The organism is Sphingorhabdus sp. (assembly GCF_035329025.1).
In the GTDB taxonomy this organism is placed as follows: Bacteria; Pseudomonadota; Alphaproteobacteria; order Sphingomonadales; family Sphingomonadaceae; genus Sphingorhabdus_B.
The window spans coordinates 1-51,250 of the sequence record NZ_DAOLHN010000021.1 but is presented as its reverse complement, the minus strand read 5'-3'; the positions used below and the strand labels follow the sequence as shown (position 1 = coordinate 51,250).

Below are 51,250 nucleotides of genomic sequence, written 5' to 3'. Positions count from 1 at the left end.
CGAGGAAGTTGGCGGGGAATTCGCCGTTCAGCTTGATGATGTCCATCGTCGCCATCGCAAGGCCTGCACCATTGACCATGCAGCCGATATTGCCGTCGAGTTTGATGTAAGCGAGGTCATATTCGCTCGCCTCAACCTCTGCCGGGTCTTCCTCGGTCAGGTCGCGCAGTTCGGCGAGATCCTTGTGGCGGAACATCGCGTTCGAATCGAAGCCGACCTTGGCGTCGAGAACATAGAGCTTGTCGCCTTCCGGGGTCGGGCAGATGGCGAGCGGGTTGATTTCGATCTGGCTGGCATCGGTACCGAGGAATGCGTCGTACAGACCGCCGAGAATCTTGGTGCACTGCTTGGCGAGATCGCCTGTCAAGCCCAATGCCTTGGCGACGCTGCGGCCATGGTGCGGCATCAGGCCGGTTGCCGGATCGATAGTGATGGTGTGGATCTTTTCAGGGGTGTCGTGCGCCACGGTTTCGATGTCCATGCCGCCCTCGGTCGAGGCGACAACTGCGATGCGGCTGGTTGCCCGGTCGACGAGGAGCGCGAGGTAGAATTCCTTGCCGATGTCGACACCGTCGGTGATGTAGAGACGGTTGACCTGCTTGCCATCGGCACCGGTCTGGATGGTCACCAGCGTGTTGCCGAGCATGTCCTTGGCGTGCGCCTCGACTTCCTCAAGGCTCTTGGCCAGGCGAACGCCGCCCTTCGCATCGGGACCGAGTTCCTTGAACTTGCCCTTGCCGCGACCACCAGCATGGATCTGCGCTTTCACCACATAGAGCGGCCCGGGGAGCTGTTTTGCAGCTGCCACGGCTTCTTCGACGGACATGGCTGGAATGCCCTTGGGCACGGCCACACCGAATTTCGCGAGCAGTTCCTTGGCCTGATACTCATGGATGTTCATGGAAAAAGCGTCCTTTCGATGGCGGAGTCGAAAGGGCCTTAAGCACAGCTTGCGCGCTAAGGGAAGTGGGCCAAACCCGCTTTTTTGCTAGAGCAGTCCCAGCGCCTCCAGCTCGGTGCGCAGCGTGGGCGCATCGCGGAAATGATGCGCATGGAAACCATTGGCCTGTGCGGCATCGACATTGGGCAGGCTGTCGTCAATAAAGATCGCTTCACCTTCTGCCAAACCAAAGCGACGCAGCGCCAGTTGGTAGATCGCCGCATCAGGCTTCACCAGCCTCTCTTCGCCCGAGACGACTATATCGCGAAAGTGATCGAAGATCGGCTGCGTTGGGCGGAACATAGCCCAGAATTCCGCGCCAAAATTGGTGATTGCAAACAACGGCACATCGCGGCGCGCCAAGTCTTCTACGATCTCGTACGAACCTGGCACCGGCCCGGGGATGGTTTCATTGAAGCGCGTGGCATAGGCATCAATATGCGCGGCATGGTCCGGAAACTGCGCCTGAAGTTCGGGCACCATCTCTGCGAGCGGACGGCCAGCATCGTGCTGGAAATGCCATTCCGGCGTCACAACATTGTGCAGGAACCAATCAAGTTCGCTTTCATCGTCGATCAGTTTTTCGAAAAGCGCGCGCAATTCCCACTGCACCAGCACCCTGCCGACATCAAACACAACCGCGCGAATCATCAAATCCTCCAAAGCTCAAACGCAAAAAACCGCCCGCGGATTTTCCGGGGCGGTTGCTGCTGGCATGCCGGGCATGCCTGCCAATCCGGCGAATCAGCCCTGACGGGCTTTGAAACGGCGGTTGGTCTTGTTGATCACATAAGTGCGGCCACGACGGCGAATCACGCGGTTGTCGCGGTGACGGCCCTTGAGGGACTTGAGAGAATTGACGATCTTCATCGAACTGTTCCGTAAATCTTGGGGCCAGTGGCCGGAATTGAAGGCGCGCCTCTATGGGGGAGTCGGCCCAAAGTCAAGCACCATTGCGGCTTTCGGGCGAAGGCGATAGGGTTGGGCCATGAACCCGCTCCGCAAAGCTCCGCTGCTGCTCCTGCCGCTCTTACTTTCAGCCTGCATGATACCCACCGGCCCGGTAGAAGTCACCCGCTTCAATCGGGTTGCCGAAGGCATCGTTTATGGCAGCGGCAGTTTCGATGTGGCGCCCGTGGATGGCGACAGCCTCGCTTTGTCTCCCTATATGGCTGCGGTGCAGCAGGAGATGGAGCGTGCAGGCTATACGAAAGCGCTGGATGGCAGCGATGTAGTAGCCGAAGTATCGGTGCAGCGCGTCCAGTTCATCGGGAACGAGCGCAATCCGGTTTCGGTCGGAATGGGCGGATCGACGGGAAGCTATGGCTCGGGTGTCGGCGTGGGTGTCGGCGTCAACCTCAATGCTCTGGGCGATCAGCGCGGCATGGAAACGACTTTAAGTGTCCGCATCATCCGTACCAGCGACCGACTGGTAATCTGGGAAGGCCGCGCAACACAACGCGGAGCGCTCAATTCGCCCGCAGCCCAACCGGGCATCGCCGCCGCCAAACTGGCGGAGGCACTGTTCAAGAATTTTCCGGGAACCAATGGCGAAACGGTTACCATTCCGTAGATTTAATTGATTGACGACAAAGTTTAACCGCAGCCCTGAGCCTGTCGAAGGGCGCGTATCAGCCGCAGCGCAAACCTTGAGGCGTGCTTCGACAGGCTCAGCACTACGGTTCTGGTTTAGCCGGACAAACATCGCTCGAACGGTTTATTTCCCCGAAAACATCGTTAGAAGCACGCCCCATGACAATTCACAGCATCAACGCCGCCTTTGATAGCGGCAATATCGTCGTCGGCTCAATCGAAGGCGCGACCGCCAATCTCACCATCCGCAAGGACAAGGATTCGGACTTCTTCCAATGGTTCCATTTCCGCGTCGTTGCCGAAGCGGGTGAGGAATTTGTCCTGCGGATCACCGGCCTTGAAAAAAGCGCCTATCCCGGCGGCTGGCCGGATTACCGCGCCTGCGTTTCCGAAGATCGCGATTATTGGGGCCGCACCGAAACCAACTACGACAAAGCCGAAGATGGTGGCACGCTGACCATCCGCTACACCAGCGTGTCAGGCCTCGCTTGGTTCGCCTATTTCGCGCCCTATTCGATGGAACGGCATCACGATCTGGTTTCCGAAACCGCTGGTATCGAAGGCGTTGACTATCGCTGCCTCGGCACCAGCCTCGAAGGCCAGCCGATCGACTGCCTCGAAATGGGCAGTGGCGAAACGCAAGTCTGGCTCTATGCCCGCCAGCATCCGGGTGAGAGCATGGCCGAATGGTGGATGGAAGGCGCATTGGACATGCTGACCGACCCCAGCGATCCGCACACGCGCAAATTGCTCGAAAAATGCCGCATCCATGTCGTGCCCAATTGCAACCCGGACGGCAGCTGCCGCGGCCATCTGCGCACCAACTATGTCGGGGTGAACCTCAACCGCGAATGGGCCGAACCCAGCGCCGAGCGCAGCCCCGAAGTGTTGGCGATCCGGAATGCGATGGATGCAACCGGCGTGCACTGGGCGATGGATGTGCATGGCGACGAAGCCATCCCCGCTGCCTTCATGGCAGGCTTTGAAGGCATCCCCAGCTGGACCGACGCGCAGGGAGAGCGTTACACGCACTTCATCAACCGCCTCGCCGAACGCACCCCCGATTTCCAGACCAAGCTGGGTTATGGCATTTCGGGGCCGGGCAAAGCGAACCTGACCATGTCGACCAACCAGCTAGCCGAGCGCTTTGGCCCGTCGCATGGCTGCGTGAGCATGACGCTGGAAATGCCGTTCAAGGACACCATCGACGCGAATGATCCGGAGCAAGGCTGGTCGCCCGAACGGTGCAAACTGCTGGCGCGGGAGTGTTTGGCGACGCTGGCAGAGATGGTTTGACGCTCTCATGCGCATCATCGAGGACGACCTCACTGGCCCCGAAATCCGCGCACTGCTCGAAGTGCATTTCGCCGGAATGCTCGCCAATTCGCCTAAGGACAGTTGCCATTTCCTCGATTTTGAAGGGCTGAAGGGGCCAGGGGTCACCTTCTGGTCGGTGTGGGATGAGGATGCGCTCATGGGATGTGGCGCGTTGAAGGAAATCGACGCCTGCCACGGTGAAGTCAAATCGATGCGGACCCACGCGGATCAACTCCGCAAGGGCGCAGCGGCTGCGATGCTCGAACATATCATCGCGACAGCAAGGCAGCGGGGCTACATTCGGTTGAGCCTTGAGACCGGTTCGGGCCCAGCCTTCGATGCCGCGCATGGCCTCTATTTGCGCTATGGCTTTGAATATTGCGGGCCCTTTGCGGACTATAAGGAAGACCCGTTCAGCCGCTTCATGACGCTGGCGCTTTAACCTTCTTCTCCGGCAGCACGGTCACATTGGCTTCATACCAGCGGAGCATGTCGAGCATGTGCTGCGCGTCGCCTCCTCCGGTAACGTCAGACAGGATATCGCTCAGCCGGATCTCTCGCAGCAGGTCACGATAGGCATTTTCGGCGCGACCAAAGGCAGCGGCGATGGCGCAAGGGGTGCGGCATTCGGCACGCGGGATGGCGCATGGCCCCTTTTGCCGGATTTCGGTGCAGCGAAAGGCGGGTGCGCTGCCATCGACCGCCTGCTTGATATCCCAAAGGCTGATTTCCTGCGGCGGTCTGGCGAGAGCGTAGCCGCCGGTATGGCCACGGCTGGTGCGCACGATCCCGGCCTTGCTGAGCAGCTGCATCTGCTTTGCCATATAGGGTAAGGGCACGCCATGATAGTCGGCGAGTGCGGCGAGGCTGAGGCCCCTTCCCGCCCCCAAAGGCGCGAGCAAGGCGCAGGCGTGGACCGCCCATTCGACACCCTTGTTCATCTTCATCCGGAACCACCTGACCTATGTTTGCCGCCTCTGCTTGCGGCAGTGATTTAATTCAGATATTTAATATCCGTATTGATTCGTTTTTTCAAGGAAAAAGCCCTATGACCCGCAAGCTGCACCGCATCATCGGGGGCGCAATTGCGCTCTTCCTGTTCAGCCATCTCGCGGTGCACCTGTTCGCTCTCGCCGGGCCCGATGCGCATAATGCGGCGCTGAAATCGGTGCAGTGGATCTATAGAAATCCGGTGATCGAACCGCTGCTGATTGCGGCCCTGCTGTTTCAAATAGGCCTCGGTATCCGCCTCGCGCTGCGCCGCTGGCGTGAGCCAGGCAAGAGCGGCTGGGCCAAGCTGCAACTGGCGAGCGGTTTTTACCTCGCTTACTTCATTGCCGCACATAGCGGCGCAGCGCTTTACACCCGCTATGGCGCAGGGCTGGATACCAACTTCCTTTGGGTATCCGGACCGTTGCTGCACGCCAAAATGCAGGGTTACTTTTATCCTTACTACGCCCTGGCCGTGCTGTCAGTCGGCGCACATCTGGGCGCGATCCTGCATTTCAACGGTAAAGAAAAAGCCGCCCGGATCGCGGCCTGGGGCGCCGTCCCGGTGGTGCTGGCCTATTGGGCGAGCTTTGGCGGCTGGCTGTATCCGGTAGAAATCCACCCCGATTACCGCGCTTATTATGATGGGTTGCTGGCGATGATCGGGCTGGCCTGAGGCTTGCGTCCGAAGGCCGACCGCCCTAAGCGCGCGCTGAACAGTCTATCCGTCAACAGGACACTCCCATGCCCAAGCTCATCCTCATCCGCCACGGCCAGTCACAATGGAATCTGGAAAACCGTTTCACCGGTTGGTGGGACGTTGATGTCACCGAAAAGGGCGCGGCCGAAGCCTGGGCCGCAGGGGAGCTGATGAAGGCAAAGGGCATCGCGCCCGATACCTGCTTTACCAGCGTACAGACCCGCGCGATCAAGACGCTCAATCTCGCGCTGGAGGCGATGGGCCGCCTGTGGCTGCCGGTGACCAAGGACTGGCACCTCAACGAACGCCATTATGGCGGCCTCACCGGCCTCGACAAGGCCGAGACTGCGGCGAAGCATGGCGACGAGCAAGTGCATATTTGGCGCCGCAGCTTTGACATCCCGCCTCCGCCGCTCGACGCCGATTCACCCTATGACCTGTCAAAAGACCCGCGCTATGCAGGCATCGCTATCCCCAATACCGAAAGCCTGAAAGATACCATCGCCCGCGTTCTGCCTTATTGGGAAGGCGTGATTGCCCCGGAGTTGAAAGCCGGCAAGACCGTGCTGATCTCCGCCCATGGCAACAGCCTGCGCGCGCTCGTCAAACATCTGTCGGGCATATCGGATGCGGATATCACCGGGCTGGAAATCCCGACCGGACAGCCGATTGTCTATGAACTGGATGATGCGCTGAACGCGACCGACCGCTATTATCTGTCGGAGCGTTAATAGCTAACGCGCGTCTTCGCCATATTTGGAGCGTTTGTCGGTGTACATGGCCCGATCGGCTTCAATCAGCACTTCGCTGGCGCGTGAGCCGGATTCGATCAAACAATGACCGACCGACACATCGACTTTCAAGGTCGGCCCGGCTGTCTTGACTGGCAGCGCTGTCAGTAGTTCGCGGACTGACTCCGCCTTCTCTGCCAGCTTTTCTGCCGAAATCGAATCGAGCAAAACGGCAAACTCGTCACCACCCATGCGCGCTACGACATCCGATTTGCGCGTCGCCGAAGACAGCGCCTCCGCAATCGCACAGAGCACATTATCACCTGCGACATGGCCATGCGTGTCGTTGACCTGTTTCAGCCGGTCGACATCAAGGTAGAGAAGGCCAAAAGTCCCGCCATAACGGTGTGCGCGCCAGCACCAGCGATCGAGTTCCTGCATTAAATAGCGACGGTTGAACAAGGGCGTCAGCGTATCGATTGTCGCCAGCCGTTCCAACTCGGCCACACGCGCTTTCAAATGTAGATTTTCGCGGACAAGCGCATCGCTGCGATCGTTCGCATTGGCAGGAGAAATTTGGTCGTTGCGTTTCAGCATCTTGGCCCCGGTTATGTTTTGCGACCCGGATAGCCGTTGTTTTTGCGCATACAGTGTATTTCTGAATAAATTGCAACTATTTACGTCTCTGACGCATTCTGCCTTCGGCAATTGCGCTTGCGGAAAGGCGTCGCTACAGAGCGAGTCCTCGGAGCAGAAGGGCAAATCAGGGACATCAGGTGGACAGCACAGCACCATTGGTCGGCATCATCATGGGCAGCCGCTCGGATTGGGAAACCATGCGCGAGGCATCGTCTGTGCTCGCAGCCTTAGGCGTCGCGCATGAATGCAAGGTGGTGTCGGCGCACCGCACACCCGACCGGCTTGTAAGCTACGCCAAAAGCGCTGTTGAGCGCGGGCTGAAATGCATCATTGCAGGCGCTGGCGGGGCAGCCCATCTGCCCGGTATGGTTGCGTCGATGACCCGCCTGCCGGTGCTGGGCGTACCCGTTCAGTCGCGCGCACTTGACGGTATGGATAGCCTCTTATCCATAGTTCAAATGCCCGGCGGAATTCCCGTTGGAACGCTGGCCATAGGCAAAGCGGGGGCAACCAATGCCGGCTTGCTCGCCGCAGCGATGCTAGCCACCAGCGACCCGGAATTGGCTGAGCGCCTGGACGCCTGGCGCGCGGCGCAAACCGAATCAGTCAGCGAGACCCCCGAATGACGACGCTGCCGCCGGGTTCCACCATCGGCATATTGGGCGGCGGGCAATTGGGAAAAATGCTTGCCATTGCTGCTGCGCAGATGGGCTATCGCTGCCATATCTATGCGCCCGAGGAAAATTCGATCGCAGCCGAAGTGGCCGCCGAATTCACATGTGCGCCCTATGACGATGTCGCTGCCCTGTCGGCCTTTGCGGACAGCTGCGATGTTATCACCTATGAGTTTGAAAATGTGCCCGTAGCGCCGTTGCGCGTCATCGAAGCGGGCACACCAATCCGGCCCAATATCAGGGCGCTGGAAATCGCGCAGGATCGGGTTGAGGAAAAACTTTTCGCCAGTCGTCTGGGCGGCAAGACCGCACCCTTCGAAATTGTCGGCGAACGGCAGGATGCCAGTGCCGCATTTGAAAGAGTGGGCTTTCCCGCGATATTGAAGACCATCCGCATGGGTTATGACGGCAAGGGTCAGGGACGCGTCGGCGAACCGCGTGACATATCAGAGGCATGGGCGCAGGTCGGTCGCCAGCCTTCGATCGCAGAGGCCATGATCCATTTCGACGCCGAATTTTCGGTGATTCTGACGCGGGGCACCAATGGCGAAATCCGTTTCTGGGATAGCCCGCGCAACCGGCACGAAGGCGGAATATTGGCGCATTCGACGCTGCCCGCCGGGCCGCTGATCGAAGACCAGCAGGCGGAAGCGCGCAAACTGGCGGCGGCGGCGGCCGAAGAATTGGAATATGTCGGCGTGATGACGATGGAGTTTTTCGCTACCGCAAACGGCCCGCTGTTCAACGAAATGGCGCCCCGCGTCCACAATAGCGGCCACTGGACGATCGAAGGCTCCGCCACCAGCCAGTTCGAAAACCACATCCGCGCGGTGTGCGACCTGCCTTTGGGTGCGACAGACCTGACGGCCGATCGGGTGGAGATGGAGAATCTGATCGGCGATGATGCCAATGATTGGGAGCGCCTGTTCGCGGACGACGACGCCAACGTCCATCTTTACGGCAAGGGCGCACCCAGCCCCGGTCGCAAAATGGGCCATGTAACGCGGCTATATCGATAGGCCTTGTCAGGCTGGAGCCGACTGGGCAAAGCAATGGCATGAATCATCCCGAAATAATCCTGGTGGTGGCACGTGCCGATAATGGCGTGATTGGCGCCGATGGCGACCTGCCCTGGCGTATCCCGGCGGACCTCAGGCATTTCAAGCAGGTGACCAAGAACCTGCCAATGATCATGGGACGCAAGACCTTTGACAGCCTGCCGGGGCTGCTCGAAGGGCGCCGCCATATCGTGCTCACCCGCGATCCGGAATGGTCAGAAGAAGGCGCGGAAGTCGCCCATTCGGTCGAGGACGCGTTGAAGCTCGCCAATGGCCCGCATGTCTGCATCATCGGCGGGGCCGAAATCTATCGCCTGTTCCTTCCAAGAGCAGACCGGGTCGAGCTCACCGAAGTCAAAGCTAAGCCCGAAGGTGATACAGTTCTGGAGGCGTTCGATCGCAAGAACTGGCAGGAGACTTCGCGGGTATCGCACCCCGCAGAGGGGAGTACGCCCGCGTTTGATTTTGTGACTTTGGTACGCAAGGAGGGGTAGCGTATGCGTAAGTTTTTCTGGGGGATTGTCGCCCTTATCTTGATAGGCGCTGCCGGCCTTTTCGGCATAGCGCCCGGCTATGTCGAAGCGTCGATGAACAAGGTTGACGGCAAGCCGCTGCCCAAGGTGAGCGCCGAGGCGATTGCGCTGCACAAGACGCTGACCATTGTCGACCTGCATTCGGACACGCTGATGTGGAAACGCGATGTTCTCGAACGCGCCGAGCGCGGGCATATGGATTTGCCGCGCCTCGTCGAAGGCAATGTTGCACTGCAGGTTTTTTCGAGCGTTTCGAAAACGCCCAAGGGGCAGAATTACGACGCCAATGGAGCGGATAGCGATAACATCACGCTGCTGGCGGTGGCGCAGATGCAGCCGGTGCGGACATGGAACTCACTGCTCGAACGATCGCTGTGGCATTCAAAGAAGTTGCATTTGGCCGAGGCAGCCAGCGACAGCGATGGCGGATTGCGACTGGTCGATACCAGTAGCAAGATCGACAGCCTGCTTGCCACACGCAAGGGCGTTCGTTCTGTCCCGGTAGGCGGTCTGCTCTCGATCGAAGGTCTGCAAAACCTTGAAGGCAAAGCCGCCAATCTCGATAAGCTCTACAATGCCGGTTTCCGCATGGCGGGGATCACCCACTTCTTCGACAATGAACTCGCCGGATCGATGCACGGCATCACAAAAGGCGGGCTGACGCCGCTGGGCCGCGAGGTCATCCAGCGGATGGAAGACAAGGGCATGATAGTCGACATCGCGCATTGCAGCCGCCGGTGCGTCACCGAGATATTGGCGATGGCGCGCCGCCCGGTAGTCTCCAGCCATGGCGGGGTGCAGGCGACCTGCAAGGTCAACCGCAACCTGTCTGACGAGCATATCAAAGGCGTCGCCAAGACGGGCGGGATCATCGGCATCGGTTACTGGGATGGCGCAATTTGCGATACCAGCCCCAAATCGGTAGCGAAGGCGATGAAGCATGTGCACGACCTGGTCGGCGTACAGCATGTCGCGCTGGGTAGCGATTATGACGGCGCGACCACAGTGCGTTTCGATACCTCGAAACTGGTGCAGGTCACGCAGGCCCTGCTCGACGAAGGCTTCACCGCCGATGAAATCCGCGCTGTGATGGGCGGCAATGCGATCCGCATTTTGCGCGAAGGGCTGAAGCCGATGGCAAAGGCACCGCCTGCGGCATGAGCATCCCCCGCCTATCCTCCCGCGATCCCATGCCCGAGGCACTGCGCGGCGCGGTCGTCGCGCTGGGCAATTTCGATGGCTTCCACCTTGGCCATCAGGCCGTGGCGGGCGAAGCCATCCGGCAAGCCAAGGCTGCGGGCAAGCCTGCGATCATCGCCACCTTCGATCCGCACCCGGTGCGCTTTTTCGCGCCACATGTCCCCTGGTTCCGGTTGACCACGCTTGAGCAGCGGCAGCGGCTGTTTGCCTGGGCGGGTGCCGATGCGATGCTGGTGTTCGATTTCGATGCAGAGCTCGCCGCGACCACGGCGGAGGATTTCGTGATCAAATTGCTGGCCGAACGGCTGGGTGTTTCGGGTGTGGTCACTGGCGAGGATTTCACCTTTGGCAAGGCGCGCGGCGGCAATACCGATGTGCTGCGCGATCTGGGCGCTGCGCATGGCATCACCGCAACGACAGTTGGTCCAGTCACCGATGCGGGCGGCGTGATCTCTTCCAGCCGCATCCGCGATGCCCTGAAGGCGGGCGAGTGCGACGTGGCGACGCGCCTCCTCACCCGGCCCTTTGCGATCGAAGCGATCGTCCAGCATGGCGACAAAAATGGCCGCGACCTTGGCTTTCCGACCGCCAATATGGACATGGGCCACTATCTCCGCCCGCGCTATGGTGTCTATGCGGTGCGCGGGAAATTGCCTGACGGACGGGTGCTTGATGGCGCCGCCAATGTCGGTATCCGTCCGCAGTTCGAGCCGCCCAAGGAATTGCTCGAACCGCATTTCTTCGATTTTGCCGAGATGATCTACGACCAGATGATCGAGGTTGAATTCCACGCCTTTCTACGTCCTGAGGGCAAATATGACAGCCTCGACGCGTTAATCGCCCAGGTCGCGAAGGATTGCGAGGATGCGAAGGCGGCTTTGAAGGCATGAGGGTTTCGAAGCGCACCACCATCATCGTCCTCGTCCTCACTGCACTCTTCTTCGCCTTCACCCTGCTCCATGCAAGCTGGCTGGCCGACGCACCCGAGGGCGGGCCAAAGCTGGTCGCGGACAAAGGCGTCGCGCCCGTGCTGGGGAGCGACGGCTGCGTATCGGCGGCCAATGCTGGTTATGGCGCAATCGCAGTCGGGCCTGACCTCGCGGCGCTGCAACTGGCGGCGGGCGCAGAGGCCGATGCCGTGCACATTCCGGTCGAGATGGCCGACGGGTCGTTGGTGCCGGTACGCCAGTTCGAAAACCGCTGCGCCGACGATCTGGCGCAACCGCGCCCCGATGTCGCGGCCACCGCTTACAGCCTCTCACGCCCCGAACTGTTCTGGCAGGTCAAGGGCGCTGAGTCGGCAAAGGCCTTGCTCGCCAAACTGCCCGTCGGGGATCGCCGCCACATCCTGATCGGCGACGATGCCGCCGTTGCCGCTGCCAAGACCGAACGCCCCGCGATGCGCGCCTTCACCGTCGCCAAGGCACGGAAATGCGCGGCGGACTATCGCGGTTCGCTGTTCGGCTCGGTCCCCAAAAGCTGCGCCAATGGCGTGATGTTGCTGACGCTCGATGAGCTCGGCTTCACTCTCTGGGGCTGGCCGAACCGCTTCCTTCAGCGGATGGCGAAAGCAAAAGCCACTGTCATCATCGCACAGGATGTGGCCGATGAGAAAATCAAGGGCCTCACCGACGTCCGCCAATATGGCGAAATTGCCAGCGGCTTTAACGGCTATGTCTGGGTGGACAAGATCGAGGAACTGGGGCCTGCCTTGCGGCGGTAAATTCTGGTTCGCGCAGAGACGCAGAGTTCCGCAGAGAACGCAAAGAGCAATTTTTTGCGGCGATGCCGCCTTAAAATGTTGGCATCGCCCAAATATCGAGTTCCGATAAAGAAAAACGAGCCTTCGGCTCGGTTGAACCTCTCTGCGTTCTCTGCGGAACTCTGCGCCTCTGCGCGAACCCCTTTGACTCCGCGGCATGGCACTCAAAGAGTTGTCTACAACGCAATCCTCCCCTAAGCACCCGCGCGATATGACCGAAAAGCAAGACTATAAAGACACCGTCTTCCTGCCGAAGACCGAATTCCCGATGAAGGCCGGCTTGCCGCAGAAGGAACCGGGAATATTGGCAAAGTGGGAAGCGGACGGGCTGTACCATAAGCTGCGCGAAGCCCGCGCTGGCCGCGAAAAGTTCATCCTCCATGATGGCCCGCCTTATGCCAATGGCGACATGCATATCGGCCATGCGCTGAACCATATCCTGAAAGACATGGTCTGCCGCACACAGAGCCTGCTCGGCAAGGATGCGCCCTATGTGCCCGGCTGGGATTGCCACGGGCTACCCATCGAGTGGAAGGTCGAGGAGCAATATCGCAAGAAAAAGCTCAACAAGGATGAGGTTCCGGTCAAGGAATTCCGCGCCGAATGCCGCGCCTATGCCCAGCATTGGGTGAATGTGCAGCGCGAGCAGGTGAAGCGGCTCGGCATCCTCGGCAATTGGGACAAGCCCTATCTGACGATGGATTTTGACAGCGAGGCGACAATTGTTTCCGAACTGCTGAAATTTGCGGAAAGCGGCCAGCTCTATCGCGGAGCCAAGCCCGTCATGTGGTCGCCGGTCGAAAAGACCGCGCTGGCCGAGGCCGAGGTGGAATATGAGGACATCACCTCCACGCAGATCGATGTGGCGTTTGAGATTGTTGACGGGCCGCTGTCGAATATGGCTGGCTCGCATGCCGTCATCTGGACGACAACGCCTTGGACAATTCCGGTCAACCAAGCAATCGCATACGGGCCAGACGTTGATTACGTCATCCTACATATTCACACCCAGCCTGAAGGCGAAGTGGCACGCACTGCACACGTATCCGACGTGCTTATCGCCGAGAGCTTAGTCGACCAGTTCTCATCGCGAATTGGCATCACGCCGAACCACTATGAAATTGTCTGGCGTGGCAAAGGCTCCGACCTAGCCGGAACCATCGCCCGCCACCCGATGCACCACCTCGGCGGCTTCTATGCCAAACCCCGCCCTTTCCTGCCCGGCGATTTTGTCACCACCGACAGCGGCACCGGCCTTGTCCATATGGCGCCCGATCATGGCGAGGATGACTTTGACCTGTGCAAGGCGCATGGCATCGAGCCGCAATTCGCGGTCGAGGGCGATGGCAAATATCGTGCAGACTGGGGCTGGCTTGGCGGCCAAGGCAGCGTCATCAACCCCAAATTCAACGCACCCGACGGGCCGATCTGTTCGGACCTGCGCGAAGCCGGCGGCCTGCTCGCCGCCAGCGCGGATTACCAGCACAGCTATCCGCACAGCTGGCGCTCCAAGGCCAAGGTCATCTATCGCTGCACCCCGCAATGGTTCGTGCCGATGGATAAACCCGTCACCCCTGCGCAGGCAGGGGCCGCTGGCAGCCTAGCCCAACCATCGCTTAATAAACCGATAGCGGCCCCGGCCTCCGCCGGGGCGACGATATTGGAGGACGGTCCCGATGCCGTCGGCCACGCCCAAGGCATCCCCGTCACCTTGCGCGAACTCGCCATGGCCGCCATCGCCGACACCCGCTTCGTCCCCGAAAAGGGCCGTAACCGCATTGGTAGCATGGTCGAAGGGCGCCCCGACTGGGTACTGAGCCGCCAGCGCGCATGGGGTGTGCCGATCACGCTGTTTGTTGATCGCAAGACCGGCCAGTATCTCAACGACCCCGCCGTCAACGCACGCATTGTCGAGGCAATCAAGGCCGAGGGCGTCGATGCCTGGGAAGCCGCGCGTGCGCAGGAATATCTGGGTTCGGACTACAAAGCCGAAGACTATGAACAGGTGTTCGACATCCTCGACGTCTGGTTCGATTCGGGCTGCACCCATGTCTTCACGCTGGAGTCAGGCAAATGGCCCGAACTCAGCTGGCCGGCCGATCTCTATCTCGAAGGCAGCGACCAGCATCGCGGCTGGTTCCAGTCCTCGCTGCTGCAAAGCTGCGGCACGCGCGGTCGTGCGCCCTATAATGCCGTCCTGACCCATGGTTTCACCATGGACCAAAAGGGTCTGAAAATGTCGAAGTCGGTCGGCAACACCGTCGACCCCTTAAAGGTGATGGAAACCAACGGCGCGGATATCATCCGGCTGTGGGCGCTGTCGGTCGATTTCACCGAAGATCACCGTATCGGCGATGAAATCCTGAAAGGCGTGGCCGACCAGTATCGCAAATTGCGCAACACCTTCCGCTATTTGCTCGGTGCGCTGGATGGATTCAGCGAGGAAGAACGGCAAGAAGCCAATCTGCCGCCGCTAGAGCGCTATATCCTGAGCGAGCTAGCTTATCTCGACCGCAAATTGCGCAAGGCCGTCGATGATTTCGACTATAACAGCTATGTCCGCGCGCTAACCGATTTCTGCAACGAGGACCTGTCGGCCTTCTTCTTCGATATCCGCAAAGACTGCCTCTATTGCGACGGCGTCGATTCGCACAAAAGGCGCTCCTACCGCTCGGTACTGGACATATTGTTCAACGCGCTCGTGCGCTATGCGGCGCCCGTGCTCGTCTTTACAGCCGAGGAAGTCTGGCAATCGCGCAACCCGGGATCGGGTTCGGTGCATCTGCTCGAATGGCCCGAAATTGGCCGCTGGGAAGATGACGATCTGGGCACCGAATGGACTGCACTGCGTGCGCTGCGTGGTCAGGTACTTGAAACAATCGAGCCTATGCGGCGCGAGAAAGTAGTTGGTTCAGGCCTTGAAGCGGAAGTTGTGGTACCGGCTTCGGCTGCAATGAGCCTGCAGCCTGAGGCGCTGGCCGAACTGTTCATCACCGCCAAGGTCAGTATGGCCGAAGTCGAGGCGGTGCAGGTTTCGCGGACGGATAATCACAAATGCGGCCGTTGCTGGCGGCATCTACCGGAAGTCTCCGAAGACGGCGCATTGTGTGGGCGTTGCGATACGGTATTGAGCAACTGACTTCTTCGGTGCTTTGGTTCTTTGGGTGACATAAAATTGGTTCACCCAAAGCACCAAAGAACCAAAGGCTAAGAGGATTATGACCCCAAACCCCAAATTCCGCCTGCAGGGCCTGATGCTCGCCAGCTTCCTGTTCATTGCTGATCAGGCGGTGAAGTTCATCATGATCGGACCGCTGGCGCTGCAAAGCCGGCGGCAGATCCATATCGTATCCTTCTTTGACCTGACCTGGGCCGAAAATCGCGGCGTATCGATGGGCTTTCTGGAGGCGAACAGCGATGCACAGCGCTGGCTGCTGGTCGCACTCACCGCGCTGATCGCGGGCGTGGTGGCCGTCTGGATGTGGCGCGAAAAATTGCGTGGCGATGTGCTGGCATTGGCGATGGTGCTGGGCGGGGCGCTCGGCAATATCGTTGACCGGGTGCGCTATGGCTATGTTGTCGACTATGCCGACCTGCATTTCGGCACTTTCCGCCCTTTTTGGATTTTCAACCTTGCCGATGCCTGCATCACCATCGGCGTGCTGATATTGCTTGCCCGCGCGTTCCTGATACGCGAAAGGGATGACGTTCATCCCGCGTCAAGCGGGAACGGGATAGCGGAGTGACCATGACGCGGAAGTTCATCATTACATCGGCCAGCCTGTTGGCGTTTTCAGCGCTTTCGGCCTGCGGTTCTACCAGCGTGTTCGACCGTGAACGTCCCGACGAATTTGCCGTTGGTCGCGCAGCGCCGATTGTCGTGCCCGCTGATCTTAATACGCTTCCGACGCCTCAGCCAGGCGCGGCCCGCCCGCAAGAAGGTGAGACCAAGGCAGCGATGCTCGACGCCATGTTCGGCACCCCCAAACAGTAAGGACCGAATAGAGCCATGAAGAAGAATCTCGTCCTTGCTGCCAGCACCTCCGCGATGCTGCTTGCTCTTTCCGGCTGCCAGTCGGTCGGCAACGCCTATCAGGCGCTGTATGACTTTGACATTCGCGGCGACAGCGCCCCGCAAGCGGCAACCACCAGCCGCGTGGCCCCCTTGGTCGTCCCACCCGATTATCCCTTGCTGCCCGCGCAGGCCGGTGTGCCGCGCCAGAATGACGGCAATACGCCAGAGCAGGTCCTCGAAGCCATGTTCGGCGGCGATGCCTCACGCTCGGCTGGCGAACGCGCCGTTGTAGCCGCGGCAGGCAACAGCGAAATGGGCATCCGCTCGACCGTGGGCGATCCGGAAACAGCTACGGTGAATAAGGGTGCCGTCACCCGCGACATCATTGCCGCACCGGAAGGTGACGGGCAAAGCGCGCAGGCCGCTGTTCCTGAATAAGCTCCTGCTCAGGGCTTGACGGAAAATCGCAGGCGATAGGGGGTTGCCGGCTGGGCGTCCGCCTTGCTGCGGAAATTCATATAGGGTTTGCGGTTGAACCAAAGCTCGTGCCGCTTTCCGGCGCGCGCGATACAATTGAGTGAATAGCTTTTTCCATCTGCCGATTGTGCCGGTTTTCCGCTGCATTCGGGATAGGTCGCCCGGTCAACCTGCACGAAACTGAAACTGTCCGGGGCCATTGGCCGATCGAATCGGACGGTCAATTTATACGGTCCCGGCTGAATCTGTGATCCATTGGCAGGATAGGTTGAAACAACGGTTGCCGCGGAACCAGCCGGTGCTGCGCTGTTCATCGAAAAGAGAAAAGCCGCGCTGGCGAGCAGGGTTGCTGATACAATCATGAGAAGAATCCCTTTGTTGATGCCTGTACGCGCAAGGGCTTGACCGGCTTGCGCTTTCGCATCAGTCGCCGCTTCGGCTGGATTGGGATATCCAAATTCCTTGTACCCAAAATTTTTGGGACTGTCTGCCTCGGCCAGCGCCAGTAATCGGGCAGCTTCGCGGCTGCTGCCGACGCCGAGTTTGCGCCGCGCATCACGCAAACGCTCATTCACCACATGGGTCGATAGATCGAGATGACGCGCGATACTTTTCGCGTCATGCCCAACCAGCAGAAGCCGAAGCACGTCCTTTTCACGCTCGAGCAAAACCGAAACGTCGTGCTCCATAGGCTCAGGCCCGAACCCCTGCTTCCTCCACGCCTGCACTGTTATGGCGCAATGCCTTCAGCACGGTATCGACGATCTGCGGCGCGTTCAGCCCCGCTTCGTCATATTGTTTCTGCGGGTTGTCATGTTCCTGAAAGACATCGGGCAGGCGCATCGTGCGGATTTTGAGGCCCGCGTCGGTAAGGCCCAGATCGCTCGCCAGCGTCAGCACATGCGCGCCGAGGCCACCGATCGAGGCTTCCTCCACCGTCACAACCACCTCATGCGTCGCCATCAGGCGGCGGATCAGATCTTCGTCGAGCGGTTTGGCAAAGCGCAGGTCGGCAACGGTGGTCGACAGGCCTTTGGCATCCAAGGTGTCCGCGGCCTTGAGCGCTTCTGCGAGGCGGGTTCCCAATGACAATATCGCCACCGACTTGCCCTCGCGCACCACCCTTCCCTTGCCGATTTCCAATCGCTGCGGCACTTCGGGCAGCGCAACGCCAGTGCCATTGCCGCGCGGATAGCGGAAGGCAATCGGGCCGCTGTCGTGGAGCGCGGCGGTATAGGTCATATGCACCAGCTCCGCCTCATCGGCGGCAGCCATCACCACCATATTGGGCAGGGTCGCCAGATAGGTGACATCGAACGAACCAGCATGGGTGCTGCCGTCGGCCCCGACCAGACCGGCGCGGTCGATCGCGAAACGCACCGGCAGGTTCTGGATGCAGACATCGTGCACCACCTGGTCATAGGCGCGCTGCAGGAAGGTCGAATAGATGGCGCAGAAGGGGCGCATCCCCTGCGCGGCGAGGCCTGCAGCGAAGGTGACGGCATGTTGTTCGGCTATGCCAACGTCGAAGGCACGCGTCGGGTGGGCTTGCGCGAATTTGTCGACGCCGGTGCCGCTGGGCATCGCGGCGGTGATCGCGACAATTCTGTCGTCGCTCTCGGCCAGCTTGGCGAGCGTTTCGCCAAAGACATTCTGATAGGCCGGCGGGCCGCCGCCGGGGCCCTTGTCCTGCTTGCCGGTGACGACGTCGAACTTGACGACGCCATGATATTTGTCTGCCGCCGCTTCGGCCGGGGCATAGCCATGGCCCTTTTTGGTGACGACATGGATCAGGCACGGCCCCTCTGCCGCATCGCGGACATTTTCGAGGACGGGGATCAGATGATCGAGATTGTGCCCGTCGATCGGGCCGACATAGTAAAAGCCCAATTCCTCGAAAAGCGTGCCGCCCATCGCCATGCCGCGAGCGAACTCGTCTGTCTTGCGCGCCGCGATATGCAACGGCTCGGGCAATTTGCGTGAAATGCGCTTGGCAACTTCCCGCAAGCTCAGGAATGGCCGTGACGATACCAGCCGCGCGAGATAGGCCGACAGCCCACCCACGGGCGGCGCGATCGACATGTCATTGTCGTTGAGGATGACGACCAGCCGGTTGCCCGCCGCCTGCGCGTTGTTCATCGCCTCATAGGCCATGCCCGCCGACATCGAACCATCGCCGATTACCGCAATCGCCTTGCCGGGTTTGTCATTCAGATTGTTCGCAATCGCAAAGCCCAAAGCCGCCGAAATAGAGGTTGAGCTGTGCGCCGCACCGAAGGGATCATATTCGCTCTCGGTCCGCTTGGTGAAACCCGACAGCCCACCACCGGTGCGCAACGTCCGGATGCGGTCACGCCGCCCGGTCAGAATCTTGTGCGGATAGCATTGATGGCCGACATCCCAGACTAGCCGGTCTTCGGGGGTGTTGAACACATAATGGATCGCAGTGGTCAGTTCGACCACGCCCAGCCCGGCACCCAGATGGCCGCCGGTCACCGAGACCGCACTGATCGTTTCGGTACGCAATTCGTCTGCCAACTGGCGGAGCTGGGAAGGTTCCAGCTTTCGGAGATCAGCGGGAATCTTGACCTTGTCGAGCAAGGGCGTGACGGGTGTATCAGTCATGCAAGGCAGCTTTAACGATGTTTGGAGGATGTGTCGAACGGGTTATTTGCCCGTAGCGCGTGTCTAATCGCAATCCGCGCAGGTGCCGCGCACTTCAACGACCGGGCGGACGGCGTGGAAGCCTGCCGCCTCGGCAGCCTTGCGGACATTACCGGTCAGGCTGTCGTCATCGATATGCGTCGCGCTGCCACAAGTGTCGCAGATCAGGAAGATGCAATCGTGCAGGCAGCCCGGGTGGGCATTGGCAAGATAGGCGTTGGCGCTTTCCACCCGGCTCGCAAGGTTGTTCGAAACAAACAGGTCGAGGATGCGATAAACGCTGTTGGGCGCGACCCGTTTGCCGCGTTTTTGCGAGACCAGATCGGCAATGTCATAAGCCGACGCCGGCTTATCGAAGGTCGCGAGCACGGCGAAGATATCCGCCCGCATATCGGTCCACTGCTCGCCAGCCGCGGTCAATGCAGACTTGGCGGCATCGGCCAGATCATGGCCCTGATGTTCGTGATGATGATGTGCGTGCGTCGCCATTTTTCGAATCTAGGCCTTTTCTGCCCCGGGGGCAAGGCCGCGCTGGCTTAGCGCGAGGCGCGCAGATTGAGGTCGTGGCCGAGCGCCAATATCGCCACGCCTACCATCGTATAGACGATCTCGGTCCCGCCATGCGGCAGGGTCAGCGCGCCGGACATCACGCCAATGCCGAGCGAACCGATCGCCGCAGGCATCATGAAGCCATGCTCAATCATGCCCTTCACCAAAGCAAAAATACCAAAAACGATGGCAAGCCCAAGGCCTGCCTCATGGATGATTGGCGAAAACAGGAAACCGCCAGCCGAAGCCAACAGCGCCAGCATTATAGAAGTGGCGAGGCAGTGGACAAGGCACAAGCCAGCGAGGCTCAGACCGAGCCCGTCCCAGCGCTTTTCGCGCCAATATGCCTGCAATGCGATCACAAATATGCCTTCCTGAGTCGCTATATGGCAAAACTCGTCCGACGTTACAACATATCATTTGTCCGTTTTTGTCGGTCAAAGGCGCATGGAAGATGTTACATCGCTGTTAACCACAAGGATTAGCCTCAATTTGAGCATGGCGCAGCTACCAGCCTGACCATGCCTAAGACCCTGTTCACTTCAACGATGATTGCTCTGGCCCTTGTTTCAAGCCCGGCCAATGCGCTCTATGAAGGTCTGCAATGCGTGCCCTTTGCCCGCGCGCTGACCGGCGTGACCATCTTCGGCGACGCGCATACCTGGTGGGGCCAGGCAGAGGGCAAATATGAACGCGGCAGCAAGCCAAAGGTCGGCGCAGTGATGGCATTCATACCACATGGTAACATGCGGCTCGGCCATGTTGCTGCGGTTCGCAAGATCGTTGACAGGCGCACCTTGCTGATCAGCCACGCCAATTGGTCAACCATCGACGGCGTCCGCGGGCATATCGAGGAAAATGTCCGCGTGATCGACGTGTCCGAGGACAATGACTGGAGCCGGGTGCGTGTGTGGTACACCCCGAACAGCGCGCTGGGCGGCAATGAATGGCCGCTGCATGGCTTCATCTATCCCGAAAAGACCCGCAAGGAGAAGGATGCTCGCGCGGCGCTGGCGGCCGCGCTCGCCAAGACGCCACCGTCGCGCCCTTCGGCCAAACCTGCGGTTCTGGAAACAAGCACGACCAAGGCTGCTCCGGTCCGCATCGCTTCCGCTGCGCCGTCAAAACCATCCGGATTCACGTTGTCAAACGGCCTGCTGGCTGAGCTCGACAAGGCCGCCAAAAAAGAAGCGAAGCGCGCCCGCAAAAGCTGAACGCTTTTGACCGCGGTCAATGACAACAGGCCGCTGCAAGTCCATCCTGCACACAAACAGGAAGGGACAATGCGATGCTCAAGGTCGATACAGACGCCAAAGCCGGTTATCTCGAACTCACCGTCGACGGGGTGATCCATCAGGCCGATTTTGAAGCCGCAGTTGCGGCAGTCGATGAACTGCTCAAAACGCACGAGCAATTGAACGTCGTCGAAGTCGTCCGCGACATCGGTTGGATCGAACCGCAAGTGTGGTGGAAAGACCTGCTCTTCCACCTCGCCCACCGCAATTTCATCCACCGCGCCGCGGTGGTCAGCGATTCTGGCTGGGTAGGGCCGGTGACGCGAATGTTCGCACCCTTCTACCCCGCAGCCATCCGCACCTTCGGGCTGGATCAACTCGAATATGCCCGCACATGGGCGCGGGTGGGCGATGTGGGGAAGGCGGCGGATTAGGCTTATTAACTGTACACCCTGAGTTCACCGTTGGATTCTTAGGGCTTGCCTGCGGCAAGCAAGGAAAGAAGGCGTGAAGTAGATCGGCTCAAACCCCGCGCGCGGCTTGGCTCCTTTTTCCCTTCCCGCCTTGCTCGCCAACGGCGAGCCCAAATCATTTGCGCAAATATTTGGTCGGCACTTTGAGCCAATAAAACTTGCCATCCTTCGGCGCTTTCCAAGGGTCTTCGACATCCCAACGCTTGCCTGCAAAGCCATCACCGTCGAGCGTTTGTTCAAGATGTTGCTTGACTTTGTGGCGCAATTTGCGCGCCGCCTTGGCCTTCCACTCGGCGTCGGACTTGGCGGTAGTATTGCCAAAAATCGGTGTCTTGCGGCGGGAACGGGACATGACTGATCTCCTTGGCTGCCGCCAAGTCGAGTGTCCGTCCATCATGGAGCGGCCCCGGTGCGGCTAATGCCGCAGATCAGTGGTGCGTTGGGTCATGGTCATGCCGCCGCATATTCTGAGGGGCGGTAGCGCGGTTCTGGGATCGGCATTCCATGCTCTTTTGCCGTCTCAAGCCACAGTTCGATAGCAACTTCGGCTTCTGCAGCTGCTTCGGACGGCGTTGCGCCATGCGCCGAGCATGGTTTCAGGTCTGGAACATCGGCGATCCAGCAATTGTCGTCCGGGTACCAGAAGACGTTTATGTGATAATGATGTTCCATCACGCTATGATTTGTAGCGCATATTCCCTTACCAAATCAAGAAACTCCCGAACCTGGTAGCGTTTGGCATCTTTTCCAAGCGGTTGGACGACCATAAGCTTCGGACAAGAAGGGTGTTTGAATGACAGATGGCTCCCCTTCGTTCGCGAATGGACGAAGCCAAAGGCCTCTATCAAAGCAACGAAATCGCGGAAGGAAATGCTGCGGTCAGTGGACTGAAGCAGTAGGGAATAGAGTTTGGCAGGTTTGACCATGGCTGCATACTTTCTGAAAAAGGCAGCACCCTATGAATCACATTTTTGGCGAAGCGCAACAACATTATTTAGAACCAAACTAAACCGCCTCACCGCCCAAATTTCCGCTGCGTTTTGCCGAACCGCAACTTGCGCGTCCCCGGCTTGCCCTCTTGCGCCCGCCCCTTAGGTGCTGCCACCCGCTGTTCGTGCGGTAGGCCAAGCTCCTCCGCCTCGAGCGCGCGGATTTCGTCGCGCAACCGCCCGGCTTCCTCGAACTCCAGGTCGGCGGCGGCGGCGCGCATTTTCTTTTCGAGCTCCTCGATATAGGCGCGCAGATTGTGGCCGACGAGGTTGTTGGCGCCTTCCGCATCGATCTCCACCAGCACGCCGTCGCGGCTCGCCGTATCGGCGACGATATTGTGGATGTCGCGCTTGATGCTTTCGGGCGTGATGCCATGTTCGAGGTTGTAGGCGCGCTGCTTCTCGCGCCGCCGGTCGGTTTCGCGCATCGCGCGTTCCATGCTGCCGGTGATGCGGTCGGCGTAGAGGATCACGCGGCCATCGACATTGCGCGCGGCGCGGCCAATGGTTTGGATCAGCGAGGTTTCGCTCCGCAGGAAGCCCTCCTTGTCGGCATCCAAAATGCACACGAGCCCGCATTCGGGGATGTCGAGCCCCTCGCGCAGCAGGTTGATGCCGACCAGCACATCATAGACGCCGAGCCGCAAATCGCGGATCAGCTCGATACGCTCGAGCGTCTCGACGTCTGAGTGCATATAGCGAACGCGCAGCCCCGCCTCGTGCATAAACTCGGTCAAATCCTCCGCCATCCGCTTGGTCAGCGTGGTGACGAGGGTGCGGTATCCGGCCTCGGCGGTCTTGCGGCATTCGTTGATGCAATCCTGCACCTGATCCTCGACCGGTTTGATCTCGACCGGCGGGTCGATCAGGCCGGTGGGGCGGATGACCTGTTCGGCAAAGACGCCACCGGTCTGCTCCATCTCCCACGCGCCGGGGGTGGCGGAGACAAACACCGTCTGCGGCCGCATCGCCTCCCACTCGTTGAAGCGCAACGGGCGGTTGTCGATACAGCTCGGCAGGCGAAAGCCATACTCCGCCAGCGTCAGCTTGCGCCGATGGTCGCCGCGCGACATGCCGTTGACCTGGCCGATGGTCTGGTGGCTTTCATCGACAAAGAGCAGCGCATTGTCGGGCAGATATTCGAACAAGGTCGGCGGCGGTTCGCCGGGCAAACGGCCGGTCAAGAAGCGCGAATAATTTTCGATTCCCGCACAGCTGCCGGTCGCCGCGATCATTTCCAGATCGAAATTGGTGCGCTGCTCTAGCCGCTGCGCCTCGAGCAATTTGCCCTCGGCGACCAGCTCCTCCAGCCGGTGGGCCAGCTCAAATTTGATCGCCTCGGTCGCCTGCTTCATCGTTGGGCCGGGGGTGACATAGTGGCTGTTAGCATAGACGCGGATCGCGTTCAGCCGCACGCCTGCCTTGCCGGTTAGCGGGTCGAATTCGGCAATCTCCTCTACTTCGTCGCCAAAGAAGCTGATGCGCCACGCCATATCCTCAAGGTGGCTGGGGAAGAGCTCCAGATTATCGCCGCGCACGCGGAAATTGCCGCGCGCAAAGGCGGCGTCGTTGCGCTTATACTGGAGTGCTACCAGCTTGCGGATCAGCTCGCGCTGGTCAACGCTCTCGCCTTTTTTCAGGTCGAATATCATCGCCGAATAGGTTTCGACCGATCCGATGCCGTAAAGACAGGAAACCGACGCCACGATCAGCACATCGTCACGTTCGAGCAGCGAGCGGGTGGCCGAATGGCGCATGCGGTCTATCGCCTCGTTTACGCTCGACTCCTTCTCGATATAGGTGTCACTGCGCGGCACATAGGCTTCGGGTTGGTAATAGTCATAATAACTGACAAAATATTCGACCGCATTTTCGGGGAAGAAGCTTTTGAACTCGCCATACAACTGCGCCGCGAGGATCTTGTTGGGCGCGAGCACCAAGGCGGGGCGCTGCAGCGCCTCCACCACCTTTGCCATGGTGAAGGTCTTGCCCGAACCGGTGACGCCGAGCAGCACCTGGTTCTTCTCCCCCGTGCGCGCGGTTTCGACCAGCTCCTTGATCGCCGTCGGCTGATCGCCTGCGGGTTCATATTCGGACACCAGCTTGAACGCCTTCCCCCCATCGACCTTGGGCGGCCGTTCAGGGCGATGCGGAGTGAAGCTGCCGTCGGTTTCGGGCTCTTCCAGGCCGCGGCGGATGATGAGTTCAGCCATGTTCGCTATATGTACGCGTTTGGGGTGTGGGGCAAGGGGGTGTCGAAACTTGCCATTTTCTAAGCCTTTGCCCATGATGGCAGTCATGACAGGCTTGCCCAGCCCTCATGCCGCTGCTGCGATGCTGCTTGCCTTTGCAATGTTCTATGGCTTTGTCAGGGGCAAAGTCGCAGTCGAGATCGTCTCGCTTCTAACCATCGGCGCAATTGCACTGGGGCTCTATTTCTTTCCACTACCTAGCGGAACCGCGCGTGACGGGCTGGTGCTGGCATTCGAAGGCTTCGGCCATCATGCCCTAGTCACAATTTGCGCGCTCATGATCATGGGGCGCGGGCTGGTGGTCACTGGTGCGTTGGATCCAGCCGCCCGGGCGCTCAACCGCATCTGGCTTTTCAACCGGCAAGGTGGGTTGCTGGTGACCTTGCTGGCAGCGTTTGGCTTTAGTATGATCATTAATGATACGCCTGTGCTGGTGCTGCTACTGCCTATCCTCGTCCAGTTGGCCACAAAAGGGGGAATGCCTGCATCCAAAACACTGATACCGGTCAACAGCGCGATCCTGATTGGCGGTATGGCGACGACTATCGGCACTTCGACCAACCTGCTTGTGGTGTCGATCGCCACAGATCTGGGAATGCCACCCATCAGTGTGTTCCACTACACCCCGATCGTACTAGCTGCCTCTTTGGTGGCGCTGCCATATATCTGGCTGGTGATGCCTCGCCTGCTGCCTGACAATTCGGTAGTCGACGGACGCGACCCCCGCTCTTTCCATGCTACAATGCGTTTTTCTGCAGGTTCAGCGTCAATTGGCAAGACCATAGGTCAGTTGCGCGCAATGCTACCCGTCAGCGTGGTGTTGGCTGGCGATTCTGCAGGACTGGTCGATACCGATACCCGGTTAGCGCTCTGCGGCCCGCAGGAAGCGCTTGAGGAAGCCGCACAACTGACTGCTGGGGCGCTCGCCCCTGTATGGCTGCTGACCCGATTGCAACGTGAATCCGCCAGACTGAGTGACGATCTGATGATGGTCGAAATGGCCATCACACCTGATTCCCGACTGATTGGCAACACGTTGCAAACCGCGGGAATCGAAGATGTGGCCATCATAGGCGTACATCACGCGCGGAGGCTGTTGGGTGAAACTCGAATAGACAGTGCGGATGCTCCGATGGGCGAAGGCGACCTGCTGCTGGCATTAGGTACGCAGAATGCATTACAGGGCTTTGCTCATGATGCCGGCCTGCTGATAGTTGAAGGCGGGCGCGACATGCCGCGATCAAGCAAAGCAGCTCTCGCATTGACTATCATGATTGGGGCAGTGGCGTTAGCCAGCTTTGGATTGATGCCTATCGCGATTTCCGCCCTGGGCGGGGCTGTGCTGATGTTCCTGACCGGCTGCGTCAAGTTCGAGCGGGTGGGCCGAGCCCTATCAGCTAAGGTCATCGTGCTGGTTGCTTCCAGCATCGCGCTTGGCAAATTTGTGCTGGTATCCGGGGCGGCGGCATGGCTTGGCGACTTGCTTGCTGCAGGCCTACAATATCTACCTCCTGCCGGAATATTAGCAGCGATCATGCTTTTCGTAACCGCACTTACCAACTTCGCCTCAAACGCAACTGCGGCTGCCGTAGGCACGCCGATTGCGTACAGCCTCGCCCAAAGCCTTGGACTGCCGCCGGAGCCATTGGTGCTGGCCGTCCTGTTCGGCTGCAATCTCTGCTATGCCACTCCGGTAGCGTATCAGACGAACATGATGATCATGTCTGAAGGCAATTACAATTTCGGCGACTATGTACGAACCGGCGTACCGCTTGTGGTCTTGATGGTCGTGACTTTGTCGATTCTGTTGGCGTTGCGATACGGTATGTAGAACTATTTCTTGAACAGTACCCGATCCTCTGGCCCGAAGCCCCAGCGCCAGATCACCCACAGATATACGCCGAGGATTGCGGGGACGCCCAGTGCCAGCTCCGCCCATTCGGGCAAACGCGTGGCACCGATGCCGATGAGGATCGCGGTGGCGACGGCAGGGAGCAGGGTCCAGCGCCAGATGCTCAATGGCTCGCCCAGCAGCTTGGCGAGCAACAGCGCTTTAGCCACCGAGGCAAAGCCCAAGGCGAGCATCAGCGCGGCGGCGACGGCGGCGGCCTGCGCCAGTCCGTGATATTCGGGCTTCAACGGCAGCATCGGCACCATCTCGATCAGGATCAGGCTGAGCGCCACCTGCAGCGCGAGCATGCCGAGCGAGAGCAGGAGGTTCCTGTGCCGCGCCATATAGACAAGCGCGCTTTCGCTGACCACGGCAGTCGCCGCGGCAACCTCCGCCGCGAGCAGAAAGGCCATAGCCGCGGTGCCGCCGACAAATTCCGGCCCGACCAGACCCATCACCGCCTCACCCGGGATGCCGAGCGCCAGCGCGATGCCGACCTGGGCGGCGATAATCCAGAAACCGACCTGGCCGACCTGCCGCGCAATCTCCCCATAATTTTTCGCCTGCAAATTGCGGGTGATGACGGGGCCGAGGATCGGATCGAAGCTGGATTTCAGTTTCTGCGGCAGGCTGGCGACCTGTTGTGCGACATAATAGATGCCGACGACAGCAGGGCTGGCGAAGAGTCCGAGGATGGCGAGATCGAGCCTGCGGCTGCCCCATTCGGCAGCATCGGCGGCAGCCAGCGGCAGGTTACGGCGCGCGAGCAGGTAGAGCTCGACGGGGCGCGGTCGCCAGCCCTGCGGCGTGCCATAGCTGCGCCAGAGCGGCCAGAGCGCGGTGAGCATCGCGGCGAGGATCGAGGCGACATAGGACAGGATCAGGCCGTCGCGCGCCGAATAGAAGAAGAGCGCGCCCGCCGCGATGCTGATCGTCCACGGCTCGACAATCGCCCTTGCCCGCACCGTCGAGGCGACGTCGAAGCGGTAGGCGAGCGCCGCCAGCGCAATATCGGTCCAGACGATCGCGAAAATCGTCAGCGGCAAATAGCGGTCGAGCCCGTTCAGCGGGCTATTGGGGAACATCAGTTGCGGCAATGCGATCAGCACCGCCGCACCCAGCGCCGAGGCAAAGGTCGCAACCAGCATCGCATCGCCGACGACATGGGTGTCGGGCCGGTCCTGCTTCGACAAGGCCTCTGCCAGCCCGCGCCGCAGACCGAGCGTTGCCAGTTGCGCGACAAATTCGACCACTAGTATCGCATAGGCAAAACGCCCCAGCACCTCTGGCCCGTAGAGCCGCCCGGCGATGAACAGGAAGGGGATGCGCGCGGCGAGCCGCAGGACAAAGCCGAACACATTGGTCCGCCCGCCCTTGGCGAGCGCCTTCAGATCGGCTTCGTTCTGTTCAGGCACGGTTGCCGTCAAACACCCCTCCGTTTGCTGGCAATGCGGTTTAAATCGGACCGTAGTGCTGAGCCTGTCGAAGCACGCCTCACCGGGCGCGCCAAGGCTGATACACGTCCTTCGACAAGCTCAGGACTACGGTGTGAAACCGGATGGTAGGGCAATGGCGACGCCTTGTCACCTTTCGGCCTTCAACGGGCGGGAGAGCAGTGCTTCGACGACCTGCCCGACGCTGGCGCTGCCATCGAGAAGCGCGCAGACAGCCGCGACAATCGGCATCTCGACGCCCAGCGATTGCGCCGATTCAAGGAGGACGGGCGCGGTGAACGCACCCTCCGCCACGGTGCGCCGGTCAGCCATCAGCTCGGCAGCCGCCCTGCCCTGCCCCAGCCCGCGGCCCAAGGAGAAATTGCGGCTATTTTCGGAAGAACAGGTCAGCACCAGATCGCCCAACCCCGAAAGTCCGGAAAGCGTTTCCGCCTGCGCCCCGCGCGCCAGGCCATATCGCTGCATCTCGGCAAAGCCGCGCGCGATCAACGCCGCCCGCGCGTTCAGCCCCAGCCCCGCGCCATCGACAACACCGCAGCCAATGGCCAGCACATTCTTCACCGCCCCGCCAATCTCCGCCCCCACCACATCATCCGACCAATATGGCCGTAAAGCAGGCGTTGCGACCAGCCGCATCAAAAGCTTGCCCAGCGCCTCGCTTTCGCAGGCGAGCGTGATCGCGGTCGGTTTGCCCGCCGCAACTTCATGCGCGAAAGTGGGGCCCGAAAGCACCGCGAGCGGGTTGTCGGGCCTAAGCTCAGCGACGATTTCAGACACCAGCAATTGCGTGCCTGCCTCAATGCCCTTTGAGCAGAGCAGCAAAGGCGCGTTGGTGGCTGGAAGCCGTTCGAGCGTGCCGCGCAGATGCTGCGCGGGCGTCACCAGCAACAGCGCCGAACACCCCACCATTTCGGCCATATCACCCGTCGCACGGATTTGGGGCGGCAGCGCGAGATTGGGGAGGTAGAGCGGATTGCCCTGCCCTGCATTCACCGCCTCGATCACCTCGGGCTCAAGTGCCCAGAGCAGCACCTCCTCATGGTTTTGCGCCATCACGCTGGCCAACGCAGTGCCCCATGCGCCTGCGCCGATGATGCCTATGGGTTGTCCGGTCATGCCTTCACTCCTGCGCCGCGCACGGCCTCTGCATCCGGGTCGAGCGGCCAGCGCGGGCGTGCCGCGACATCGAGCGGATCGGTCAGCCCTGCTGCAAAGCGTTCCGCCCCCGCCCAGGCGATCATCGCGCCATTATCGGTGCACAGCCAGTGCGGTGGTGCCACAAAGCGCATGCTATAGCGCTCGGCCACGCGCTGCAGCATCGCGCGAATGGAGTCATTGGCCGCCACCCCACCCGCGACCACCAGCGCACCGAGCGGGTCGATCCGAGACAGGCTGTATTCAAGCCGGTCTTCAAGGCAATCGACCACGGCCTGTTGGAAAGAGGCAGCGATATCTTCGGGCCTGTGCGCCCCTGCTTCATGTGCGCGCAGCACAGCGCTCTTCAGACCTGCAAAACTGAAATGGGGTTCGTCTGCGCCTTTTAACGGGCGCGGCAGCGACACCGCCTTGGCATCACCCAGTTTGGCCGCTTTCTCGACCGCAGGACCTCCCGGAAAGCCGAGGCCCAAAATCTTGGCGCTCTTGTCAAACGCCTCACCCACTGCATCGTCGATGGTGGTCGCCAGCCTGTCGTAATCGCCGACCCCATTCACACGGAGCAACTGGCAATGGCCGCCCGAAACAAGCAGCAGCAAATAGGGAAAGTCCAGATCAGGATCGACCAGTCGCGGTGACAGCGCGTGCCCTTCCAGATGGTTTACAGCAATCAGAGGCTTATTGGCGGCCATCGCCAGCGCCTTCGCCGTCACAAGCCCGACCATCACCCCGCCGATCAATCCGGGCCCAGCTGTCGCCGCAATGGCGTCAACATCCTTCAACGTCATCCCGGCATCAGCCAATGCCGTCTCGACCAGAGGCGTTATCAGTTCGGCATGCGCGCGTGCAGCAATCTCTGGCACCACCCCGCCAAAGGCGCGGTGATGATCCTCTTGCCCCGCCAGTGCGTGGCTCAATATCGTGCGATCCGACCGCACCAGCGCCGCCGCGGTTTCGTCGCAACTCGATTCAAGGCCCAAAATCACTGCCATCGGCTTCCCCTTAGGGATGTGCCCCGCTATGGACAAGCCGCATGACCCCGACCCGTTCCAATCCGCTCCGCATCGGCACCCGTTCTTCCCCGCTCGCCTTGGCACAGGCAGAGATGACCAAAGCTGCATTGCTCGCGGCGCATGGCTGGGATGAAGCCGCTATTCTCCTCGTCCCGATGCTGTCGAGCGGGGATAAGGTGCAGGACCGCCCGCTCGCCGAAATCGGCGGCAAGGCCTTGTGGACCAAAGAGTTGGAGCGCGCGCTGCTCGACCGCGAGGTCGATATAGCGGTGCATTCGATGAAGGATGTCGAAACCGTCCGCGCTGGCATATTCGGGATTGTCGCGATGCTGCCGCGTGCCGATGTGCGCGACCGGCTAATAGGGGCGGGCAGCATCGCCGCGCTCCCCCAAGGTGCAAAAGTCGGCACATCGAGCCCAAGACGTGCGGCGCAGCTGAAAGCTTTACGCCCCGATATCGTCACCGACAGCATTAGAGGCAATGTTGCGACGCGATTGTCCAAAGTTGAAAGCGGCGAATTCGACGCGACCTTGCTCGCGGCGGCGGGGCTCGCCCGCTTGGGTCACGGCAATATCGGAACCGCCATCGAGACGTCCGAAATGCTGCCTGCCGCGTCACAGGGTGCGATAGGCATCGATTGTCTGGTCGAACGCACCGAAATTGCGGCGCTGATGGCGGCTATCAACGACCGGCCCACCTTCACTTGCGTGATCGCCGAACGCGCCTTTCTTGAGGCGCTGGGCGGCACCTGCCATTCGCCGGTCGCGGCACAAGCCATCTGGCAAGAGGACATGTTGACGCTCAAGGGCGAGATCCTGTGCGAGGATGGCAGTGAGCGACGAGAGGGAGCAATCGCCTTCAAACTCGGTGATGCAGACGCTCCGGCAATTCTCGCACACCAACTCCTCGACGCTGCTTCGCCCGAATTGCGCGCGCTGTTCGAGGGATGAAACTGCTCATCATCCGCCCGCAGCCGGGCAATGATGCCAGCGCCCGTCGCGCGCTGGAGGCCGGATTTGAACCCGTTCAATTGCCCTTCTTCGAGGTGCGAGCTCGCGCCTGGAACGCACCCCTAGTGGCGCAGTTTGATTCCCTTTTGATCACCAGCGCCAATGCGATCCGCCACGCCGGAGCGGGATTGGAGGCTTTTACCGCCTTGCCCGTGCATGCGGTCGGCCAAAACAGCGCCGACGCCGTTACCGCTGCAGGACTCATGCTGGCGTCGGTTGGTACAATGGGTGTGGGTGAAGCACTGCAGCAGGCAAAGGCTGCCGGACATCATCACTTGCTGTGGCTGGCGGGCGAAGATCAGACCGATTTCGATGCACCACCGGGCATGCAGATAGAAACGCAGATCACTTATTCTTCCGAACCTGTCGAACTACCCGTCGATACAACGGACATCATTGCCAGTGTGGATATTGTTGTGCTCCATTCGGCCCGCGCAGCACGCCGGTTCGCTGAACTTGTCGATAGCAGCCGACTGTCCCGCGATGACATCTGGATTGCCGCTTTCTCCAGCGCAATCGCCCAAGCGGCTGGCCCCGGCTGGCGCGGAATAGCCATTGCCGAACGCCCCGATGACCAAGCCCTGTTGTCGGCGGCGCACACGCTTGTTAAGCAGGGCGCATAATCAGGGTCGCAAGGGGACAGGGTTTGAACTGGCGAGCAGGCGTTGCACTGTCGATATTGGCATTTGTCGGTGGCGGATTGGTAGTAAGCTGGCTGTCGACATCGGGGCTTTCGCCATGGGGGGAAGTTGCGCCTTCGGCTCCGGAAGCGCCCGTCGCACCGATGCCCGAAATTGCTCCGCCACCGGTTAACCCGATGCTGGCAGCACCCGTCGTCCCCCAAATCCTTCAGCCCATAGCCGATTCGGCCCGCACCGAAGCCATGCTGGTTGCCATGGCAGCGCGTAGGGCAATTGGTGCAAGCGCTCCACTTGGCGAGATCGAACCGCGGCTTGATGCAGCCTTTGGGCAAAGCCAGCCACAAGCGCTGGCGCGTATCCGTTCGGCAGCGAAAGATGGACTGACGCCCGTCAAGCTTGCCACCGAATTTGACGCCATCGCGCCCAGCCTCAGCCGCGATCCCGAAATGTCGTGGGCGCGCATCCAGCGTGAGCTTTCGACCATGTTCGTGCTCCACATGTCCGACGCTCCGCCACCATCTACCGATGCCCAGATTGCACGAACGCGTGACCTGATCCTCACCGGAAATGTGGAATCGGCCATGCGACTGGTTTCGGCCATGCCGGGGGCGGCGAACGCTAAGGATTGGCTGGCCAAGGCGCGGCGTTATGTCGAAACGCAACGCGCCTTGGACAGTTTGGAAAAGGCCGCGCTTTCCATGCCTATGGTAGCCCAGCAGCCGATGGTCGCACCGCCTTTGAGCGAGCCGGTCGGCAAGGATAACCCGGCCGTGACGCTACCCATCCCCGAAAGTTGACCAATTGTCGAAATTTGCCTGCGGATAATGTCATAAATCTTTCATAAATCTCCAATCGGCTTAAACGGTCGTCATGGCGACGACCCCGCTCTCGATTCTTGCCGCGCACGAAGACCGCGCAGTGCCACCGCCCTTGCCGCTGCTGGCGCGCGAGGTTGTAGGCTTTGCCTCGACGCGTATTCGCGCCACCTTCGCGCCGCCGGTGCCGCTGGAAGTGGATGGCAAGGGCCAGCATGTTTTTGTAATTCCGGGTTTTCTGGCCTCTGACCGGACGACCGCCCGTTTGCGCCGCTCCCTAGATGGTGCGGGGTTCCGGGCCCATGGCTGGGGCCTTGGGCGCAACAGCGGTGTCTCCGCTGATTTATTCGAGCAGATCGACCGACAGTTTGACCAGCGTGGAATCGACCATCCGGCAGCTTTGGTGGGCTGGAGCCTGGGCGGAGTGATCGCGCGGGAATATGCCAAGCGCGCACCGCATCGTGTCTCGCGCGTCATCTCGCTCGGCAGCCCCTTTTCAGCGCATCCGCGTGCGAACAATGCCTGGCGGGTCTATGAATTTGTCGCCGGGCACAAGGTCGACAATCCGCCGGTCGCAGCCGTGCTGCATGAAAAACCGCCTGTGCCAACCTTTGCTTTCTGGTCAGCGCATGACGGCGTGGTCGCCCCCGACGCAGCGCGTGGCAGGCTGGGCGAGGTAGACCATGCAACCCAACTCGATTGCTCGCACATGGCGTTCATCGCCGATCCTGAAGCAATTCGCGCGGTTGCGCGTGCGATAGTCGCCTGATCAGCGCGCCGCTGCAACGGCCTCCGTCACATTGTCGCTGAAAAATCCGTCTATCCCTGTGGCCAGAAACGCCTTTATCTCCGCCACCAGATCGCCATGGCCAGCTGGGTTCAGACCGTTGCGTTGTCCCAACGGCAGGAAATAATTCTCGCGCCGCAAGGTCCAGATATGGACGTCCAGCCCGACCGAATGGGCATCCGCCACCAGCGAGGTTGGCTCACCCAGATTGCCGAGCAGTGTGCGCGGAATGACCATCGCTTTTTCGACGCCTATTCCGTCGGCATAGGCCGCGACCGCCTTAAGCCCGTCGGGGGTGGCCATCGTCGCATATTTTGAGGCTAGATCATCGGCGGGGCCGTCATCCTTTGACATCAACTGGATCAGCCGCAGCTTGGTCTTGCCACGCAGCGCCTTCAGATTGCCAACCTCGAAACTCTGGATAAACAAGGGATCGTCCTTCTGCGTATAACCATGCTTTTCGAGCATCATGAGCAAGGGCGCCTCGTGGGGTAGACCGATAGAAGCAAAATAGCTGGGATGCTTGGTTTCGGGATAGATGCCGATGCGTCGTCCGGTCTCTTTCTCCTTCGCCTTCGCCAGCAGGATGATCTCTTCAAAGGTCGGGATTTCATATTGCCCGTCAAAGGCCGTGTTGGCCTTGCGCAACATCGGCAGCCGCTCTTTCGCACGCAATGTTTTCAACTCGGCGAGCGTGAAATCCTCGGTGAACCAGCCGGTCATTTTCTGGCCGTCAATGGTCTTGGTCGCCTTGCGGTCGGCAAATTCGGGCTTGTCCGCGACGTCGGAGGTTTCCGAAATCTCGTTCTCGTGCCGCGCGACCAGCACGCCGTCCCTGGTCAGCACCAGATCAGGTTCGATATAATCGGCCCCCTGCTCGATCGCGAGCGTGTAGCTGGCGATTGTGTGCTCGGGGCGTTCGCCGCTGGCACCGCGATGCGCGATGATGATCGGGTCCTTGGCCATGGCGGATTTTCCTTCACTGGCAGTGCCGCTGGTACAGGCAGATAGCGCCACAACGACACAGAGTAGCAATTTGATTTTCATGCACGCTCCGAAACCGAAACAGGGGAGCGGGCTTCATCCAACTGGATTGTTACATCCGCGCGACCGGGCATCTCTTCCATGATCCAGCGTGTCAATCGTTCATAATGGGCGATGAAGCGGGCGACCTGTTCGTCGGTCATCGCAGCGGCGGCGCGCTGTGCCCCATCCACCGCCTGATAGCCATGCTCCTGCTCGCAGCGCCATGTATGTACGATCTCGAATGAGGGCGGGCGCAGATAGGCCAGCCGGTCGATGCGCGCGAATAGCTCCGCAGTTTCTCCTGCGAGATGCGCGTTCCAATGACTGCGCCAGATACCGTCGGGATCATCGTCGCGTTCGAGATCGTTGACCGGTTCAGCCAAGATGTTGTCAGGCACGGGCCTTGCCCCAACGCACCACCCTTCGAACAGCAGCAGGTCACACGGCCCTTCGAGCAGCGGCCATTCGCGCGACGACAATGGCTCGTCCGCCCGCTTGTCAAATCGGGGCAGCATCACTGCGCGCCCTGCCTTTACCGCATCGAGGGTGGCGATTCCGATGCCGGTATCATGCGTTCCCGGCGGCCCGCGCGTGGCAAATAGCGGATGCACTCGCTCCGCCAGCCCTGCCCGTACCGAGCGCCCGAGATAGAGATCGTCGAGCGACAAGGTACCAACCCGCAACCCGTGCCCGGTGAAATGCCCGGCCAATTGTGCACAAGCGGTCGATTTACCGGAAGCCTGCGTCCCGCACAGGCCAACAACGAGGGGCTCACCCGGCGTCAACCAGCTTTCAATATGCCCGGCAAGTGCGGTTGCTATCGGGTTCATGCGCCCAGCGCGGCCTCCCACTCTGGCTGTTTGAACCCGACCAGCAGCCCGCCCGGATATTCGAGCACAGGGCGTTTGATCATGCTCGGCTGTTCGAGCATCAGCGCGATCGCCTTGGCTTCATCAAGCCCGGCTTTCGCGTCATCGGGCAGTTTCTTGAAGGTCGTGCCAGCGCGATTGAGGATCACCTCCCACCCCTTCGCCGCGCACCAGCTTTTCAGCTTGCCCGCATCCGCGCCCGCTTTTTTGTAATCATGAAACGCATAAGCGATGCCCTTGCCGTCCAGCCAGACGCGCGCCTTCTTCACTGTGTCGCAATTGGGGATGCCGTAAAATATGATGCTCATTTGTTCGTCCTTGCTATCATCTGCTGCTCTAGCGGATGGAGAAGGGGAGGCAAGTATGAGGGTGCATGTCGGCTGGGCTTTGATGCTGACCTCTTTGGCAGCAGCAGGTGGTTATGCGGCGGCAAAACCGGCGCAAGCTCCCAAGGGCTATATTGTCGCCGAAGTTCAGGTGACTGATGCCGAAGCCTATAAGGCCTATGTGCCGGTAGCAGGTGCGGCGGTAGCCAAATTTGGCGGAAAGTATCTGGCACGCGGCGGGCGCGTCGAGCAGTTGGAGGGGCCGCCACCTGCCGGGCGTTTTGTGATCGTCGAATATCCCAGTTTCGAGGCGGCGCGCGCCTTTTACCATTCAACCGATTATCAGGCAGTCGCGCCAATTCGGCAGAAAGCATCCATCTCGCGCTTCTGGGTTGCGGAAGGCTTGCCTTCCAAATGACTGACTAACGCTCAGCGCCCGTCTTGCATTTGGCGACCGTCCCGACCGGGAGCGGTGCCGGCTCTCTGCCTTTGAGCTCATCAATCTGCGCCTGCCGCCGCCACAGATAATAGTCGCGAGTGGCGGCATAGGGATCCGCCGTATCCTCGTTAAGCGCCCGCAATTCGCAATCATTGGCAATCCTTGAATTGAGCGAGCTCAACGCTCCGGCCGGCAAGGTGTAATGCAATTGTGTGAACGGCTTTCCGATCACCGTCGGATAGACCAGCCCGTCAATACCGCCGCCAATCATGTCTCGCAGCGTGGTCGGCCCGATCAGAGGCAGGAAGAAATACGGACCCGGCTTTACCCCGTAAAAGCCCAGCGTATTGGCAAATCCGTTGGGGCGGCGCGGCAGGTTGAATGGCTCGGTCTTGGCGACATCGACAAGTCCACCCACCCCGAAAGTCGTGTTGATGGCAAAGCGCCCCAATGTTTCTGCGGCCTTGCCCGGTTTGAGCTGGAGCAGGAAGTTGAGCGCGACAACCGGTTCGAGCAGATTATTGAGGAAGTTGCCAATGCCCTGGCGCACCGGGCTGGGAACGGCGCCTTCATAGGCTTCGGCAACCGGCGCGACCAAGGCGGCGTCGGCCCCCTGTACTAGCTGAAATGCCTCGACATTGATCGCCTCTACTGGATCGCGCGGATCGGCGGTGCGTGCGGTAACGACAATTTCGTCGGCTATGGGTTCGGGCGGTGTTGTCGGCGGCAATGGATCGAGTTTGGAGAGATCGAAGGGAGGTTCATTATCCGCCTTCATGCTGACCGGGGCCGATGCCTCTGTTCCGACGGCCTCTGCTATCGGAGCGGGAACCGCTTCTCCGGTTGGAACGGCCACAAATAATATGGCTGTAGCTAGCGAGGCTCCCATCTTGCGTCCCTTCTATCTGCGCCCCCGCTGTTGAAGGCTATAAGAGCGTTTCCCCGGCGGGTGCAAGGCCAAGATGGCTGAAGCCATGCACCATCCAGCCTTTCGCCGCAGCCCCGCTTCGGCTATTGGCCGCGCATGGCAGAGCAAGGCATACTCATCCTCACCACCGGCGGCACGATCGACAAAAATTATTTCGACGCGCTTTCGGAATATCAGATCGTCGACAGCGGCATTCCCGCGTTGCTCAAGGAGGCGCGCGTCGCCTTGCCCTATCGGCTGATCGAACTGATGCGCAAGGACAGCCTCGAACTCACCGACGCCGACCGTGCCCTGATCGCCAGCGCTGCGCGCGAAGCCCCCGAAACCCGCATCGTCGTGACCCATGGCACCGATACGATGACCGAGACGGCGAAGGTGCTCGCAGCCGAAGTGCCCGGCAAGACCATCGTACTCACCGGCGCGCTCAGCCCCGCCCGCTTTGCCGAAACCGATGCCAATTTCAACCTCGGCATGGCCTTTGCGACGGCGCAAGTTGCGACGCCTGGCGTCTGGATTGCCATGAGCGGGCAGGTGTTTGATGGGCTGAAGGTCCGGAAAGACCGCGAGGCGGGGAAGTTTGTGGGGGTCTAACTGAAATACTATAATACATATTGACATATGTTATATGTATATTTTATATCGCTCGACATTCATCATACGGAGTAATAACAATGTCGAAATATCAACCTTTGACCGACTACCTCTCGCATCTCGAAGGTGACGCTTTCACAACCAATATTGCCGCAATCGAGGATATATTGGGATTCGAGCTTCCCTCGAGCGCACGGCAGTATCCAGCTTGGTGGGCGAACCAAGAACGTGGACAGAGTCTGGCGTGGCAGTCTGTTGGCTGGAAGACAGCCGACGTGTCACTTGGAATTGGGACGATCACTTTTGTGCGGTCGAATTCCGATACTGATGATCGGTGGCAGCAGGTAACAAAACAGCTATCGATTGCTCAGGCTAAAGCGGGACTCGCCCGAACTTTCGGCGTTTCTCCCGATTGTATCGAAATTACAATTAGAGTGTAACTGTCACTCCCACTCAATCGTCCCCGGCGGCTTCGACGTATAGTCGTAAACCACGCGGTTGATGCCCTTCACCTCGTTGATGATCCGCGTCGCCACGCGGCTTAAAAAGGCGGCGTCGAAGGGGTAGATATCGGCGGTCATGCCGTCGACCGAGGTAACCGCGCGCAGTGCGCAGACACTGTCATAGGTGCGGCCATCGCCCATTACGCCGACGGTGCGGACGGGGAGGAGCACGGCAAAAGCCTGCCAGATTGCATCGTACAATCCGGCGTTGCGGATTTCTTCCAGATAGACCGCGTCGGCCTTGCGCAGGATGTCGCAGCGCTCCTTGGTCACTTCGCCGGGAATGCGGATGGCGAGGCCGGGGCCGGGGAAAGGATGACGGCCGACGAACTGGTCATTCAAGCCAAGCTCGCAGCCCAGCGCGCGCACTTCATCCTTGAACAGTTCGCGCAAGGGCTCGACCAGTTTCATATTCATGCGTTCGGGCAGGCCGCCGACATTGTGGTGCGACTTGATGGTGACAGAAGGCCCGCCTGTGAAGGACACCGACTCAATCACGTCAGGATAGAGCGTGCCTTGCGCGAGGAAATCCGCCCCGCCGATCTTCTTTGCCTCTTCCTCAAACACATTGATGAACTCGGCACCGATGAACTTGCGCTTCTTCTCGGGGTCAGTGACGCCTGCAAGACCCGCCATGAAGCGCTGCTCGGCATCGACGACGACGAGCGGGATATTATAATGGTCGCGAAACAGGCTTTCGACCTGTTCGCGTTCGTTCAAGCGCAGCAGACCATGGTCGACAAAGACGCAGGTCAGCTGGTCGCCAATCGCTTCGTGGATCAAGATTGCAGCTACGGAACTGTCGACCCCACCCGAAAGCCCGCAGATCACCCGGCCAGTTCCCACTTGCTCGCGGATCTCGGCGATCTTCGTCGCGCGGAATTCGGCCATCGTCCAGTCGCCCGAAAGCCCGCAGACCTTGTGCACGAAATTGGCGATCAGCTTTGCCCCATCGGGCGTATGCGCGACTTCGGGGTGGAATTGCGTGCCATAATAGCGGCGTTCGTCGTCGGCGATCAGCGCGAACGGCGCGCCGTCCGACGTCGCAACAATGCGAAAGCCCGGCGCAAAGCGTGTCACCTTGTCACCATGGCTCATCCACACCTGATGCCGCTCGCCAACCTGCCACAGCCCGTCGAACAGGATGCATTCCTCGGTCACGGTCAGGAAGGCCCGACCGAATTCGCCGCCTTCTCCGGTTTCATGCCCGGGGCGCACTTCGCCGCCCAATTGATGGCTCATCACCTGCTGGCCATAGCAGATTCCGAGGATCGGCAGGCCGCTGTCGAACAGGCATTGCGGAGCGCGCGGGCTGCCATCGTCGGGCACCGAAGCAGGCGAACCCGACAGGATTATACCCTTGGGCTTCATCCGCTCAAACGCAGCCTCGGCGGCGTTGTACGGGGCGATTTCGCTATATACCCCCGCCTCGCGCACGCGGCGGGCAATAAGCTGGGTCACCTGCGACCCGAAATCGACGATAAGGATGGAATCCGAAGGCTGAATCGACATGGCTGGCCGATAAGGGCGAAGCGCGCGCCTGTCCAGTTGCCAGTCGTGAATTTGCCCGATATGCCTGCCGACGAGAGGGGAATAATCATGAATCTGGTGTTGCGCATATTGGTCGGCCTTTGGGGCCTGGGTTTTGGGCTGCTCGCGGTACAGGGGATCATCGACCCGAAGGTGTTTACGACACAGTTCGGGATCGAAGCGCCCGGCGCGTCGATCAACAGCGTGCGCAGCGATTTCGGGGCCTTTTTCCTGGTGTCGGCAGTCTGCGCCTTATGGGCGGCAGCTAAGCCCGAAAAAGCAAAGCTGCTCTATGTTCCGGCCGCGCTTTATGGCACTGCATTGGTCGGCCGTCTCATCGGCCTCGGTCTTGGCGATCCCGCATCGGCAGCCAATAATCAGGCGATGATTATCGAAGGTGTGAGTACATTGCTGATGCTGTTTGCAGCGCGCCGCTTGGGCGCACAAACTTAGCCCAATACGCCGTAGTGCTGAGCCTGTCGAAGCACGCTTCGCCGAGAAGCACCGTTCACCTTCGGTGGCCTTCGGCTCGACAGGCTCAGGGCTACGGTAACTGGGAAAACTAAGCCGCATCCTTCGCCGCACGGCGCGCGGCGAGTTCGTCTACAGTCGCGGCCCGCATGAACGGGTTGGTCGCACGTTCGAGGGCGATGGTGGTCGGCACCGTCGGCTCGCCGCGTTCGCGCATCGCATTTACCTGATCCATGCGGGCGACAAGCGCGGCATTGTCCGGCTCGACGGTCAGAGCGAAGCGGCCGTTCGACTGGGTATATTCGTGCGCGCAATAAATGCGCGTGTCGTCGCCCAATGCTTCCAGCTTGCGCATGTTCGAGAACATCTGCTCCGCCGTCCCTTCAAACAAGCGACCACAGCCCATCGCGAACAGCGTGTCGCCGACAAAGGCGGCTTGGTCGTCCGCAAAGTGGAAGGCGATATGGCCAGCGGTATGTGCTGGGACATCGAGGACATGTGCGTCAACGGCGCCGAGCCTCACAATATCGCCCTCTTTCACCTTGCGGTCGAGCGTCGGAATGCGTGCACTTTCCGCCTCTGGCCCAGTAATCACGCAACCAGTCGCCTCCTTAATCGCGGCATTGCCGCCGGTATGATCGGGGTGCCAGTGGGTGTTCCAGATCTGCGTGAGCGTCCATCCGCGCGCCTTGGCTTCTGCCAGCACCGGCTCCGCCACAGCGGGATCGACCGCCATCGTTTCACCGCTTTCGGGCTCATGCACCAGCCAGACATAATTGTCGGACAGGACAGGGATGCGGATGATTTGCAACGCCATTTTACCAGCTTCCCACATTGGGCATGCTCGCCCAGGGTTCCTGCGGCGGCAAATGCCCTTCCTGCAGCAGCTCGACAGAAATCCCGTCAGGCGATTTGACGAATGCCATATGGCCGTCGCGCGGGGGGCGGTGGATGATGTGGCCGGCGTCCATCAGCGCCTGACAGGTCGCGTAGATATCATCAACGCGATAGGCCAGATGGCCGAAATTGCGGCCTCCGGTATAGACCTCGGCTTCGCCCTCTTCAGGTGGCCAGTTATAGGTCAGCTCGACCTCGGCCAGCCCTTCCTGTCCGGGAGCCGCGAGGAAGATCAGCGTGAAGCGTCCCGCTTCGCTATCGAAACGCCGAACCTCTTTAAGACCGATCAGTTCAAAAAAGGCGACCGTCGCTTGCGGGTCGGTCACGCGGATCATGCTGTGGAGATATTTAACAGTCATCATTCAACTCATCGATGTTAATGCACGGTTCATCGCAGCAGCAATAATTCACAAAGCCGCGCTGGGACGCGCGCGAACATGGACCGGAAGGCACACCGACGCAAGGGGCGGACGGAAACTACGGCCCATCATTTCTGGGATGGGTACAATGACAGACGACGTTGAAAACAAGAGTTGGCTAGGCCGACTGACCGCCAATCAGGGAAAATCTTGGCTTGCTGGAACTGGACTGCTCGCAGCCGGCCTGATTGCAGGCGGCTATCTGATGGGCGATGGCCTCGTCCGTATGAAGCAGGCCGATCGCGCAGTGACGGTCCGCGGGCTGGCGGAGCGTGAGGTTACTGCAGACCTCGCCACATGGACCATCGCCTATTCCGCCAAGGCGGGCGATTTGCAAAGCGCGCAAGCCAAGGCCGATACCGATACCAAGGCGATCCGTGCCTTCTTCGGTTCACTCGGTTTTGATGGCGATGCGGTGCAGCCGACCGGGGCCAATGTCTCGCAATATAGCAATGAAGGCATCACGACCTACACCGTCAAACAACGCATATCGCTGCGCACCACCGACATCAAAAAGGCACAGGCCGCGATCAAGCGCCAGTTCGATCTGGTCAAGCAGGGGGTCGAGCTGGAAGAAGGATCGGGCATGTCCTTCACCTACACAAAACTCAACAGCATCAAGCCCGAGATGATTGCGCAGGCGACCAAGGATGCCCGCAAATCGGCCGAACAATTCGCCAAGGACAGCGGCACCGATGTCGGCAGCATCAAATCGGCAACGCAGGGCTATTTCGAAGTCACCGCGCGCGATGGCGACAGCGAAGGCGGGTGGGGCGCGGCGGATACGCCCTATAAGAAGGTACGCGTCGTCACGACGGTCGAATATTATCTGGATTGATCGTTGGGAATTGGCAGAGGATTAAAAAATGAAACTGTTTGATGCAGCACTAGGCGCTTTAGCCCTGCTTTCCGCAACCACAGCACTGGCCGCACCCGACAAAGGCGTGGAAATTGTCGATAAGGGCAAGGGATATAGCTTTGAATATAATTATCCCGCTGTGATCCGCCAATTTCCCGCACTCGAGCAGAAAATGCTCAGCGAGAAGGATGTCCAGCTTGCCGAGCTCAAAGAGTGGGGCGCGGAATGGGCGACCGAAAATCCCGACCGTGCGAGCGAAACCGACATGCAGCTCCAGATTAACTGGCGGACTGTCGCCGACCTGCCGCGCTTTCTGAGCCTGACGATTGACGAATGGAGCTACACTGGCGGCGCGCATGGCAGTTGGGGGCGCGGCAGCCTGATCTGGGACAAAAAGTCAGCAACCGAGATCAAACCTTTGGCGCTTTTCACCAGCAACGAGGCGTTCGACAAAGTCGTGCAGACGCCATTCTGCGACAAACTCGACATCGAACGCAGCAAGAAACGCGATGGCGAGAAAGTAGACCGCAGCCAGACCGATGACTGGATGCAGGCCTGCCCCAAGCCATCCGAACTGACCGTTATTCTGGGATCGTCCAATGGGCGGACATTCAACCGGCTTGCAATCTATGCGGGGATTTATTCGGTCGGGCCCTATGTCGAGGGTGACTATGAAATCGACCTGCCGGTGAATGCAAAAATGCTGGCTGCGGTGAAGCCGGCCTATCGTTCCTATTTCACGCTCAGCCCGGCTGGGTCGAAAAAGCGCTGAAACGGCCACCCGATAGGAAACCAATGCTACGGTAATTGACCTGCTTGTCACATGGCGGGTGCAGCGGTAACGCATCGATCTTCAGGAAAAGGGAAGAGAGATGCGTTACACCCCGCTTTTTGCTGCGTTGCTGATCACGACACCGCTTGCCGCACAGACGGCGCCAAAGGACCAGGGTGATCGCTATTCCGGCACCGCCGGTGCCAGCCGCTCTGCGGTCATCGCGCAGAACGGGATGGCCGCGACCAGCCAGCCGCTGGCGACGCAGATCGCGCTCGAAATATTGAAGGCAGGCGGCAGCGCGGTCGATGCAGCGATTGCGGCCAACGCGGCGCTTGGCCTTATGGAGCCAACGGGCAACGGCATTGGCGGCGATCTGTTCGCGATCATCTGGGACCCGAAGACGCAAAAGCTGCACGGCCTCAACGCCAGCGGGCGCGCGCCAATGGGCCTAAGCCTGAAACAATTGCAGGAGCGGACCCGGAAGATGCCGCGTTCTGTGCGCGATTCCGACGGGACGATCGCCGATTGGGGTTCCGCCTCGGTCACAATCCCCGGCACGGTCGATGGCTGGTTCGAAATGCACGGCAAGTTCGGCAAGCTGCCGATGCGGCAGGTGCTCGCGCCCAGCATCCGCTATGCGCAACAGGGCTTTCCGGTGAGCGAGTTGATTGCACAATATTGGAAAGCAAATACGGCCGGTTTCGAGGCGCTGCACAAGGAGGGCGCGATCGAGGAAATCGACAATATGCGTCGCGCCTATATGCCCGGCGGCAAGGCCCCGGCAGAGGGCGAAATCTTCAAGAACCCCGATCTTGCCCTGACCCTGATCGAAATTGCCGAGGGTGGACGCGACGCATTCTACAAGGGCTCGCTCGCCCAATCGATGGACCGCTATTTCAAACGCATCGGTGCGCCGCACCGCTATGAGGATTTCGCCGCCCACAAAGGCGAGTGGGTCGAACCCGTCTCGACCAGTTATCGCGGCTATGACGTCTGGGAAATCCCGCCCAACGGGCAGGGCATTGCCGCGCTGCAAATCCTCAACATCCTCGAAGGCTATGACCTGAAAGCGATGGGGCGCGGGAGCGCCGATTTCTGGCATGTCTTTATCGAAGCCAAGAAACGCGCCTTTGCCGACCGCGCCAAATATTATGCCGACCCGGCCTTTGCCAGTATTCCGCTCAAGGAATTGCTGTCAAAGGAACGCGCCGCGAAACAGCGGGCGGATATCGATATGGGCAAGGCGGCGTTGGCCGACCCTGCGCTGCCCGTCGATGGCGGCAACGACACCATCTATATGACCGTGGCGGACAAGGACGGGATGATGGTCAGCCTGATCCAGTCCAACTATCGCGGGATGGGTTCCGGGCTGGTGCCCGATGACGGAAACGGTCGCACCTTGGGCTTCATGTTCCAGGATCGCGGCGCGCAGTTCAGCCTCGATGCCAAACATGCCAATGCCTATGCACCGGGCAAGCGGCCGTTCCACACCATCATCCCCGCCTTCATGACCAAGGACGGCAAGCCCTTGCTCTCTTTCGGCGTGATGGGCGGCGCGATGCAGCCGCAGGGGCATGCACAGATCGTGGTCAACATGGTCGATTTCGGCATGACCGTGCAGGCAGCGGGCGATGTCGCGCGTTTCCACCATGACGGATCGACCGATCCCGAAGGCGGCAAGGCGATGACGGAAGGCGGGGTTGTCGAAATCGAAACCGGCGTGCCGCAAACGATCGCCGACGAACTCAAGAAGCGCGGCCACAAGGTCAAATATTCGGTCGGGCCTTATGGCGGCTATCAGGCAATCTGGCGTGATCCTGTTACGGGTGCCTATTGGGGTGCGAGCGAGTTCCGCAAGGATGGCCAGGCTGCGGGCTACTGACCCGCAATCTCCGCCACAGTCGCCAGCAGCAGGGCAATATCGGCTTCGCGCGACAGGCGGTGGTCGCCGTCCTTGATCAGCGTCACCCGGACATCGGTCGAACGCAGAGCCGATGCCAGTTTCGGCGAAATCTTCCACGGCACATCGGCATCGGCCTGCCCGTGGAGCAGCCGCACCGGACAGTCGATCGCGATTTCGCGGTCGAGCATCAGGCTGGCCTCGCCCGATTCATACAGGCCCTTATAAGTGGGTGTCGGTTCCGGCCCATAGGGATTGTGCTCAAAATGCACGCCCCTGGTCAGGATAGCCTCGCGCTGCGCATCGGTGAACCCCCAACGGGTGAAATCGGGCGCGGGCGCGATACCGATCAATCCTGCCAGACGCGTACCCAGTGCTACACCGGCCAGCAGCATCAACCAACCGCCCATGGATGATCCGATCAACACAACCGGCCCTTCGGCCAGCGCGTCTATCATCGCCAGCACATCGTCGCGCCAGCCGGTCAGCGTCTGCTGCGCAAAGTCGCCCTCGCTCTCCCCGCATCCGGCATAGTCGAGCAGCAAGCAGGACTTGCCATTGGCCAAGGCCCAATCGAAAACCGCAGTCGCTTTGCCTCCTGCCATGTCCGACATATAGCCGGGAAGGAAGACAAAGGTCGGGCCAGCGCCCTCCGCCTTGCGATAGGCAAGCTTCAGCCCGTCAGCACGGACAAACCAGTTGCGGGAAATAGATGGACTCAAATTTGAATCACCTAAATGACCCAGTCGACGGTCAACATCTGGCTGACATCTTGCCCCTTGGCGCGGCGCTGGATCACCATGATAGCGTTCAAACGCTCTATCGTGCGGCTACCCGTCGTCACGCACCAGCCGGGAACCACCGCATGCACCAGTGCGCACAGCCCACCCCAGATCATGGTGACGCCGAACTTCGACGCCACAACGAAATGCTCGAAATAGGTCTCGTCGACGGTGCGCGGGTGATCAATGAAGAGGCGGCGGAACATGGTTTACTCCGGTGGTTGTTGCATGAAACTGTAGTGCTGAGCCTGTCGAAGCACGCCTCTCAACCAAAAACGACGGTTGAAACCGAGAAGCGCCCTTCGACAGGCTCAGGGCTACGGTAATGCAGCGTCGATAGCGTCTACTGCTATTCGATGTCAAAGCCCCAGCCGGATTTCACATCCTTGTCCTGCGCGCACATTGTTTTCAGTTCCTGCCATTCATCTGCAGTAAGCGCCGGTTTATAGGCGCTGCCTTTGACCACGGCGTTCTCAAACAGCTTGCGTCGCTCGTCGGACAAGGGGTGGCTTGACGTGTAACTGGCCATCGTGCGCGCCTGCCGGTCTTTGAGATCGCGACTTCCGTCCATCGACGCCAAACGGTTGAAAAAGTCGGCTGCCCCTACGGGCGAGATATTCGCCTGCTTCAAAGCCTTCAATGAATGGTCGTCAGCCTCGCGTTCGGAACCACGGGTGTAAGTGGTCGACAACAGGCTGTTGAGTGTGCTGCCGCCGCTGCCGTCAAAGCCGCCCAGCACCACTGCCAGCCCCATCTGCCGCAGCAGCCCCTGCATCACATGGCGTTCGCGGACATGACCGATTTCGTGCGCCAATACCCCGGCCACTTCGTCAGGCGACTTCGCCTGGCTGAGCAGGCCCTGGAACAGCAGCACTTTGCCCCCGGGCAACGCAACGGCGTTGAGCATGTCGATATTGGCGACTTCGACCTGCAGGTCTTCCGGGTGGTCATCAAGCGAACGGGTCAGCTTGGCGAGCGCGGCCTTACCCTTGGGCGTATCACAGAACCGCCCGCCAAAATCACCAACCAGCGCATTACCCAGCTTCGCCTCTACACTGGACGGTATCAACGGTGCCAACCATTGCGGGCTGAGCAACACCACAGCCACCACCGCAGCGCTGATCCCGGCAAAGACAAGGCTAGCCTTGCCCAGCCCCAACCGGTCGATCAACCCGCCATAGGTTTTCGAGGCGGGTAGCAATGGCGCGAGTTCAGTGGGCACATGCCCACGTATGCCCAGCCGCCAGCCATCCTTGCCAGACAGTCCGTAAACCTTGCCATCGCCTTTCGCTTCCAAAAAGCGCAGCTCGTCAAAATGGAACGGTCCGTGCCGCCTTTCCTGTTCGAGCAGGAAAAACTGGTTACCGATCGTCTGGATTTCGACCTTGCGGCGAACCGCGCTCTGCCCGTCAAAATGCCAGGCATCGAAAAAGGTCGACATCAGATGGCCCCCACATCAAAGGCGTCGAGCAGGCCTTCGCCATGGCTCGAACTATCGGTGGTCGATTGTGTCATCCTGTCCAGATTGACTTCACCAAAGGCTTCGGTGTGGACAACGAAGAATTTCCAGCTGCGATAGCGGATGATCGAAGTCGCAAAGGCAATCGGGATGATCGCAATCAATATCCCAACAACCAGACCGACCGACAGGATCGATTCCCCTGCTTCCAGCTGCTGCACAAATTGTGTCGGGTCTGTCGCGATCAACAGGCTGAAAGGTGCAAAAGCGAAACCATAAGCGAGCATCAATATGGCGAGGTTGGCGAGCCAGAACAGAATCCAGTCAGGCGAGCGGGCGGTGAAATCAAATTCCAAGTCCCCGAGCCGCAGCGAACCAATCGCGACCCGCATGAATTTCGAATAATAGAGCAGGGCTGCAATCGGCATGATGATATAGAGGCCGAGTATGCCGATAACGATCGCCACGATGGCCGCGGCACCACCCGCTGTATTGAAAGGATCACCTCCTCCGCCTGCAGAAGCCGCCGAAATGCCGAGTGCTACTGCGCCGACAAAGATCAGGAACGGTACGAGGTAGAAAAGCAGATAGCGCTTCATCAATGCCTTCCAGTCCGCGTTTGATTCGAACTGATAGGGACCAAAGCTCATCTTCGACCAGCGTTCGTTCCACAGCGACATGCTTGCCCAAGGATAGAGCAGATAGAGCGGAATCGCCGCCACGACATTCTTCCAGATGTAGGACCAACCGTAGGTGAAACCCTGATCGTCACTGCCCCCCCGGATGCCGCGCCAGTAAGTTCGGCTAAGGCGGTATCGAAGGGCGCGGAAGTAAGCGAGGCCAGTCAGGTAAAAGATGGCCACGAACATCGCGAAAATGATCACGCCTGCAATGACAGGTTGACCTTGAAACACCAGCCCGTTGATTACCAGCTGCATCACGACAAGTGGTATACCGAGCAGGAAGAACACCATCACGAAACCGATGAACAATTCGATCCCGCGCCCCGTCCATTCAAGCGGTTCGTCAATAAAGCGCGTTTGCGACCACAGATATTGTCGTTCGCGCGTCGTCGCCCAGAAACGGTAGATGCCCAGCGTGACCAGAGTCAGCAGCACATTAGGCAGCGCGATCTTGGCAAAATCGGTCCAACTACCGTGGAAAGTGACCGCGCTCGGCGCCTTGCCTTCATGTCCGGTCATATGTGTCTTGCCTTTCCCCTGCGTTCATTGCGCTAGGTGCGCGATGGCGCAGGGGATTGTCAAGTAAAGGTAAAGTCGCCGTGCTCAGCCCCCAAGAAAAGCATGCAGCTCGGCACGGAATTTCTCGGGCTGGTCGAGCATGACGAAATGATAGCTGCCCTTGACCATAACCGGCTTGAAGTTGGGTGTGCCCGCATATTGAGGTTCAAACGCAGCCTTGGCCATCGCCTCGGTCATGGCGTGATCATCTTGCGCATAGAGCAAGGTTAACGGCGTTGAAATCTTCGACAGTTCGGGCCGCATGTCGGCCACCATAACCTCGTGCATCACCTGCCCGACAACGCGCGGATCGCTTTGCGCGGTCCAGTTTTGAATCAGGCACAGCCCGCGCGGATGGTTTGACAAATTCCCCGCGGCAGGCGCTTCAACCGGATTGTTGCAATCCCTTAGCACCGGCTTTGGCGCGTCGGCTTTGTAGCTCGCAGCGATCATCGTTTTCATCTGTTCGGCCCGGGGGCGTATCGCATCAACGCTACTGATGCCAAAGATGGTGCCGATGAAGGGCACCGCGTCGACCACCATCAGCTTTAGTGCCAGTTGCGGCTGTCGGGCGGCAATCATCAGGCCTGTCAACCCGCCCATCGAATGGCCGACAATTGCTGGAGCAGGACGGCCCCTATTTTCGATTTCGTCATCGATATAATCGGCCAGCTCAAGAACGAACGGTTCGAGCACCGGCCCCTCCGCATTGACGCCCGCCGCATCGCCAAATCCGCGCAGTTGCAAGCTGTGCAGCCGATAGCATCCAGCAAAGGCCTTTACTGTTTCGTCCCAAACCGCGCGCGGGCTCGACAGGCCGGGGATCAGGATGACATCGGGGCCGGTGCCACGCACTTCAACACTGAACCTTTTGCCCTCAAGCCGTTCTACAGGCGTCGCGGCAATATCAGTGACAGCGCAATCTCTCGTGGAAGCCGCGCGGGACGGGGAAGCCGAGACAGCTACGGCGACAGCTATGGCGACAGCTATGGCGACAGCTATGGCAAGGGCCAGAAAGCGGGCAAAACTCGTTTGCTTGCAAAACATGGCAAGTCCTTTCGATTATTTGGTTAAAACATTTCAGTCGCGGAAAAATATCTGTTCGATCGGGAGTTCGAACACTTCCGAAATGCGAAAGGCGAGCGGCAGCGACGGATCATATTTACCCGTCTCGATCGCATTCACCGACTGGCGCGAAACCCCCAGCGCATCGGCCAGATCCTGCTGGTTCCAGTCGCGTTCGGCGCGGAGCACCTTGAGGCGGTTTTTCATGTCTCGCGGGCCTTCATGACCAGTTGGCCAAGGCCCAGACCCACGGCCCAAACAGGTACGGCCCACCATCCGGGCTGGTGCGGCACAAGGCCAAAGCTTTCAAGAAAGCCCCATGTCGTAGCAACGACCAGCAGCAACCCGGTGGCAATCAACGCCGCCGAAGCCACCTTCATTCGCAGATACTCGTCATCTTCTTCGGTCAGATAGCGGCCCATGGCGTAAACCATATAGGCGATCGGCAGCGACGGCAGGATCGCCAGCACCCATGCCACGGCACCTTGGGGTTTGAACATATCGGTCGCACCTATCGCAGCGAACAGCGCCGCCATATAGCCAAAGGCAAAGATCAGCGCGCGTCGGTTATAGCGCTGCATAGCAAGAGAGCGATTCCCTGCCTGGATATTGGCTTGCTCCACCGCTCGCAGGAAAGGGATGAGTAGCAGCATCGGCGGTATCATTGCCGCCATTGTGAGCCATCCATCCAGCTGGAAGTAGCGGGCCAATGCGCCTGTTCCGAATGTTCCGATGACAAAGGCAGCGCCCCAGTAAAGACTGATGCGTCGACCGTTCCCTGTCTCTGATTGCGTGGTCATTTCATCTTCCTTTGGAATTTGGTCCGGAATCAGCAACCACTGCCGTCAACGGTGGCACCCTGCCGAAGTCGCAGCGCATGAATGTGCATTGTTGCACCGACAACCATCAGCGGAATGATACTTGCCCAGCGGTCAGCAGCAAGAAGGTCGAAAATGGTGAACAGGGTCACGAAGAGGATCGTGGCCGCCCATAGCCAGATGGCAGTCTTTGGCTTCATTTCAAGTTCCTTTGTCATTCAGTAAAGGTAGCTTTACTATGCGAGTCACGATATGTCAACTGCCCTTGTCATTTTGATTGCCGTGCTTGTCTTATCCTTCTCGCTTCGGTGTAGACTTTGTATAATTTGCCGCGCGTCTGCGCACTTGCGGCCTCGCGTCCGGACTGGCAAAGGGACGGCTCCATTCCACACTGAAAGCAAGCATTTCCAATGTCTGACATGATCCGCGTCACCCTTCCCGATGGCTCCGCCCGAGAAGTCGCGCGCGGGACTACCCCCGCTGACATTGCCGCCGCTATCGGTCCCGGCCTTGCCAAGGCTGCCCTTGCCGCACGCGTCGATGGCGAAGTGCGCGACATCATGCGCCCGCTGGAAGCTGACACCAACCTTGCGCTTATAACGGCGAAGGATGAGGCCGACGCGCTCGAACTCGCCCGCCACGACTTTGCCCATGTGCTGGCAGAGGCGGTGCAGAAACTGCATCCCGGCACACAGATCACATTCGGCCCCGCGACCGACGACGGTTTCTATTATGACGTGATGGCCCCCGCCAGGCGTGGCCCCTTCACCGAGGATGACCTGCCCGCGGTCGGGG

Annotated in this window: 61 protein-coding genes; 30 read left to right on the top strand and 31 right to left on the bottom strand. The window is 59.9% G+C overall.

The genetic code is table 11. The features are described from left to right. The 3 genes from sucC to ykgO form a co-directional block, all read right to left on the bottom strand. Positions 1-901: ADP-forming succinate--CoA ligase subunit beta (sucC, locus tag PKC81_RS07825; RefSeq protein WP_324334793.1), on the bottom strand; the 901-nt coding region annotated here is incomplete at its 3' end. Positions 902-988: 87 nt separating this feature from the next. Beyond that, positions 989-1,591: an HAD family phosphatase gene (locus PKC81_RS07820; protein WP_324334792.1), complete on the bottom strand. Its 603-nt coding sequence runs from the start codon at positions 1,589-1,591 to the stop codon at positions 989-991. 93 nt (positions 1,592-1,684) lie between these two features. After that, positions 1,685-1,810 carry a type B 50S ribosomal protein L36 gene (ykgO, locus tag PKC81_RS07815; protein ID WP_029724010.1) on the bottom strand — a complete coding sequence of 42 codons (126 nt, stop codon included), beginning with the start codon at positions 1,808-1,810 and terminating at the stop codon, positions 1,685-1,687. A 118-nt stretch (positions 1,811-1,928) separates the two neighbouring features. Between ykgO and PKC81_RS07810 the strand changes: the two genes are divergently transcribed. The 3 genes from PKC81_RS07810 (at position 1,929) to PKC81_RS07800 (ending at position 4,292) form a co-directional block, all read left to right on the top strand. Then, entirely contained in the window at positions 1,929-2,513 is a 585-nt protein-coding gene (locus PKC81_RS07810; protein WP_324334778.1) for a DUF4136 domain-containing protein, read from the top strand. Positions 2,514-2,692: 179 nt separating this feature from the next. Further along, entirely contained in the window at positions 2,693-3,829 is a 1,137-nt protein-coding gene (locus tag PKC81_RS07805; RefSeq protein ID WP_324334776.1) for a M14-type cytosolic carboxypeptidase, read from the top strand. 7 nt (positions 3,830-3,836) lie between these two features. Continuing rightward, positions 3,837-4,292 carry a GNAT family N-acetyltransferase gene (locus PKC81_RS07800; RefSeq protein WP_324334774.1) on the top strand — a complete coding sequence of 152 codons (456 nt, stop codon included), beginning with the start codon at positions 3,837-3,839 and terminating at the stop codon, positions 4,290-4,292. Here the strand turns inward: PKC81_RS07800 and PKC81_RS07795 are convergent. Further along, positions 4,273-4,797, bottom strand: a complete 525-nt coding sequence (locus PKC81_RS07795) for an Rrf2 family transcriptional regulator (protein WP_324334772.1) — start codon at positions 4,795-4,797, stop codon at positions 4,273-4,275. The genes PKC81_RS07800 and PKC81_RS07795 overlap by 20 nt on opposite strands. 101 nt (positions 4,798-4,898) lie before the next feature. Between PKC81_RS07795 and PKC81_RS07790 the strand changes: the two genes are divergently transcribed. Further along, positions 4,899-5,516: a hypothetical protein gene (locus PKC81_RS07790; RefSeq protein ID WP_324334770.1), complete on the top strand. Its 618-nt coding sequence runs from the start codon at positions 4,899-4,901 to the stop codon at positions 5,514-5,516. Between the two features lie 68 nt (positions 5,517-5,584). Continuing rightward, positions 5,585-6,271, top strand: coding sequence for a 2,3-diphosphoglycerate-dependent phosphoglycerate mutase (gpmA, locus tag PKC81_RS07785; RefSeq protein WP_115549849.1), 687 nt, complete (start codon positions 5,585-5,587; stop codon positions 6,269-6,271). Positions 6,272-6,274: 3 nt separating this feature from the next. Here gpmA and PKC81_RS07780 read toward each other — a convergent pair whose 3' ends face one another. Beyond that, positions 6,275-6,868: a GGDEF domain-containing protein gene (locus PKC81_RS07780; RefSeq protein ID WP_324334766.1), complete on the bottom strand. Its 594-nt coding sequence runs from the start codon at positions 6,866-6,868 to the stop codon at positions 6,275-6,277. 212 nt (positions 6,869-7,080) lie between these two features. Between PKC81_RS07780 and purE the strand changes: the two genes are divergently transcribed. The 10 genes from purE to PKC81_RS07730 all read left to right on the top strand — a co-directional run bounded on the left by purE (position 7,081) and on the right by PKC81_RS07730 (position 16,590). Next, the gene (purE, locus tag PKC81_RS07775; protein ID WP_324334800.1) at positions 7,081-7,536 is read left to right on the top strand and encodes a 5-(carboxyamino)imidazole ribonucleotide mutase; all 456 of its coding nucleotides are present in this window, start codon (positions 7,081-7,083) and stop codon (positions 7,534-7,536) included. Further along, a complete protein-coding gene (locus tag PKC81_RS07770) occupies positions 7,533-8,603 on the top strand; it encodes a 5-(carboxyamino)imidazole ribonucleotide synthase (RefSeq protein ID WP_324334764.1) in 1,071 nt (356 codons plus the stop codon). Before purE ends, PKC81_RS07770 begins: the two co-directional genes overlap by 4 nt. Before the next feature lie 38 nt (positions 8,604-8,641). After that, positions 8,642-9,136, top strand: a complete 495-nt coding sequence (locus tag PKC81_RS07765) for a dihydrofolate reductase (RefSeq protein ID WP_324334762.1) — start codon at positions 8,642-8,644, stop codon at positions 9,134-9,136. 3 nt (positions 9,137-9,139) lie between these two features. Further along, a complete protein-coding gene (locus PKC81_RS07760) occupies positions 9,140-10,336 on the top strand; it encodes a dipeptidase (RefSeq protein ID WP_324334761.1) in 1,197 nt (398 codons plus the stop codon). 2 nt (positions 10,337-10,338) lie between these two features. Then, entirely contained in the window at positions 10,339-11,265 is a 927-nt protein-coding gene (locus tag PKC81_RS07755) for a bifunctional riboflavin kinase/FAD synthetase (RefSeq protein ID WP_324334798.1), read from the top strand. Beyond that, the gene (locus PKC81_RS07750; protein WP_324334759.1) at positions 11,262-12,098 is read left to right on the top strand and encodes a hypothetical protein; all 837 of its coding nucleotides are present in this window, start codon (positions 11,262-11,264) and stop codon (positions 12,096-12,098) included. The genes PKC81_RS07755 and PKC81_RS07750 overlap by 4 nt, the downstream gene beginning before the upstream one ends. A 250-nt stretch (positions 12,099-12,348) precedes the next feature. Further along, a complete protein-coding gene (gene ileS, locus PKC81_RS07745; RefSeq protein WP_324334757.1) occupies positions 12,349-15,276 on the top strand; it encodes an isoleucine--tRNA ligase in 2,928 nt (975 codons plus the stop codon). Between the two features lie 79 nt (positions 15,277-15,355). Further along, entirely contained in the window at positions 15,356-15,883 is a 528-nt protein-coding gene (gene lspA, locus PKC81_RS07740) for a signal peptidase II (protein WP_324334755.1), read from the top strand. 2 nt (positions 15,884-15,885) lie between these two features. Further along, positions 15,886-16,131, top strand: coding sequence for a DUF3035 domain-containing protein (locus PKC81_RS07735; RefSeq protein ID WP_324334753.1), 246 nt, complete (start codon positions 15,886-15,888; stop codon positions 16,129-16,131). 15 nt (positions 16,132-16,146) lie between these two features. Continuing rightward, positions 16,147-16,590, top strand: a complete 444-nt coding sequence (locus PKC81_RS07730) for a DUF3035 domain-containing protein (protein WP_324334751.1) — start codon at positions 16,147-16,149, stop codon at positions 16,588-16,590. An 8-nt stretch (positions 16,591-16,598) separates the two neighbouring features. On the opposite strand, the gene PKC81_RS07725 is transcribed toward PKC81_RS07730, so the two are convergent. The 4 genes from PKC81_RS07725 to PKC81_RS07710 form a co-directional block, all read right to left on the bottom strand. Then, complete coding sequence (locus PKC81_RS07725) at positions 16,599-17,318, bottom strand: LuxR C-terminal-related transcriptional regulator (RefSeq protein WP_324334749.1); 720 nt, start codon at positions 17,316-17,318, stop codon at positions 16,599-16,601. 4 nt (positions 17,319-17,322) lie between these two features. Then, on the bottom strand, positions 17,323-19,254 hold the full coding sequence (gene dxs, locus PKC81_RS07720; protein ID WP_324334747.1) for a 1-deoxy-D-xylulose-5-phosphate synthase: 1,932 nt from the start codon (positions 19,252-19,254) through the stop codon (positions 17,323-17,325). Between the two features lie 63 nt (positions 19,255-19,317). Continuing rightward, entirely contained in the window at positions 19,318-19,782 is a 465-nt protein-coding gene (locus PKC81_RS07715; protein ID WP_298597218.1) for a transcriptional repressor, read from the bottom strand. Positions 19,783-19,829: 47 nt separating this feature from the next. Further along, the gene (locus tag PKC81_RS07710; RefSeq protein ID WP_324334744.1) at positions 19,830-20,204 is read right to left on the bottom strand and encodes a MerC domain-containing protein; all 375 of its coding nucleotides are present in this window, start codon (positions 20,202-20,204) and stop codon (positions 19,830-19,832) included. A gap of 159 nt (positions 20,205-20,363) precedes the next feature. Between PKC81_RS07710 and PKC81_RS07705 the strand changes: the two genes are divergently transcribed. Beyond that, positions 20,364-21,056 carry a CHAP domain-containing protein gene (locus PKC81_RS07705; RefSeq protein WP_324334742.1) on the top strand — a complete coding sequence of 231 codons (693 nt, stop codon included), beginning with the start codon at positions 20,364-20,366 and terminating at the stop codon, positions 21,054-21,056. A 74-nt stretch (positions 21,057-21,130) separates the two neighbouring features. Beyond that, positions 21,131-21,511, top strand: coding sequence for an STAS/SEC14 domain-containing protein (locus PKC81_RS07700; RefSeq protein WP_324334740.1), 381 nt, complete (start codon positions 21,131-21,133; stop codon positions 21,509-21,511). Positions 21,512-21,665: 154 nt separating this feature from the next. Here the strand turns inward: PKC81_RS07700 and PKC81_RS07695 are convergent, their stop codons facing one another. From PKC81_RS07695 to uvrB, 4 genes are all read right to left on the bottom strand, one after another. After that, on the bottom strand, positions 21,666-21,902 hold the full coding sequence (locus PKC81_RS07695; RefSeq protein ID WP_324334738.1) for a hypothetical protein: 237 nt from the start codon (positions 21,900-21,902) through the stop codon (positions 21,666-21,668). A gap of 98 nt (positions 21,903-22,000) precedes the next feature. Beyond that, entirely contained in the window at positions 22,001-22,222 is a 222-nt protein-coding gene (locus tag PKC81_RS07690) for a type II toxin-antitoxin system HicB family antitoxin (RefSeq protein ID WP_324334736.1), read from the bottom strand. Beyond that, positions 22,222-22,476, bottom strand: a complete 255-nt coding sequence (locus PKC81_RS07685; RefSeq protein ID WP_324334734.1) for a type II toxin-antitoxin system HicA family toxin — start codon at positions 22,474-22,476, stop codon at positions 22,222-22,224. Before PKC81_RS07685 ends, PKC81_RS07690 begins: the two co-directional genes overlap by 1 nt. A gap of 89 nt (positions 22,477-22,565) precedes the next feature. Further along, positions 22,566-24,752, bottom strand: coding sequence for an excinuclease ABC subunit UvrB (gene uvrB / locus PKC81_RS07680; protein ID WP_324334732.1), 2,187 nt, complete (start codon positions 24,750-24,752; stop codon positions 22,566-22,568). A gap of 85 nt (positions 24,753-24,837) precedes the next feature. Here uvrB and PKC81_RS07675 point away from each other — a divergent pair, with 85 nt between their 5' ends. Then, positions 24,838-26,622: an SLC13 family permease gene (locus tag PKC81_RS07675; protein ID WP_324334730.1), complete on the top strand. Its 1,785-nt coding sequence runs from the start codon at positions 24,838-24,840 to the stop codon at positions 26,620-26,622. Positions 26,623-26,624: 2 nt separating this feature from the next. On the opposite strand, the gene PKC81_RS07670 is transcribed toward PKC81_RS07675, so the two are convergent. The 3 genes from PKC81_RS07670 to tsaD all read right to left on the bottom strand — a co-directional run bounded on the left by PKC81_RS07670 (position 26,625) and on the right by tsaD (position 30,283). Next, a complete protein-coding gene (locus PKC81_RS07670; RefSeq protein ID WP_324334728.1) occupies positions 26,625-28,097 on the bottom strand; it encodes an oligosaccharide flippase family protein in 1,473 nt (490 codons plus the stop codon). A gap of 168 nt (positions 28,098-28,265) precedes the next feature. Next, positions 28,266-29,252, bottom strand: coding sequence for an NAD(P)H-dependent glycerol-3-phosphate dehydrogenase (locus PKC81_RS07665; protein WP_324334726.1), 987 nt, complete (start codon positions 29,250-29,252; stop codon positions 28,266-28,268). After that, positions 29,249-30,283, bottom strand: a complete 1,035-nt coding sequence (gene tsaD, locus PKC81_RS07660) for a tRNA (adenosine(37)-N6)-threonylcarbamoyltransferase complex transferase subunit TsaD (RefSeq protein ID WP_324334724.1) — start codon at positions 30,281-30,283, stop codon at positions 29,249-29,251. The genes PKC81_RS07665 and tsaD overlap by 4 nt, the downstream gene beginning before the upstream one ends. 41 nt (positions 30,284-30,324) lie before the next feature. On the opposite strand from tsaD, the gene hemC reads away from it, so the two are divergent. From hemC to PKC81_RS07640, 4 genes are all read left to right on the top strand, one after another. Further along, positions 30,325-31,254, top strand: a complete 930-nt coding sequence (hemC, locus tag PKC81_RS07655; protein ID WP_324334722.1) for a hydroxymethylbilane synthase — start codon at positions 30,325-30,327, stop codon at positions 31,252-31,254. Then, positions 31,251-31,937, top strand: coding sequence for a uroporphyrinogen-III synthase (locus PKC81_RS07650; protein WP_324334720.1), 687 nt, complete (start codon positions 31,251-31,253; stop codon positions 31,935-31,937). The genes hemC and PKC81_RS07650 overlap by 4 nt, the downstream gene beginning before the upstream one ends. A gap of 23 nt (positions 31,938-31,960) precedes the next feature. Continuing rightward, a complete protein-coding gene (locus PKC81_RS07645; protein WP_324334718.1) occupies positions 31,961-32,752 on the top strand; it encodes a hypothetical protein in 792 nt (263 codons plus the stop codon). A 73-nt stretch (positions 32,753-32,825) separates the two neighbouring features. Next, the gene (locus tag PKC81_RS07640; protein ID WP_324334716.1) at positions 32,826-33,539 is read left to right on the top strand and encodes an alpha/beta fold hydrolase; all 714 of its coding nucleotides are present in this window, start codon (positions 32,826-32,828) and stop codon (positions 33,537-33,539) included. Here PKC81_RS07640 and PKC81_RS07635 read toward each other — a convergent pair whose 3' ends face one another. The 3 genes from PKC81_RS07635 to PKC81_RS07625 form a co-directional block, all read right to left on the bottom strand. Next, positions 33,540-34,523 carry a glycerophosphodiester phosphodiesterase gene (locus PKC81_RS07635; RefSeq protein WP_324334796.1) on the bottom strand — a complete coding sequence of 328 codons (984 nt, stop codon included), beginning with the start codon at positions 34,521-34,523 and terminating at the stop codon, positions 33,540-33,542. It abuts the gene before it with no gap. A gap of 77 nt (positions 34,524-34,600) precedes the next feature. Then, positions 34,601-35,413 (bottom strand): kinase, encoded by an 813-nt coding sequence (locus tag PKC81_RS07630; RefSeq protein ID WP_324334714.1) that lies wholly within the window; start codon positions 35,411-35,413, stop codon positions 34,601-34,603. Beyond that, positions 35,410-35,760: an arsenate reductase gene (locus tag PKC81_RS07625; protein ID WP_324334712.1), complete on the bottom strand. Its 351-nt coding sequence runs from the start codon at positions 35,758-35,760 to the stop codon at positions 35,410-35,412. The genes PKC81_RS07630 and PKC81_RS07625 overlap by 4 nt, the downstream gene beginning before the upstream one ends. Positions 35,761-35,815: 55 nt before the next feature. Between PKC81_RS07625 and PKC81_RS07620 the strand changes: the two genes are divergently transcribed. Next, positions 35,816-36,196 (top strand): DUF1330 domain-containing protein, encoded by a 381-nt coding sequence (locus PKC81_RS07620; RefSeq protein ID WP_324334710.1) that lies wholly within the window; start codon positions 35,816-35,818, stop codon positions 36,194-36,196. A gap of 4 nt (positions 36,197-36,200) precedes the next feature. Here the strand turns inward: PKC81_RS07620 and PKC81_RS07615 are convergent, their stop codons facing one another. Next, on the bottom strand, positions 36,201-37,106 hold the full coding sequence (locus PKC81_RS07615) for a VacJ family lipoprotein (RefSeq protein ID WP_324334708.1): 906 nt from the start codon (positions 37,104-37,106) through the stop codon (positions 36,201-36,203). A gap of 135 nt (positions 37,107-37,241) precedes the next feature. Between PKC81_RS07615 and PKC81_RS07610 the strand changes: the two genes are divergently transcribed. After that, positions 37,242-37,736 (top strand): asparaginase domain-containing protein, encoded by a 495-nt coding sequence (locus PKC81_RS07610; RefSeq protein ID WP_324334706.1) that lies wholly within the window; start codon positions 37,242-37,244, stop codon positions 37,734-37,736. Between the two features lie 80 nt (positions 37,737-37,816). Further along, on the top strand, positions 37,817-38,176 hold the full coding sequence (locus tag PKC81_RS07605) for a hypothetical protein (protein ID WP_324334704.1): 360 nt from the start codon (positions 37,817-37,819) through the stop codon (positions 38,174-38,176). A 3-nt stretch (positions 38,177-38,179) separates the two neighbouring features. Here PKC81_RS07605 and guaA read toward each other — a convergent pair whose 3' ends face one another. Further along, positions 38,180-39,751: a glutamine-hydrolyzing GMP synthase gene (guaA, locus tag PKC81_RS07600; RefSeq protein WP_324334702.1), complete on the bottom strand. Its 1,572-nt coding sequence runs from the start codon at positions 39,749-39,751 to the stop codon at positions 38,180-38,182. 87 nt (positions 39,752-39,838) lie between these two features. Here guaA and PKC81_RS07595 point away from each other — a divergent pair, with 87 nt between their 5' ends. Next, a complete protein-coding gene (locus tag PKC81_RS07595; RefSeq protein WP_324334700.1) occupies positions 39,839-40,222 on the top strand; it encodes a DUF4345 family protein in 384 nt (127 codons plus the stop codon). 109 nt (positions 40,223-40,331) lie between these two features. Here PKC81_RS07595 and gloB read toward each other — a convergent pair whose 3' ends face one another. Both gloB and PKC81_RS07585 read right to left on the bottom strand, forming a co-directional pair. Then, positions 40,332-41,075 carry a hydroxyacylglutathione hydrolase gene (gene gloB / locus PKC81_RS07590; RefSeq protein WP_324334698.1) on the bottom strand — a complete coding sequence of 248 codons (744 nt, stop codon included), beginning with the start codon at positions 41,073-41,075 and terminating at the stop codon, positions 40,332-40,334. Continuing rightward, the gene (locus tag PKC81_RS07585) at positions 41,059-41,499 is read right to left on the bottom strand and encodes a VOC family protein (protein ID WP_324334696.1); all 441 of its coding nucleotides are present in this window, start codon (positions 41,497-41,499) and stop codon (positions 41,059-41,061) included. Before PKC81_RS07585 ends, gloB begins: the two co-directional genes overlap by 17 nt. A 145-nt stretch (positions 41,500-41,644) precedes the next feature. Here PKC81_RS07585 and PKC81_RS07580 point away from each other — a divergent pair, with 145 nt between their 5' ends. The 3 genes from PKC81_RS07580 (at position 41,645) to ggt (ending at position 45,072) form a co-directional block, all read left to right on the top strand. After that, positions 41,645-42,394 carry an SIMPL domain-containing protein gene (locus PKC81_RS07580; RefSeq protein WP_324334694.1) on the top strand — a complete coding sequence of 250 codons (750 nt, stop codon included), beginning with the start codon at positions 41,645-41,647 and terminating at the stop codon, positions 42,392-42,394. Positions 42,395-42,422: 28 nt separating this feature from the next. Then, a complete protein-coding gene (locus tag PKC81_RS07575; protein ID WP_324334692.1) occupies positions 42,423-43,187 on the top strand; it encodes a DUF4163 domain-containing protein in 765 nt (254 codons plus the stop codon). A 100-nt stretch (positions 43,188-43,287) separates the two neighbouring features. After that, positions 43,288-45,072: a gamma-glutamyltransferase gene (gene ggt, locus PKC81_RS07570; protein WP_324334690.1), complete on the top strand. Its 1,785-nt coding sequence runs from the start codon at positions 43,288-43,290 to the stop codon at positions 45,070-45,072. On the opposite strand, the gene PKC81_RS07565 is transcribed toward ggt, so the two are convergent. From PKC81_RS07565 to PKC81_RS07530, 8 genes are all read right to left on the bottom strand, one after another. Continuing rightward, on the bottom strand, positions 45,066-45,812 hold the full coding sequence (locus tag PKC81_RS07565; protein ID WP_324334688.1) for an alpha/beta hydrolase: 747 nt from the start codon (positions 45,810-45,812) through the stop codon (positions 45,066-45,068). The genes ggt and PKC81_RS07565 overlap by 7 nt on opposite strands. A gap of 11 nt (positions 45,813-45,823) precedes the next feature. Beyond that, positions 45,824-46,078 carry a DUF6356 family protein gene (locus PKC81_RS07560; RefSeq protein WP_324334686.1) on the bottom strand — a complete coding sequence of 85 codons (255 nt, stop codon included), beginning with the start codon at positions 46,076-46,078 and terminating at the stop codon, positions 45,824-45,826. A gap of 143 nt (positions 46,079-46,221) precedes the next feature. Further along, positions 46,222-47,313 carry a M48 family metallopeptidase gene (locus tag PKC81_RS07555; protein WP_324334684.1) on the bottom strand — a complete coding sequence of 364 codons (1,092 nt, stop codon included), beginning with the start codon at positions 47,311-47,313 and terminating at the stop codon, positions 46,222-46,224. Next, positions 47,313-48,533 carry a YjgN family protein gene (locus tag PKC81_RS07550; protein ID WP_324334682.1) on the bottom strand — a complete coding sequence of 407 codons (1,221 nt, stop codon included), beginning with the start codon at positions 48,531-48,533 and terminating at the stop codon, positions 47,313-47,315. Before PKC81_RS07550 ends, PKC81_RS07555 begins: the two co-directional genes overlap by 1 nt. 84 nt (positions 48,534-48,617) lie before the next feature. Beyond that, positions 48,618-49,619, bottom strand: a complete 1,002-nt coding sequence (locus PKC81_RS07545) for an alpha/beta hydrolase (RefSeq protein WP_324334680.1) — start codon at positions 49,617-49,619, stop codon at positions 48,618-48,620. 33 nt (positions 49,620-49,652) lie between these two features. Then, the gene (locus PKC81_RS07540) at positions 49,653-49,844 is read right to left on the bottom strand and encodes a helix-turn-helix transcriptional regulator (RefSeq protein WP_324334678.1); all 192 of its coding nucleotides are present in this window, start codon (positions 49,842-49,844) and stop codon (positions 49,653-49,655) included. After that, on the bottom strand, positions 49,841-50,437 hold the full coding sequence (locus PKC81_RS07535) for a hypothetical protein (RefSeq protein WP_324334676.1): 597 nt from the start codon (positions 50,435-50,437) through the stop codon (positions 49,841-49,843). Before PKC81_RS07535 ends, PKC81_RS07540 begins: the two co-directional genes overlap by 4 nt. Positions 50,438-50,466: 29 nt before the next feature. Then, on the bottom strand, positions 50,467-50,655 hold the full coding sequence (locus tag PKC81_RS07530; RefSeq protein WP_324334674.1) for a hypothetical protein: 189 nt from the start codon (positions 50,653-50,655) through the stop codon (positions 50,467-50,469). 210 nt (positions 50,656-50,865) lie between these two features. Between PKC81_RS07530 and PKC81_RS07525 the strand changes: the two genes are divergently transcribed. Continuing rightward, the coding region (locus PKC81_RS07525; RefSeq protein WP_324334672.1) for a TGS domain-containing protein at positions 50,866-51,250 on the top strand (385 nt) is incomplete at its 3' end.

What these genes read in the sequence shown, in the direction of transcription:
- dxs (WP_324334747.1), bottom strand. Translation starts at nt 19,254, where the DNA reads ATGACTGATACACCCGTCACGCCCTTGCTCGACAAGGTCAAGATTCCC.
- PKC81_RS07685 (WP_324334734.1), bottom strand. Translation starts at nt 22,476, where the DNA reads ATGGTCAAACCTGCCAAACTCTATTCCCTACTGCTTCAGTCCACTGAC.
- PKC81_RS07595 (WP_324334700.1), top strand. Translation starts at nt 39,839, where the DNA reads ATGAATCTGGTGTTGCGCATATTGGTCGGCCTTTGGGGCCTGGGTTTT.
- PKC81_RS07695 (WP_324334738.1), bottom strand. Translation starts at nt 21,902, where the DNA reads ATGTCCCGTTCCCGCCGCAAGACACCGATTTTTGGCAATACTACCGCC.
- PKC81_RS07560 (WP_324334686.1), bottom strand. Translation starts at nt 46,078, where the DNA reads ATGTTCCGCCGCCTCTTCATTGATCACCCGCGCACCGTCGACGAGACC.
- PKC81_RS07615 (WP_324334708.1), bottom strand. Translation starts at nt 37,106, where the DNA reads ATGGGAGCCTCGCTAGCTACAGCCATATTATTTGTGGCCGTTCCAACC.
- PKC81_RS07690 (WP_324334736.1), bottom strand. Translation starts at nt 22,222, where the DNA reads ATGGAACATCATTATCACATAAACGTCTTCTGGTACCCGGACGACAAT.
- PKC81_RS07545 (WP_324334680.1), bottom strand. Translation starts at nt 49,619, where the DNA reads ATGTTTTGCAAGCAAACGAGTTTTGCCCGCTTTCTGGCCCTTGCCATA.
- PKC81_RS07535 (WP_324334676.1), bottom strand. Translation starts at nt 50,437, where the DNA reads ATGACCACGCAATCAGAGACAGGGAACGGTCGACGCATCAGTCTTTAC.
- PKC81_RS07805 (WP_324334776.1), top strand. Translation starts at nt 2,693, where the DNA reads ATGACAATTCACAGCATCAACGCCGCCTTTGATAGCGGCAATATCGTC.
- PKC81_RS07750 (WP_324334759.1), top strand. Translation starts at nt 11,262, where the DNA reads ATGAGGGTTTCGAAGCGCACCACCATCATCGTCCTCGTCCTCACTGCA.
- PKC81_RS07605 (WP_324334704.1), top strand. Translation starts at nt 37,817, where the DNA reads ATGTCGAAATATCAACCTTTGACCGACTACCTCTCGCATCTCGAAGGT.
- PKC81_RS07790 (WP_324334770.1), top strand. Translation starts at nt 4,899, where the DNA reads ATGACCCGCAAGCTGCACCGCATCATCGGGGGCGCAATTGCGCTCTTC.
- PKC81_RS07735 (WP_324334753.1), top strand. Translation starts at nt 15,886, where the DNA reads ATGACGCGGAAGTTCATCATTACATCGGCCAGCCTGTTGGCGTTTTCA.
- PKC81_RS07725 (WP_324334749.1), bottom strand. Translation starts at nt 17,318, where the DNA reads ATGGAGCACGACGTTTCGGTTTTGCTCGAGCGTGAAAAGGACGTGCTT.
- PKC81_RS07530 (WP_324334674.1), bottom strand. Translation starts at nt 50,655, where the DNA reads ATGAAGCCAAAGACTGCCATCTGGCTATGGGCGGCCACGATCCTCTTC.
- ykgO (WP_029724010.1), bottom strand. Translation starts at nt 1,810, where the DNA reads ATGAAGATCGTCAATTCTCTCAAGTCCCTCAAGGGCCGTCACCGCGAC.
- PKC81_RS07650 (WP_324334720.1), top strand. Translation starts at nt 31,251, where the DNA reads ATGAAACTGCTCATCATCCGCCCGCAGCCGGGCAATGATGCCAGCGCC.
- PKC81_RS07575 (WP_324334692.1), top strand. Translation starts at nt 42,423, where the DNA reads ATGAAACTGTTTGATGCAGCACTAGGCGCTTTAGCCCTGCTTTCCGCA.
- PKC81_RS07820 (WP_324334792.1), bottom strand. Translation starts at nt 1,591, where the DNA reads ATGATTCGCGCGGTTGTGTTTGATGTCGGCAGGGTGCTGGTGCAGTGG.
- PKC81_RS07550 (WP_324334682.1), bottom strand. Translation starts at nt 48,533, where the DNA reads ATGACCGGACATGAAGGCAAGGCGCCGAGCGCGGTCACTTTCCACGGT.
- tsaD (WP_324334724.1), bottom strand. Translation starts at nt 30,283, where the DNA reads ATGGCAGTGATTTTGGGCCTTGAATCGAGTTGCGACGAAACCGCGGCG.
- gloB (WP_324334698.1), bottom strand. Translation starts at nt 41,075, where the DNA reads ATGTGGGAAGCTGGTAAAATGGCGTTGCAAATCATCCGCATCCCTGTC.
- PKC81_RS07555 (WP_324334684.1), bottom strand. Translation starts at nt 47,313, where the DNA reads ATGTCGACCTTTTTCGATGCCTGGCATTTTGACGGGCAGAGCGCGGTT.
- lspA (WP_324334755.1), top strand. Translation starts at nt 15,356, where the DNA reads ATGACCCCAAACCCCAAATTCCGCCTGCAGGGCCTGATGCTCGCCAGC.
- PKC81_RS07705 (WP_324334742.1), top strand. Translation starts at nt 20,364, where the DNA reads ATGCCTAAGACCCTGTTCACTTCAACGATGATTGCTCTGGCCCTTGTT.
- PKC81_RS07795 (WP_324334772.1), bottom strand. Translation starts at nt 4,797, where the DNA reads ATGAAGATGAACAAGGGTGTCGAATGGGCGGTCCACGCCTGCGCCTTG.
- ileS (WP_324334757.1), top strand. Translation starts at nt 12,349, where the DNA reads ATGACCGAAAAGCAAGACTATAAAGACACCGTCTTCCTGCCGAAGACC.
- gpmA (WP_115549849.1), top strand. Translation starts at nt 5,585, where the DNA reads ATGCCCAAGCTCATCCTCATCCGCCACGGCCAGTCACAATGGAATCTG.
- PKC81_RS07800 (WP_324334774.1), top strand. Translation starts at nt 3,837, where the DNA reads ATGCGCATCATCGAGGACGACCTCACTGGCCCCGAAATCCGCGCACTG.
- PKC81_RS07760 (WP_324334761.1), top strand. Translation starts at nt 9,140, where the DNA reads ATGCGTAAGTTTTTCTGGGGGATTGTCGCCCTTATCTTGATAGGCGCT.
- PKC81_RS07625 (WP_324334712.1), bottom strand. Translation starts at nt 35,760, where the DNA reads ATGAGCATCATATTTTACGGCATCCCCAATTGCGACACAGTGAAGAAG.
- PKC81_RS07715 (WP_298597218.1), bottom strand. Translation starts at nt 19,782, where the DNA reads ATGGCGACGCACGCACATCATCATCACGAACATCAGGGCCATGATCTG.
- PKC81_RS07765 (WP_324334762.1), top strand. Translation starts at nt 8,642, where the DNA reads ATGAATCATCCCGAAATAATCCTGGTGGTGGCACGTGCCGATAATGGC.
- PKC81_RS07640 (WP_324334716.1), top strand. Translation starts at nt 32,826, where the DNA reads ATGGCGACGACCCCGCTCTCGATTCTTGCCGCGCACGAAGACCGCGCA.
- PKC81_RS07540 (WP_324334678.1), bottom strand. Translation starts at nt 49,844, where the DNA reads ATGAAAAACCGCCTCAAGGTGCTCCGCGCCGAACGCGACTGGAACCAG.
- PKC81_RS07635 (WP_324334796.1), bottom strand. Translation starts at nt 34,523, where the DNA reads ATGGCCAAGGACCCGATCATCATCGCGCATCGCGGTGCCAGCGGCGAA.
- PKC81_RS07620 (WP_324334710.1), top strand. Translation starts at nt 35,816, where the DNA reads ATGAGGGTGCATGTCGGCTGGGCTTTGATGCTGACCTCTTTGGCAGCA.
- guaA (WP_324334702.1), bottom strand. Translation starts at nt 39,751, where the DNA reads ATGTCGATTCAGCCTTCGGATTCCATCCTTATCGTCGATTTCGGGTCG.
- PKC81_RS07630 (WP_324334714.1), bottom strand. Translation starts at nt 35,413, where the DNA reads ATGAACCCGATAGCAACCGCACTTGCCGGGCATATTGAAAGCTGGTTG.
- ggt (WP_324334690.1), top strand. Translation starts at nt 43,288, where the DNA reads ATGCGTTACACCCCGCTTTTTGCTGCGTTGCTGATCACGACACCGCTT.
- PKC81_RS07580 (WP_324334694.1), top strand. Translation starts at nt 41,645, where the DNA reads ATGACAGACGACGTTGAAAACAAGAGTTGGCTAGGCCGACTGACCGCC.
- uvrB (WP_324334732.1), bottom strand. Translation starts at nt 24,752, where the DNA reads ATGGCTGAACTCATCATCCGCCGCGGCCTGGAAGAGCCCGAAACCGAC.
- PKC81_RS07610 (WP_324334706.1), top strand. Translation starts at nt 37,242, where the DNA reads ATGGCAGAGCAAGGCATACTCATCCTCACCACCGGCGGCACGATCGAC.
- PKC81_RS07780 (WP_324334766.1), bottom strand. Translation starts at nt 6,868, where the DNA reads ATGCTGAAACGCAACGACCAAATTTCTCCTGCCAATGCGAACGATCGC.
- purE (WP_324334800.1), top strand. Translation starts at nt 7,081, where the DNA reads ATGGGCAGCCGCTCGGATTGGGAAACCATGCGCGAGGCATCGTCTGTG.
- PKC81_RS07665 (WP_324334726.1), bottom strand. Translation starts at nt 29,252, where the DNA reads ATGACCGGACAACCCATAGGCATCATCGGCGCAGGCGCATGGGGCACT.
- PKC81_RS07675 (WP_324334730.1), top strand. Translation starts at nt 24,838, where the DNA reads ATGACAGGCTTGCCCAGCCCTCATGCCGCTGCTGCGATGCTGCTTGCC.
- PKC81_RS07700 (WP_324334740.1), top strand. Translation starts at nt 21,131, where the DNA reads ATGCTCAAGGTCGATACAGACGCCAAAGCCGGTTATCTCGAACTCACC.
- PKC81_RS07585 (WP_324334696.1), bottom strand. Translation starts at nt 41,499, where the DNA reads ATGATGACTGTTAAATATCTCCACAGCATGATCCGCGTGACCGACCCG.
- PKC81_RS07810 (WP_324334778.1), top strand. Translation starts at nt 1,929, where the DNA reads ATGAACCCGCTCCGCAAAGCTCCGCTGCTGCTCCTGCCGCTCTTACTT.
- PKC81_RS07770 (WP_324334764.1), top strand. Translation starts at nt 7,533, where the DNA reads ATGACGACGCTGCCGCCGGGTTCCACCATCGGCATATTGGGCGGCGGG.
- PKC81_RS07730 (WP_324334751.1), top strand. Translation starts at nt 16,147, where the DNA reads ATGAAGAAGAATCTCGTCCTTGCTGCCAGCACCTCCGCGATGCTGCTT.
- hemC (WP_324334722.1), top strand. Translation starts at nt 30,325, where the DNA reads ATGACCCCGACCCGTTCCAATCCGCTCCGCATCGGCACCCGTTCTTCC.